This is a genomic window from Marinobacter sp. (assembly GCF_048269445.1).
GTDB lineage: Bacteria > Pseudomonadota > Gammaproteobacteria > Pseudomonadales > Oleiphilaceae > Marinobacter.
Map to the genome: position 1 here is coordinate 1 of NZ_JBLXIQ010000009.1, position 56,316 is coordinate 56,316.

At 55.9% G+C, this 56,316-nt stretch carries 55 protein-coding genes (1 of these 55 only partly in view); 35 read left to right on the forward strand and 20 right to left on the reverse strand.

Going from position 1 to position 56,316, the window contains the following annotated elements:
• The coding region (locus ACN0XM_RS17100; RefSeq protein WP_417568292.1) for a transposase domain-containing protein at positions 1-119 on the forward strand (119 nt) is incomplete at its 5' end.
• A 253-nt stretch (positions 120-372) separates the two neighbouring features.
• Positions 373-1,230, forward strand: a complete 858-nt coding sequence (locus ACN0XM_RS17105; protein ID WP_417568150.1) for a hypothetical protein — start codon at positions 373-375, stop codon at positions 1,228-1,230.
• A gap of 22 nt (positions 1,231-1,252) precedes the next feature.
• On the opposite strand, the gene ACN0XM_RS17110 is transcribed toward ACN0XM_RS17105, so the two are convergent.
• The gene (locus tag ACN0XM_RS17110; protein WP_203301045.1) at positions 1,253-1,570 is read right to left on the reverse strand and encodes a CcdB family protein; all 318 of its coding nucleotides are present in this window, start codon (positions 1,568-1,570) and stop codon (positions 1,253-1,255) included.
• Positions 1,570-1,815 (reverse strand): type II toxin-antitoxin system CcdA family antitoxin, encoded by a 246-nt coding sequence (locus ACN0XM_RS17115; protein WP_036149681.1) that lies wholly within the window; start codon positions 1,813-1,815, stop codon positions 1,570-1,572. Before ACN0XM_RS17115 ends, ACN0XM_RS17110 begins: the two co-directional genes overlap by 1 nt.
• A gap of 204 nt (positions 1,816-2,019) precedes the next feature.
• Between ACN0XM_RS17115 and ACN0XM_RS17120 the strand changes: the two genes are divergently transcribed.
• The 3 genes from ACN0XM_RS17120 to ACN0XM_RS17130 all read left to right on the forward strand — a co-directional run bounded on the left by ACN0XM_RS17120 (position 2,020) and on the right by ACN0XM_RS17130 (position 3,131).
• Positions 2,020-2,298: a type II toxin-antitoxin system RelE/ParE family toxin gene (locus tag ACN0XM_RS17120; protein WP_417568151.1), complete on the forward strand. Its 279-nt coding sequence runs from the start codon at positions 2,020-2,022 to the stop codon at positions 2,296-2,298.
• 10 nt (positions 2,299-2,308) lie between these two features.
• The gene (locus ACN0XM_RS17125) at positions 2,309-2,623 is read left to right on the forward strand and encodes a HigA family addiction module antitoxin (RefSeq protein ID WP_417568152.1); all 315 of its coding nucleotides are present in this window, start codon (positions 2,309-2,311) and stop codon (positions 2,621-2,623) included.
• 88 nt (positions 2,624-2,711) lie between these two features.
• On the forward strand, positions 2,712-3,131 hold the full coding sequence (locus tag ACN0XM_RS17130; protein WP_417568153.1) for a GFA family protein: 420 nt from the start codon (positions 2,712-2,714) through the stop codon (positions 3,129-3,131).
• 66 nt (positions 3,132-3,197) lie between these two features.
• Here the strand turns inward: ACN0XM_RS17130 and ACN0XM_RS17135 are convergent, their stop codons facing one another.
• Positions 3,198-4,352, reverse strand: coding sequence for a helix-turn-helix transcriptional regulator (locus ACN0XM_RS17135; RefSeq protein WP_417568154.1), 1,155 nt, complete (start codon positions 4,350-4,352; stop codon positions 3,198-3,200).
• 333 nt (positions 4,353-4,685) lie between these two features.
• On the opposite strand from ACN0XM_RS17135, the gene ACN0XM_RS17140 reads away from it, so the two are divergent.
• From ACN0XM_RS17140 to ACN0XM_RS17180, 9 genes are all read left to right on the forward strand, one after another.
• Positions 4,686-10,199 (forward strand): hypothetical protein, encoded by a 5,514-nt coding sequence (locus tag ACN0XM_RS17140; RefSeq protein WP_417568155.1) that lies wholly within the window; start codon positions 4,686-4,688, stop codon positions 10,197-10,199.
• A gap of 180 nt (positions 10,200-10,379) precedes the next feature.
• Positions 10,380-10,817: a hypothetical protein gene (locus tag ACN0XM_RS17145; protein WP_417568156.1), complete on the forward strand. Its 438-nt coding sequence runs from the start codon at positions 10,380-10,382 to the stop codon at positions 10,815-10,817.
• Positions 10,818-11,307: 490 nt separating this feature from the next.
• The gene (locus tag ACN0XM_RS17150) at positions 11,308-11,595 is read left to right on the forward strand and encodes a M23 family metallopeptidase (RefSeq protein WP_417568293.1); all 288 of its coding nucleotides are present in this window, start codon (positions 11,308-11,310) and stop codon (positions 11,593-11,595) included.
• Positions 11,596-11,791: 196 nt separating this feature from the next.
• Positions 11,792-12,922, forward strand: coding sequence for an alcohol dehydrogenase family protein (locus ACN0XM_RS17155; RefSeq protein WP_417568157.1), 1,131 nt, complete (start codon positions 11,792-11,794; stop codon positions 12,920-12,922).
• Positions 12,923-13,050: 128 nt separating this feature from the next.
• Entirely contained in the window at positions 13,051-13,449 is a 399-nt protein-coding gene (locus ACN0XM_RS17160) for a VOC family protein (RefSeq protein ID WP_417568158.1), read from the forward strand.
• 91 nt (positions 13,450-13,540) lie between these two features.
• Positions 13,541-13,864 (forward strand): methyltransferase family protein, encoded by a 324-nt coding sequence (locus tag ACN0XM_RS17165; protein ID WP_417568294.1) that lies wholly within the window; start codon positions 13,541-13,543, stop codon positions 13,862-13,864.
• 44 nt (positions 13,865-13,908) lie between these two features.
• Positions 13,909-14,232: a hypothetical protein gene (locus ACN0XM_RS17170; protein WP_417568159.1), complete on the forward strand. Its 324-nt coding sequence runs from the start codon at positions 13,909-13,911 to the stop codon at positions 14,230-14,232.
• Positions 14,229-14,915 (forward strand): NAD(P)-dependent oxidoreductase, encoded by a 687-nt coding sequence (locus ACN0XM_RS17175; RefSeq protein ID WP_417568160.1) that lies wholly within the window; start codon positions 14,229-14,231, stop codon positions 14,913-14,915. Before ACN0XM_RS17170 ends, ACN0XM_RS17175 begins: the two co-directional genes overlap by 4 nt.
• A gap of 65 nt (positions 14,916-14,980) precedes the next feature.
• Entirely contained in the window at positions 14,981-15,670 is a 690-nt protein-coding gene (locus tag ACN0XM_RS17180) for a hypothetical protein (protein WP_417568161.1), read from the forward strand.
• 424 nt (positions 15,671-16,094) lie between these two features.
• Here the strand turns inward: ACN0XM_RS17180 and ACN0XM_RS17185 are convergent, their stop codons facing one another.
• Both ACN0XM_RS17185 and ACN0XM_RS17190 read right to left on the reverse strand, forming a co-directional pair.
• Positions 16,095-16,406 carry a hypothetical protein gene (locus ACN0XM_RS17185; RefSeq protein WP_417568162.1) on the reverse strand — a complete coding sequence of 104 codons (312 nt, stop codon included), beginning with the start codon at positions 16,404-16,406 and terminating at the stop codon, positions 16,095-16,097.
• A 113-nt stretch (positions 16,407-16,519) separates the two neighbouring features.
• Positions 16,520-17,452: a formate/nitrite transporter family protein gene (locus ACN0XM_RS17190; protein ID WP_417568163.1), complete on the reverse strand. Its 933-nt coding sequence runs from the start codon at positions 17,450-17,452 to the stop codon at positions 16,520-16,522.
• A gap of 188 nt (positions 17,453-17,640) precedes the next feature.
• Here ACN0XM_RS17190 and ACN0XM_RS17195 point away from each other — a divergent pair, with 188 nt between their 5' ends.
• The 5 genes from ACN0XM_RS17195 to ACN0XM_RS17215 all read left to right on the forward strand — a co-directional run bounded on the left by ACN0XM_RS17195 (position 17,641) and on the right by ACN0XM_RS17215 (position 20,557).
• Entirely contained in the window at positions 17,641-17,853 is a 213-nt protein-coding gene (locus tag ACN0XM_RS17195) for a GDCCVxC domain-containing (seleno)protein (RefSeq protein WP_417568164.1), read from the forward strand.
• Positions 17,854-17,926: 73 nt separating this feature from the next.
• Positions 17,927-19,141, forward strand: coding sequence for a serine hydrolase domain-containing protein (locus ACN0XM_RS17200; protein ID WP_417568165.1), 1,215 nt, complete (start codon positions 17,927-17,929; stop codon positions 19,139-19,141).
• 444 nt (positions 19,142-19,585) lie between these two features.
• On the forward strand, positions 19,586-19,738 hold the full coding sequence (locus ACN0XM_RS17205; protein ID WP_417568166.1) for a hypothetical protein: 153 nt from the start codon (positions 19,586-19,588) through the stop codon (positions 19,736-19,738).
• Positions 19,735-20,196 carry a methyltransferase family protein gene (locus ACN0XM_RS17210; protein ID WP_417568167.1) on the forward strand — a complete coding sequence of 154 codons (462 nt, stop codon included), beginning with the start codon at positions 19,735-19,737 and terminating at the stop codon, positions 20,194-20,196. Before ACN0XM_RS17205 ends, ACN0XM_RS17210 begins: the two co-directional genes overlap by 4 nt.
• Positions 20,197-20,272: 76 nt before the next feature.
• Positions 20,273-20,557, forward strand: coding sequence for a hypothetical protein (locus ACN0XM_RS17215; protein WP_417568168.1), 285 nt, complete (start codon positions 20,273-20,275; stop codon positions 20,555-20,557).
• Between the two features lie 46 nt (positions 20,558-20,603).
• Here the strand turns inward: ACN0XM_RS17215 and ACN0XM_RS17220 are convergent, their stop codons facing one another.
• Together ACN0XM_RS17220 and ACN0XM_RS17225 are read right to left on the reverse strand one after the other, a co-directional pair.
• Complete coding sequence (locus tag ACN0XM_RS17220) at positions 20,604-22,706, reverse strand: molybdopterin-dependent oxidoreductase (RefSeq protein ID WP_417568169.1); 2,103 nt, start codon at positions 22,704-22,706, stop codon at positions 20,604-20,606.
• Between the two features lie 300 nt (positions 22,707-23,006).
• Positions 23,007-25,601: an EAL domain-containing protein gene (locus tag ACN0XM_RS17225; protein ID WP_417568170.1), complete on the reverse strand. Its 2,595-nt coding sequence runs from the start codon at positions 25,599-25,601 to the stop codon at positions 23,007-23,009.
• A 236-nt stretch (positions 25,602-25,837) separates the two neighbouring features.
• On the opposite strand from ACN0XM_RS17225, the gene ACN0XM_RS17230 reads away from it, so the two are divergent.
• The 6 genes from ACN0XM_RS17230 (at position 25,838) to ahpC (ending at position 32,187) form a co-directional block, all read left to right on the forward strand.
• The gene (locus ACN0XM_RS17230; protein WP_417568171.1) at positions 25,838-26,047 is read left to right on the forward strand and encodes an acetyltransferase; all 210 of its coding nucleotides are present in this window, start codon (positions 25,838-25,840) and stop codon (positions 26,045-26,047) included.
• 184 nt (positions 26,048-26,231) lie between these two features.
• The gene (gene betI / locus ACN0XM_RS17235) at positions 26,232-26,825 is read left to right on the forward strand and encodes a transcriptional regulator BetI (RefSeq protein ID WP_417568295.1); all 594 of its coding nucleotides are present in this window, start codon (positions 26,232-26,234) and stop codon (positions 26,823-26,825) included.
• 63 nt (positions 26,826-26,888) lie between these two features.
• Positions 26,889-28,358: a betaine-aldehyde dehydrogenase gene (gene betB / locus ACN0XM_RS17240; RefSeq protein ID WP_417568172.1), complete on the forward strand. Its 1,470-nt coding sequence runs from the start codon at positions 26,889-26,891 to the stop codon at positions 28,356-28,358.
• A 27-nt stretch (positions 28,359-28,385) separates the two neighbouring features.
• Complete coding sequence (gene betA / locus ACN0XM_RS17245; protein WP_417568173.1) at positions 28,386-30,071, forward strand: choline dehydrogenase; 1,686 nt, start codon at positions 28,386-28,388, stop codon at positions 30,069-30,071.
• A 209-nt stretch (positions 30,072-30,280) separates the two neighbouring features.
• A complete protein-coding gene (locus tag ACN0XM_RS17250) occupies positions 30,281-31,498 on the forward strand; it encodes a BCCT family transporter (protein WP_417568174.1) in 1,218 nt (405 codons plus the stop codon).
• 125 nt (positions 31,499-31,623) lie between these two features.
• On the forward strand, positions 31,624-32,187 hold the full coding sequence (gene ahpC / locus ACN0XM_RS17255; RefSeq protein ID WP_417568175.1) for an alkyl hydroperoxide reductase subunit C: 564 nt from the start codon (positions 31,624-31,626) through the stop codon (positions 32,185-32,187).
• A gap of 77 nt (positions 32,188-32,264) precedes the next feature.
• On the opposite strand, the gene ACN0XM_RS17260 is transcribed toward ahpC, so the two are convergent.
• Both ACN0XM_RS17260 and ACN0XM_RS17265 read right to left on the reverse strand, forming a co-directional pair.
• Positions 32,265-32,741: a peroxiredoxin gene (locus ACN0XM_RS17260; protein ID WP_417568176.1), complete on the reverse strand. Its 477-nt coding sequence runs from the start codon at positions 32,739-32,741 to the stop codon at positions 32,265-32,267.
• A complete protein-coding gene (locus ACN0XM_RS17265; RefSeq protein WP_417568177.1) occupies positions 32,722-33,477 on the reverse strand; it encodes a DUF3581 family protein in 756 nt (251 codons plus the stop codon). Before ACN0XM_RS17265 ends, ACN0XM_RS17260 begins: the two co-directional genes overlap by 20 nt.
• A gap of 259 nt (positions 33,478-33,736) precedes the next feature.
• Between ACN0XM_RS17265 and ahpF the strand changes: the two genes are divergently transcribed.
• Positions 33,737-35,323, forward strand: coding sequence for an alkyl hydroperoxide reductase subunit F (ahpF, locus tag ACN0XM_RS17270; RefSeq protein WP_417568178.1), 1,587 nt, complete (start codon positions 33,737-33,739; stop codon positions 35,321-35,323).
• 177 nt (positions 35,324-35,500) lie between these two features.
• On the forward strand, positions 35,501-36,271 hold the full coding sequence (locus ACN0XM_RS17275; protein WP_417568179.1) for a substrate-binding periplasmic protein: 771 nt from the start codon (positions 35,501-35,503) through the stop codon (positions 36,269-36,271).
• Positions 36,272-36,297: 26 nt separating this feature from the next.
• Here the strand turns inward: ACN0XM_RS17275 and ACN0XM_RS17280 are convergent, their stop codons facing one another.
• The 3 genes from ACN0XM_RS17280 to ACN0XM_RS17290 all read right to left on the reverse strand — a co-directional run bounded on the left by ACN0XM_RS17280 (position 36,298) and on the right by ACN0XM_RS17290 (position 39,451).
• Entirely contained in the window at positions 36,298-36,960 is a 663-nt protein-coding gene (locus ACN0XM_RS17280) for a transglutaminase-like domain-containing protein (RefSeq protein ID WP_417568180.1), read from the reverse strand.
• A gap of 128 nt (positions 36,961-37,088) precedes the next feature.
• The gene (locus ACN0XM_RS17285; RefSeq protein ID WP_417568181.1) at positions 37,089-37,817 is read right to left on the reverse strand and encodes a TrmH family RNA methyltransferase; all 729 of its coding nucleotides are present in this window, start codon (positions 37,815-37,817) and stop codon (positions 37,089-37,091) included.
• The gene (locus ACN0XM_RS17290) at positions 37,814-39,451 is read right to left on the reverse strand and encodes an NAD(P)/FAD-dependent oxidoreductase (protein ID WP_417568182.1); all 1,638 of its coding nucleotides are present in this window, start codon (positions 39,449-39,451) and stop codon (positions 37,814-37,816) included. Before ACN0XM_RS17290 ends, ACN0XM_RS17285 begins: the two co-directional genes overlap by 4 nt.
• A 169-nt stretch (positions 39,452-39,620) precedes the next feature.
• On the opposite strand from ACN0XM_RS17290, the gene rlmE reads away from it, so the two are divergent.
• A complete protein-coding gene (rlmE, locus tag ACN0XM_RS17295) occupies positions 39,621-40,241 on the forward strand; it encodes a 23S rRNA (uridine(2552)-2'-O)-methyltransferase RlmE (RefSeq protein WP_417568183.1) in 621 nt (206 codons plus the stop codon).
• Position 40,242: 1 nt separating this feature from the next.
• Here rlmE and ACN0XM_RS17300 read toward each other — a convergent pair whose 3' ends face one another.
• Positions 40,243-41,277, reverse strand: coding sequence for a histone deacetylase family protein (locus ACN0XM_RS17300; protein WP_417568184.1), 1,035 nt, complete (start codon positions 41,275-41,277; stop codon positions 40,243-40,245).
• Between the two features lie 319 nt (positions 41,278-41,596).
• Here ACN0XM_RS17300 and ACN0XM_RS17305 point away from each other — a divergent pair, with 319 nt between their 5' ends.
• The 4 genes from ACN0XM_RS17305 to ACN0XM_RS17320 all read left to right on the forward strand — a co-directional run bounded on the left by ACN0XM_RS17305 (position 41,597) and on the right by ACN0XM_RS17320 (position 46,012).
• Complete coding sequence (locus tag ACN0XM_RS17305; RefSeq protein WP_417568185.1) at positions 41,597-41,887, forward strand: encapsulin-associated ferritin-like protein; 291 nt, start codon at positions 41,597-41,599, stop codon at positions 41,885-41,887.
• Between the two features lie 117 nt (positions 41,888-42,004).
• Positions 42,005-43,531, forward strand: coding sequence for a flavin-containing monooxygenase (locus ACN0XM_RS17310; protein WP_417568186.1), 1,527 nt, complete (start codon positions 42,005-42,007; stop codon positions 43,529-43,531).
• A gap of 138 nt (positions 43,532-43,669) precedes the next feature.
• Complete coding sequence (locus ACN0XM_RS17315) at positions 43,670-44,590, forward strand: lysophospholipid acyltransferase family protein (RefSeq protein WP_417568187.1); 921 nt, start codon at positions 43,670-43,672, stop codon at positions 44,588-44,590.
• A gap of 114 nt (positions 44,591-44,704) precedes the next feature.
• On the forward strand, positions 44,705-46,012 hold the full coding sequence (locus ACN0XM_RS17320) for a hypothetical protein (protein ID WP_417568188.1): 1,308 nt from the start codon (positions 44,705-44,707) through the stop codon (positions 46,010-46,012).
• Positions 46,013-46,024: 12 nt separating this feature from the next.
• Here the strand turns inward: ACN0XM_RS17320 and dsbG are convergent, their stop codons facing one another.
• Both dsbG and ACN0XM_RS17330 read right to left on the reverse strand, forming a co-directional pair.
• Positions 46,025-46,801 (reverse strand): thiol:disulfide interchange protein DsbG, encoded by a 777-nt coding sequence (gene dsbG / locus ACN0XM_RS17325; protein ID WP_417568189.1) that lies wholly within the window; start codon positions 46,799-46,801, stop codon positions 46,025-46,027.
• Complete coding sequence (locus tag ACN0XM_RS17330) at positions 46,798-47,679, reverse strand: prolipoprotein diacylglyceryl transferase family protein (RefSeq protein ID WP_417568190.1); 882 nt, start codon at positions 47,677-47,679, stop codon at positions 46,798-46,800. Before ACN0XM_RS17330 ends, dsbG begins: the two co-directional genes overlap by 4 nt.
• Before the next feature lie 318 nt (positions 47,680-47,997).
• Between ACN0XM_RS17330 and ACN0XM_RS17335 the strand changes: the two genes are divergently transcribed.
• Positions 47,998-49,308, forward strand: coding sequence for a DEAD/DEAH box helicase (locus ACN0XM_RS17335; protein ID WP_417568191.1), 1,311 nt, complete (start codon positions 47,998-48,000; stop codon positions 49,306-49,308).
• A 150-nt stretch (positions 49,309-49,458) separates the two neighbouring features.
• On the opposite strand, the gene ACN0XM_RS17340 is transcribed toward ACN0XM_RS17335, so the two are convergent.
• Both ACN0XM_RS17340 and ACN0XM_RS17345 read right to left on the reverse strand, forming a co-directional pair.
• The gene (locus tag ACN0XM_RS17340; protein WP_417568192.1) at positions 49,459-50,106 is read right to left on the reverse strand and encodes an OmpW/AlkL family protein; all 648 of its coding nucleotides are present in this window, start codon (positions 50,104-50,106) and stop codon (positions 49,459-49,461) included.
• A 158-nt stretch (positions 50,107-50,264) separates the two neighbouring features.
• Positions 50,265-50,735, reverse strand: a complete 471-nt coding sequence (locus ACN0XM_RS17345; RefSeq protein ID WP_417568193.1) for a winged helix-turn-helix transcriptional regulator — start codon at positions 50,733-50,735, stop codon at positions 50,265-50,267.
• Between the two features lie 90 nt (positions 50,736-50,825).
• On the opposite strand from ACN0XM_RS17345, the gene ACN0XM_RS17350 reads away from it, so the two are divergent.
• Together ACN0XM_RS17350 and bamE are read left to right on the forward strand one after the other, a co-directional pair.
• On the forward strand, positions 50,826-51,938 hold the full coding sequence (locus ACN0XM_RS17350) for an NADH:flavin oxidoreductase (protein ID WP_417568194.1): 1,113 nt from the start codon (positions 50,826-50,828) through the stop codon (positions 51,936-51,938).
• Between the two features lie 150 nt (positions 51,939-52,088).
• A complete protein-coding gene (bamE, locus tag ACN0XM_RS17355) occupies positions 52,089-52,400 on the forward strand; it encodes an outer membrane protein assembly factor BamE domain-containing protein (protein WP_417568195.1) in 312 nt (103 codons plus the stop codon).
• Between the two features lie 66 nt (positions 52,401-52,466).
• Here bamE and pntB read toward each other — a convergent pair whose 3' ends face one another.
• From pntB to ACN0XM_RS17370, 3 genes are all read right to left on the reverse strand, one after another.
• Positions 52,467-53,861, reverse strand: a complete 1,395-nt coding sequence (gene pntB, locus ACN0XM_RS17360) for a Re/Si-specific NAD(P)(+) transhydrogenase subunit beta (protein WP_417568196.1) — start codon at positions 53,859-53,861, stop codon at positions 52,467-52,469.
• Positions 53,862-53,873: 12 nt separating this feature from the next.
• A complete protein-coding gene (locus ACN0XM_RS17365) occupies positions 53,874-55,451 on the reverse strand; it encodes a Re/Si-specific NAD(P)(+) transhydrogenase subunit alpha (protein ID WP_417568197.1) in 1,578 nt (525 codons plus the stop codon).
• Positions 55,452-55,552: 101 nt separating this feature from the next.
• Positions 55,553-56,316, reverse strand: partial view of an alpha/beta hydrolase gene (locus tag ACN0XM_RS17370; protein WP_417568198.1) — the 3' portion only. 136 nt of this gene lie beyond the right edge of the window; only the last 764 of its 900 coding nucleotides appear in the window; its start codon lies off the right edge, out of view; its stop codon occupies positions 55,553-55,555.

Sequence of the window (56,316 nt, forward strand, 5' to 3'; positions counted from 1 at the left end):
GGCACGATCCCTATGCCTACCTGAAGGATGTGCTGACCCGACTGCCGACGCAGAAGAACAATGTCATCGACGAGCTATTGCCCCACAACTGGAAGCCGACTATACCTGACAAGGTGTGATGGGCGGACGCTTACTTTGTTTGGCCAAATTGAAAACGTCGTTTTTGATTTGATGTATAACGGGAGGCTACGGGCAATTGGAGAATACGAGCTCCGGGAAGAGCAAAGAATGGAAGAAGATGCCATCTCTCTGCTAGATCGAATCAAAGCCTAACCAATGGCTGTTGTCGGACGCACTTACGCTACGCTTCGGCGCGCCGCTAAGCTCAGCGTTATAAGCGGACGGCGCTAAGGAAGCCTAAGAAGGATATCTATGATTATTCAAAGGTATATGGACCTTCCGAAGTTTGTAAGCCTTGTCCAGACAAGGTCTCTCTATCTCGCAAAAATGTCGGCCTTTGAGGATGCATTAGAAGGTGGGTTGACGGTTGATGACTTCTTTAAAACATCGAACGCCCCTGCACACATTGATTTGGCCATTAACGATATTTGGCCTCGGGCAGCCGAAACTGCTGATGAGCGAGCCTCTCGGCTTGAGAGTTCAAAATCAGCTCAAAGCGAAGTTACGGAGAGGCAATTTCAAACACCGTTTGGTTCTTATCCTCGCGATGATGCAGAGCGGTTGTTTCCGGCCTGCAGAGAATGGATATACGTAAGCTGTTGGCACCAGTCAGAGCACGAGTGTGCGGCTATGTGGCGGCTCTACGGTCGTGATAAAAACTCAGTGTGTATATTTTCAACTGATGAACAGCTAAAAGCTGCCATGGCCCTGGATAGTTCATGTGATAGTTTGGAAATTGAGCAAGTGAAATATATTTGTCACATCAACGATAGTTTCTCAGGCAGCCCACTAGATCCATTCATCTCAAAATCAAAGCCATACGCTTTTGAACGCGAGACTAGAGTCGTGGCTTGGAACTCTGGGTTAGATCTATCGACGTCACCTAAAAACGAAAAATCGGGCCTTTTACTCGAAGTAAACCTGGGAAAAATAATCCAAAAAGTGGTTGTCTCGCCACATGCAGACCCTTGGTTTAAAAATATAGTTAAAAAGCTATGTGAAGATGCTCGGTTGAGTTTAGAAGTCGAAGATTCCGTAATCCGAATGGAGCCTGTGTCCGACATTTATAGAGCAATGTCTTATAACCAATCACGGAAGCCGGACGCGTGAGACGCGCCGCTTCGTTTTCGCGTTAAATGCCGGTGATAGCCAGGTCCAGAGCTCCAACAATCTGGTCTCTGAAATGTGAGAGAGAGCCAATAGGGCTCTTGAGATGTTTTTCAGGCACGGAGGAAATTTGCGGAGTTAACAGCAACAGCTCTTGATCGGCAAAGCTGATTTCGGGAGTGAGCCCTTGCATGGCTTCGCCACCGAAGGCAGAACGTTTGCCCAAAGGGATAACAATGCGAGTTGCCAAATCGCTCAGAAGGCTGCTTTGAATATCCACAAGGTAAGGATAGTGAGCCTTGCTGATTTTGCTCGGGTTGGGGTACACATCGAACTGTGCCATCAGAACTCCCTGAATTCGTCGCCGAAGCATCCATGTTGTTCGACGAAATCGTTGTAGCTTTTTATCGCAGCGCGATTATCTTCAACCCATTGAGCGGCTTCGCGTTTCGAAAGCTCTTCTTTCAGAGCTCGTTCCAGGGTGGCAGACAAGTTAATGTTCAGTTCCCGGGTTTTACGCAGAAGATCGCTATTGATTGAGAGGTTCGCTGCTTTTTTGGGGGCGGCTGAGTTATAGAGTTCGGCCATGAGGGCCTCCCAGAAGATATAGAATACAAAGTTTGATCTTATGCGCATAGCCATGCGCATGCAAGCATTTGGCCAATGGCTGTTGTCGGACGTGCCTACGCTTGCGCTCCGTCACGCCGCAAAGCCAAGGCGTTATGCCCCTCCCATAATCGCCACTCGATAGTAACGCTTGACGTTATTGTTGCGCTGCGTGACTATTGAATCATGATCATATCGTTTAAGTGTAAGGATACCGAAAAGCTGGCAAGCGGTCGCCGCGTCAGGCGCTTTGTCAATTTCGAGCGCGTTGCCTTAAGGAAGATTCGGCAACTCCAGGCTGCAGGTCAGCTGGATGATCTCAAAGTTCCGCCCGGCAATATGTTGGAGGCGTTGTCTGGTGATCGCCAAGGTCAGCACAGCATTCGAATCAACAGGCAGTTCCGGGTTTGCTTCCGCTGGACCAAGGCTGGTGCGGAAGATGTTGAAATTGTTGATTACCATTAGGAGGTAATTCATGCGTAACATTGAAGCTGTAACGCCAGGCGAGTTACTGAAGGAAGAGTTTCTTGAGCCCATGGGCATTTCCCAATACCGCCTGGCTAAAGAAATTGGGGTACCTGCTCAGAGAATCGGCCAGATTATAGCTGGAAAGCGTTCGATAACCGCAGATACGGACCTGCGACTTTGTCGCTTTTTTGGTTTGTCCAATGGCTATTGGTTGCGAGCTCAGGCTGCCCACGACACTGAGATTGCGGAGGATGCCCTAGAGGATCAGCTAAAGAATATTCGTCCGTGGAGTGCTGTGTCAGAAATCGGGCACAGGGCATAATCAACGGCTGCACAGTGACCGTTTTTCCGCCGCTTCGAGGCTCCAAACCGGCGCGTGAGCCGGGCGTTAAGTGTAAAAGGATTAATCGATGAAAGGTGAATGTCTCTGCGGAAACGTGAAGTTCGAAATTGAAGAGGAGATACGAAACCTCTATCAATGTCACTGTTCGTTGTGCCGCAAAGCCACTGGAGCGGCAGCTAATGCTGCTACTTTTGTACAGGATACCGCTTTTCGCTGGGTGACAGGTGAAAGTGACATCAGGTCCTATAAAAAGCCAAGCGGTTTCCGAAGCGATTTTTGTTCCATATGCGGGAGCCCGGTTCCTAACAGCCTGAGAGGCAACCGAATGGTCTGGATTCCTGCCGGTTTGATCAATGAATTGGTCGCATCGCGGGTTTCTGTTCATCTCCATACAAAGTCAGCTGCCCCGTGGGAGCAAGAGTCTGCTGGATGCGTTCGGCTGGATGGTGGGCCTGACGGCCTGGAATCACTTAACAAGTTGTTGTAGTTCGTTCCGGCCTACGCCCCTGTAGGGGCGGCGCTAAACCATCGACGGTTGTACCTTAAATGTTGGTTAAGCAGCGCCTAGAGGCATACTAAGTATCTTACTGACCATTTCACCTTGCCGCGAAACCCCCAGTTTCTGAAAGATCAGCTTCAGATACTGACGAGCGCTGGCTTCGGTCAGTCCAGCTTTACTGGCAGCTCCACAGATTGACAGGCCATCGCAGAGCAGAATGGCAAAGCCGGCCTGGCTGGGCGTCAAGCCGTATTCTCTGCCGAGGAGCTCCTGGCGGGTTTCCCTGGGAAGTTCCGGGTCCCGGATCACCACGAAAGCAAGCGGTTCCTGGACTTTTGACCAGCCGGCCCGGACTCGCTCCCTGCAGAAAGGGGAGACGAATGCGCTATAGGGTTGGGCTCCGGATTCACGCAGTATTCCCATTGCTTGACCAACAGGGGGTAAATCAACGCTGGACCCGAGGGCCATCCGTTTCACCAGCGTTTTGAGGTCCTGATCTTGTGTTTCCGTAAGCTTGAGATGACCATCCTGGTTCTGGATGCCATCCTCACGGTCCATGAAGGCCCGCGAGGTTCGGTTGTCAAACCGGATCCGTAGATCGGCGTCTACTATAAAAATACCCACTGCCATTGAATCAAGCGCATCCAGGGAAAAGCGCTTTTCCATGTCCAGCGTTGCGATTTCCCGCTGCAACAGCATGGCTCGGCGCATATGCGGGACCAGTTCCTCGAAAAGCGCGCACTCCTGTTTACCGAAAGGGGCCTGCTCCGGTGTGCGTAAGACAAGAAAATAGGAGAGAAACATCGACTCCTCCTGCAGGCATACTCCCAGAGAATATTCCACGCCGCCTGGCTTCAATACTTCCTGGTAGATCCGTGACGCGTGCAAGGTCTTCTCATCAACGCCCATACGGCAGTGAACCGCTCGAAAGGGGTTGAGGGCAAAGTAAGGGAGCCGCGGGTCTTCGGACATCAGAGCGTTATATCTTTCGTAATGGCCTGCATCCCATTCATAGCCATGCATGGGGCTGAAGGAGAGCTGTTGGGTGTTCAGGTCGTGGTGCCCAACCTGGGCGCCCTGGGAGTCCAGAAGACTGGCCGCTTCTGCGAGGAAGGCTGGCCATTTGGCCAGATCGCCGACGGCATCATAAAGGCAGTCAATGGCTTTGAGGAGCTGGCTCGCTTTTTCTGCTGACAGGATGTCGTCCATAGCATAGTACACCTTATGCTTCGTTGGCGATTCACCTTGCCACCGTCAATCATTTGCGCCAAAGCGCGGGCCATACTGGCAAGCGATTCCCTAAAATTGCAGAGGTCCCCATATGGGAACTGTATCACTTTGTTAACTTTTGTACACTTAATGTACCGGAGCGTCAACGCGATTTGCCCCTCAACGACTGAAGTCCAAAGTATCGGGACTGTGTCGGCACCCGGTGTAACGAGCTAAACGGCGCGACATCGGAGCCGCAAAACTGACAGCCCTGGATGGCTAGATGAGCTCCGACTCACGCGGGACAAAAACGACGTGACCCCGGTAGAGACTATGGAACCCATTGAAACGACTGGCCGATCCAGCGAGAAGGCATGTAGCGACCTTCCCTTGCGCGCACTTCTGACGAATCCAATGACCTTTGCAAAGCGCTTTATTGCTGCCCTGGCTGTGGTAATGATGACCACGCTTCTTGCCGCTTGCGGTGGTGGTGGTGGTGGTGGCGGCGGTGATAATGGTGTTGGCGTTTCAGTCAACGGTGGAGGCACTAAAGGTCCTCTTGCCAATGCGATTGTTAAGATTTACAACTTTGATCCAACTCAGCCTGACTTCAAGAGTCGTACTGCCATCGCACAGGGGCGAACAAATGACTCAGCAGCCATCATCGGCCTGGTCCTGCCGAAAGATATCTCTGGAGATCGCCCGCTCATTATCGAGGTGACCAGCGACGACCTGACAACGGATTTAACAACAGGCCTGCCTCCTGTTATTACTACCCTGCGTACGGCACTGACAGGGAAGCTGCTCCAATCTGTTCTCGGCGGAAAACCTGTTTTCGCGACCCCGCTAACCACGGTTGCTGTGGATCTTGCTATTTTAAAAAGCAACCCGGCCACTACGACTGAGTTCTTCAGTCAGAACCTGAACCAGGCGACAGGCTTTGTTGTAAAAAACCTCGGCTTTGGCATGTCTCAGGCCATCGACATTTTTTCGACACCGCCAGTGCTGTCTGCTAACAACACAAGCCTGAACGATCAGGCTCGCATCGCTGAATTGCGCACTGCCGTTGAGGCCATGACGGCCATTGTTGTCGAACTTCAAAATTCGATAAGAGCGACTAATCCTGCCTCTTCGGTGAGTACAGACCATATTATGGGCGGGCTTTCTGAAGACCTGACAGATGGTGTTATAAATGGGCTCAGAAACAATATCGATGTCGTTCCTTCATTGCGGGACGTTGCAAACATTACCACCATCATTTCAACTGATCCAGGCACGCTCTTTGTTCCCGGAACCTCGATTTCACTGAATGACGTTGAACAGATTCTTGTCAATGAAGCGGCTATTACATGCGGGTGTGACGCCGAGACTGTGAGTCTTTATCTGGCAGATGGGACGATCGATGTACAGCCACAAAGAATAGAGCCCGGATTAACGGCCTCTGTGGATTCAACGGTTGTCAGTACTGAAGCCGTAAGTAACACCATTTTTCAGATTAATTTCAGTAATCCTGTCGACACCGACAGTGCAGAAAATATAAACAACTACAGCATCGTTGATGACGCAGGCAACGAGCTCGAAGTCATATTTGCCCGCCTGGGAGCCGACCCTACTCAGGTTTTGCTGACTACCGCACCACAGTCCGATACGACCTACCAGATCAATGTAAACAACGTTATCGAGAGTCAGTTACCTGACGACGGCTCAACAGTGGTCGTTACGGGCACGCCGGAGCTGGGTGTGAAGACGGTTGTAGCAACATCTGGAACAAGAGTCGTGCTGACCTTTACCGAAGCGGTCACACTCGCTGCCGAAAACCCAGCCAATTATCAGATTAATTCCGTGCTGGATGGCCAGGTATTAGCCGTTAAAGGGGCCGTTCTGGAGGACGATAGAAAGACAGTTGTTTTGGTTACAGGCTTGCAAAGAGAGATCGGCTACAGACTTACTGCCACTAATATTATGGCATCGCAGAACGAAGAGGCTATTAAATCCGCGTATGGCACGAAAAACTTTATAGGCAGTTACGGCACCAATGATGAAAAACCTATGGTGGTGGGCGCTATTTCAACAGGCAATAACAAAGTTATCGTCGCATTTAGCAAGGCCATGAATGATGAGGCGATAAATCCGGATAACTACTCGATCATGCAGGAGAACGGCACCAGCTTGGTAGTTTCAGACTGTCCGACCTGCACCAGTTTTTATGGCCCTGATCGCCAGACAGTAGAGCTGACTACTTTGTCTCAGAGCGAAATTGCTTACAAATTGAGGGTCGTTAACGTCCAGGATATGCAAGGCCAACAGTTTTACGTAGAGAACACGCTGGGCGGATTCTTTACTGCGGACAATGCAGATTTTGCAGGCACACCGCCCGGAGGCGGCAGCATTGTCGACTTCGATGGGGATGGCCTGCTGGACAATGAGGAGCAGCGCGGGTGGCCAGTATTTATAGTTAATGGTGATGGCCAGACCATTGTGCGAGAAGTGACCAGCGATCCGACAACTGTGGATACTGACGGTGATGGTTTGACCGACGCCATGGAGCGAGGCCTCAATATCGATCCTCGATCACGGGATACGGATGGTGACACGCTGGCAGATGCTTATGAGTTTAATGCCATCTTCAGCTCACCAACCGACCAGGACAGCGATAACGACGGATTAAAAGACCACGAAGAAGTCCTTATTTTTAAAACGTCTCCCATCATGAAGGACACCGATGGCGATCAGATTGCCGATGGCGATGAAATTATCCTCGGAAACCGGAATCCCAGGGTGGCAGATTTAGCGATTCCCCTGATCGAGGTGGAAAGTTTAAACCTCCAGCTCGACGTGCGTTTTGATAAAACGATCGAATCGGTAACCACCAGAGGCGAAACGCAGTCTTTTTCATCCAGCTTGTCCCAAAGCAGCAACAGGTCCTACTCCAGAAGCAACGCAGAAACCAACAAAACAGCAGTTAAGGTTTCAGCGAAGAATCAGTTTAAATGGGGCGGGTTCACCGGTGCCGAGGCAAAAGTCACAGTCGAGGCGGAAGCTGGCTTTGAACATGGCTGGTCCAGTCGTTGGTCGAGTTCTTCCCGCCAGGGAACACGTGCGCAATATGAGAAATCCAGGGAGTTTAGCGAGCAGGTGAGCGAGGGCACCACGGTAACGCGTCGTGTTGACGGCGCGCAGGTCAGCACACTTATTTACCTCTCTTCGCTCGGCGACATTGCGTTCTCGATTAAAGATATTCAGGTCACCGCATTAATGCCTGACCCACGGGACCCTGAGGCATATATACCGTTTGCGACGCTGGTACCCGACAACCCGGATGGTTCGTTAGTGAATGAATTTAACCTCGGCCCTCTGACGGGGCAGATAGGCCCTATTGTATTTACCAATAAAGAAGTCTACCCCTCGTTGGTCGAAAAATTGATGGGTAACCCGAGCGGCGTCATTTTTAAGGTAACGAACTATAACGTTGAGAATGAGGATGGTCGAAACTTTGCATTCTCTTCTCAGGAGGTCGTAGACAAAACCGCCGCTTTAACCATTGACTACGGCAGTTCAAGTCAAAGCGGCGCCTTCGCAACTGAGCGTTACCGGGTGGCAACTAATTTTGGTCGCCCTGTGAGTGACTTTACCGAAAGCTTATCGGATTCAGACGCCCAGGCTTTGAGGGCCGCTTTTGGCCTGGACAGCGATGATACTGAGAGCGTGGTCGCCTTTGATCTTCAGGGGTATAACACGGGCGTTAATTTCCACGATGTCATGCAGGACGTGCTCGGATTGACACGGTATGACGCAGCAAACGATACCTATGGTTCGGATGAGTCATTGAATAGTTACGCTACAGAGGTTGACTCTGTCACTGGTATCGAGCGCATTACCCGCGTTCGACAAACCACAGCGTATCCTGCGCTTTACAAGCAATGGAGCCTCATTACTCCCAGTGGTTTAATTCTGGATGCGCAATTATCCATGAGTGAAGGGGATTTAAAAGCCAGGGACCAGACCCTGTACTCTGGCCAAAGCATTACACTCGCATATGTAACGGATGAAGATACCGACCTTATTCCAGCCCGTGTTGAATATCTGTTCGGTTGCAGTGATTCCGATTTGGATACCGATAAGGACGGATTGTCGGACAGGCTCGAGTTATTTGGTTCAACAGACGAGAGTGAATTCTGGACGGTAGATATAAGGAGCGATCGCTATCTCGCTTACGCGAGTTGTAACAGCGATGATTCTGACCAGGACGGTTTGTCAGATTACCAGGAATACGGGTATCCCAACCCATATGACTCTAGCGTCAGCCAGGTCAGAGACCCGCTTCGCGCTACTGATCCCAAAAATCCGGACACTGATGGTGACGGAATTCCGGACAAGAAAGAGCGCGACGGCTATCTGGTCTATGCGGAGTTCGCTCAATTATGCACTGAGGATCAGAACAACGACAGCAGTTGTACAAAGGAGCGCCGCAGCGATAACCAGACCGTTTATTTTAGTTGTGATCGGGAATTAGATTCTGACTCTGCTCCACTGCTGGACTCGTTCGGAAACCATGTTCTCCGGTGTACGACGGATCCTTTGAATGCCGACACAGATGGTGACGGTATGGTTGATGGAGGAGAACATGTGTTTAATGCCAATCCCACCCTTCCTGATCTCGATAACTTGACCGATGATGATAATGACGGTCTCCTGGCTCTTGAGGAGATCAATGGCTGGCCAGTCAAGGTTTATAATATTTTTGACTTCCTAACGACCGCCGATTATCCCTATGCAGTAACAAAGGCTTGTTCTGTCGGTGATACCGATTGTGATTTCAAAGATCTGAGTGGCGCGAATTTATACCCGGATTCAAATCCACTGTTATTTGACACCGATGGGGATGGCCTGAGCGATTATGAAGAGAAGGCCATTGGTTCCCATCCACGACTGAAAGATACCGATGGCGATGGTTTGACCGATTTCTATGAGGAAAATGGTTTTGCTTTTGATGCGCAATCGGAGTCATTTGCGGTAAGAAATACCGAGTCCCAATTTAAAGGGTCTGACTCAGTACCGGTGATCACCTCTGCTATTGTTCAGGATTACGATGCTGATGGTATTAGCGACGGCGATGAATTAACCAGTTCATGGATAGTTTCGGTGGGTGCTGCCAGCAGTAAGGTCTACTCTTCTCCAAGAGATGCGGATATTGACCTTGATGGACTACTGGATGGTGAAGAATATACCTACAGATCAGATCCCAACAAGTCCAATACCGATGAAGACCAGCAGGAAATCTATCCGATAAATGATGCATACGAAGTCGTGTTGGGCCTTGATCCCACTGATCCAAGTGATATGTGCCTGAAAATAGACATCTTTCAACAGGAGTTAGGAACAACAGCAGACACTCGTGGTCAACTGCAACAGTTAGAATGGGACATTGACCAGTGGAGTGGAGCAACCTATGGTGAAAAATATCTCTCACATAGTGAAAATATCTGGTTAACGTCTGTATCAAGAGCTGTAGCTTATCCTTGGTATACCTTCAAAGTTGGCCCGACAGAAACCAGGTATGTTCGGGTGAGTAGCGTTGTTAAAGCTCGAGCAAGAGGACGAGTCTGGAAATGGGATACTTCGGGAGCGGATGATGCCTACTTTGATTTGATGGTTCTTGAGTTCTCAGTCGATGATTTTGTGGATAGCAGGGAAGTCAATAAGTCAGCTGAGAGTACTGACGACGTTGGTTCATCCAGTTACAAAAATACCATTCGGGCGTTGGCGACCGTTATGACAAAACCGGATGTAGACGGGGCACCGTCAGACGTAACATTCTGTCAGGGCCAATCGAGAACCATTAATTAAGAGCTCTTGCTTGACCGAACTCACTGATCAAAGTCATTAGAAGTGGGTTGTTGAGTTCGGTCCTAGAAGAAAAATACCGCTAGAAATTTTAGCGGTATTTTTTTGGATTTATCCTGTTCTTTTGATAAACCTCTGTGTGTCCTCAAATACATCGGCGCCATGCGCCCAAGGACTCATTCGATGCTTTCCATAGCATGGGTGACGCTCGGCTTTGCGCTTGTTTATGCGGCAGCGCAATTTGAATTCCAGTGGGCAGTGTATTTTTCCGCGTTTGCTTTCTGCATTGCTGTCGTTGAATTTTTGTTTTTCGCTATATCGAAAACTGAGCATTACAGCAGCCAAATTTTTGAAGCGAAAGCGAGTAGTCTTACTATGGCTTTCTCTTGGCGGAGGGCTATAAGTTTCCTCTTCGCTGGGTTATTTTTTATTTCGATGATTGGTAGTCAGGTTGGCGGTGCGGCTGTTTCTGCCATTTTTTACGGCATTGCGTTCATGGCTTCTTGGGCTCCTTCGGGTAAGAAACGCTGGTGCTCGTTGCCAACCAAATTCGCTGTAGTAGCGACGGCAACTGTCCTCGCACTTTACTGCCAGCCGGACACGTTGAATTTTAACCAGTAAGTGAAGCCGACCGGTACTACGCTGTGCTCCGTACCGGCGGCTTACCTTGGCGTTATGCATTTCTGAGTCAGTGCCATGAGTGAAGGTCTTCCCATTGTATTCGGGATTTACCCAGTACTTCTGTCCGGGATCACACTAGTATGGCTGCTTCGTCTTCAGTATCGCAGTTGGCCGAATTGGGCAGCGTGGGTATTGGCTTGCGGCAGCATCATTGCCTTCGCTTTTATAACGGGTCCTTGGGTCTACACGAGTTATTACTTGCGGTATGTTTTTTTAGGGCTATTCGCCTTAACCGCTGTTTTCTCATACTTTCGTTACGAACCCTTTTCACGCGCTGGCCGACAACAAGCAGGCCATCGACATCGTTAAGCTGAACTCGCTCGGTAAACAGACAAACGATTTGGCCCCGCGTGGGTTGAGTGCCTACCAAATCTTTGGCGAGAAACTCTATAGCCCATGCCAGGGAAGTATCTTAGAGGTTCGCGACAGTTTGCCGGACAATCCTCCCGGAAACCCCGATACAAAGCATCCGGAAGGTAATTACATAGTGTTGAAGTGTCTTATGGGGAATATATTAATGGCTCACCTGAGGCGAGGCAGTATTAAGGTAGTGCCGGGGGATGCCGCGACTATTGGACAGCCTTTGGCTGAAATCGGCAATTCGGGAAATACACTTGAGCCACACTTGCATATTGAGGCAACGAAAGACGGCAAACCGGTATGGCTTAGTTTTAACGGACTGTCGTTGTCGATCAATAGCCTGATAACGAGGAAGTGAAAATACATGACAATGTCATCAACGCGGGCAGTAAAAAGTGTCGCTTATTTGTCCCGCCACTTTTTGCTACCCGCTATGCCGAACGTTAGAGTCCAGCTTGTCGTGACAACAAACTCATAGCTGTAGCTGAGAGTCTCATACTGCGCGAACGATACGCTGTTTCTGTCTTGAGATTTTCACATTATTTGGAAGACGCATGCCTGATCTGACTTACCTGCGACCATTCGATCCCGCTCGCTTTAACATTTGCGGCCACCAACCGGTGATGAAAGCGGTGGTGACTACTGGCAACGGCGGTTACGAGAAGCTCGACTACCGGGATGTTCCCATTCCTGTACCGGGGCCGGGCGAAGTTTTGCTGAGGGTCTTAGCGGCCGGGGTCAATAACACAGAAATCAATACAAGGCTCGGTTGGTATTCTTCATCGGTGCAAGGTGGGACCGAACAGGTGTCTGAAACGACTGATACGCCAATAATTGAGGATGGCGGCTGGAACGAATCAACACCGTTTCCATTCATTCAGGGCACAGACTGTTGCGGCGAAGTTGTCGCCTGGGGTCTAGGAACGAAAGGGCCGGATATTGGGAAGCGGGTTCTTGTCAGGGCCTGTATGCGCCTGAACGGGTTTGATTCTCTGGATAATCTCTGGATGGCATCGGATTTTGACGGAGCCTTTGCTCAATACGTGACCGTGCCGGCCAGCGAGGTATTTGAAGTCCAAAGCGACTGGAGTGACGTTGAGCTTGCGACTATCCCCTGTGCGTATGGAACGGCGGAAAATATGTTGCATCGAGCAGGCGTTAACAGCGCTGACCGCGTGCTGGTTACCGGGGCGTCGGGCGGCGTCGGATCAGCGGTCGTGCAATTGGCCAAGCGCCGGGGTGCCTATGTGATAGCCGTAACCGGCGAAAGTAAGGTGGATTCTGTCAGGGGCCTTGGGGCGGACCAGGTGATTGCCCGGGGCCTGGACTTGTCAACTGAGATTCAGGATTCTTCCGTGGATGTGGTTATCGACAATGTTGCCGGTGAGCAGGTTGGTGAGCTCTTGAAGTTGATGGCTCGTGGTGGCCGATATGCTTCGTCTGGCGCAATCGCCGGGCCGATTACCACCATCGATATGCGCGATTTTTATCTGAAGGACTTGACGCTGTTTGGTTGCACGGCCTGGGATGAGCCAATCTTTCCAAACCTCATCGACTACATTGAAAAGGGTGAGATACGTCCTCTGGTCGCAAAAGCGTTCGAGCTGAAAGATATAGCGATTGCGCAACAGGAATTTCTCAAGAAGACACATTTTGGAAACTTTGTACTGGTGCCGCCGCTATGAAAATTTCTCATTGCCGGCAATAAGTGGAAAGGTTTTCCCGAATCCAAGGACCCTAACAATGCAATCCATGCGACAAGCGCGTGATTGCTGGCGTTATGCAGGGAGCAATGATGAAACCACGGATTAGCATGATCACTTTGGGTGTGAGTGATTTGCAGCGTTCGATTGAGTTCTATGAAGGGGGGCTTGGCTTTCCCCGAATGGACTCTCCGCCGGAAGTAGCCTTTTTTACTTTGAACGGCACATGGCTGGGCTTGTACGGTCGTGACGCTCTAGCGGAAGATGCGCAGGTAGGTGGAGTTTCCGGAGGCTTCGCTGGGTTCAGTCTGGCGCACAATGTAAGTTCCGAGGATGAAGTTGACCAAGTCATGTCTCAGGCTGCTTCGGCTGGTGCTGTTGTCACGAAGCCCGCCCGGAAGACGGAGTGGGGTGGCTATGCAGGTTACTTTTCCGACCCTGACGGCTATCTTTGGGAAATCGCGCACAATCCATTCTTTTGGGTTGGTCCTTCCGATGAACCCGCATAACCAATCGCAGCAGTTCGCGGCCGAACGCCGCCGGACTCTCTTGATCTGATCGAAGAAAACGGGAGAGTTTGGTGGGTAACTGTCACTCGCGATACGGAGAAGGCCCAAAGCGCAAAAGCCTGGGACAAAGTACTTCTCAAGCGTTGTGCGCATTCAGGTGGATCGAGGGCATGTGGTGTGTGACAGCGGCCCCTACCGGATTGTGCGACATCCGGGCTATGCTGGAAACATTGTGGCACTGGTAGGCATCGTGCTGGCCTTGAACTCACTGTGGACACTGATTCCGGCGGTGGTGGCGCTGATCATTGCGGTGATCAGAACGGTGCTGGAAGACCAGACTCTAAGGGACGAGTTGCCGGGTTACCGCGACTATGCGCGACGTGTGCGCTATCGGTTGATTCCAGGGATTTACTGACATTATATTCCAGGAGGAAATACACACTGCATGGCAGGCTTCCCATGAAAAACAACAATCCGATAATCAGGCTATTCTTTGCCAGGATGAAACCGGAGTTTTTTCAGCTGTCGGAGGAAGATCGCAGACAGTTCATGACTCGCGATCGCGCCAATCTTGATGCCCTGGGCATGAAGGCGATTTCCATGGTCGACTGTACCGGGCGCGATGAGGAATGGGATTACATCGGTGTAGAAAGCTGGCCCTCGATGGAGGCGGTTAAGGAGCGCGAAAGATTTGAGAGGGAAGAGCTCCGGATTTCCCGGTATGTCGACTATAAGGTCCACCTGGGGGTTGAGCAGTCCTTCGAGGACTATGGCCAGCAATGAAGGTTTGTATCGTTGGAGCATCCGGCAAACTCGGCCAGTACATGGTTCAGCATTGCCTGGACCGTGGCTACGAGGTGGTCGGGGTATGTCGTGATCGGAGCGTTAGGAAGCTGGATGCCTTCAAGGATCGGATTCGTATCGAACCGGGACTGACCAATGATCGCAAGGTCATAAAGCGGGCGGTGGCAGGCTGCGATGGTGTTCTGACCGTGCTGGTGCCGTGGGGAGTTCATGACTACTCATCAGGCACCGCCCAGGCGGTCCTGGATTTTGCGGAGCCGGGCGCGAGGCTGATTTTTTCCTGTGGTTGGCATATCACCAGAGATGGCAAGGACATCTACTCCAGGAAATTCCTTGTGCTGCTGAAGGCCATAGGCTGGGTAGCCCGGGTTGTGCGCTTTGTCGACATCGATGATCAGGTGGAAGCCTGTCGTCGGGTGTTTTCCAGCAACACGAACTGGACGGTTGTCCGGGGCAGTGATCTGGAGGAGGGGGAAAGCGAGGGGCTGCCCGTCTGGAGCCGGCATGTTGGTGACCCGGTTCTGGAGAGTAACCGCACGCGTCGGGTGGATTTTGCACTGTTTATGGTCGATGCCTTGACGAACGACTCACTTATTCACGAAGTCCCTGCGATTGTCAGCTGTCAGAGTCCTTCCGCTTTGCGGGTCCAAACCGGCGGGTAAGCCGGGCGTTAAGCTGAAAACATAGAACTCAACGGTTAGTGCCAGGGATAAAGAAATGAGCTGCGATGAAGGGCAGTAAGAACATCAAGCGCCAGGGAGAGGTACTTTTGGCTAATGTCCGTTTTGATTTTAAGTTCAGCGTGCCCCAATCAGCTGCGATGCGGGCGGTGTTGAAGCAGTTCTTTGGCTACACAGGCTATTTTATGACGGCTATGACCGCAGCTGTGTGGATGGCTCTGGGCCTGCTTGTCGTTGCTCTATTCTCACAAAACGCTGTTATCGTCATTCTGGAACTGTTGGTGGAATGGGGTGGTGATGTCTTTGCGCCCATGAAAGAAGGTGGGCAGTTGGTTTTCGGTACCGACCAAACCCAGCGGGGTGACAACGACGTGGATGGCTTGCAAGCAGCGCTCTCGGTCGTGGCGAGAGTGTCCCTGGTGCTTTATGTTCTGGGTGCTGTGGCGAGGGCGATGTTCGGGAGGAAACTGTCTTTGGCCCGGTCCGTGAAGCTCAAACTTGTTCGGCGAGCGTCTCTCGTTGTATTCGTGGCCATTCCACTGAGTAGCGTCTTGAGGTTCGAGTCGGGTGTAGGGCCAGATTCTTTCTTTATTACCGCATTTCTCGCGGTCTTTATTGCACCTGCGCTGTTGCTCAGTGGGTACTGGTCCGTTTTCTGGAATCAAATGGTGATTCAGGCGATTCATTATGTGGATGGGGGTGGCGAGAATATACCCACGTTACATGTGGAGCGCTGAAGTGGCTCTGGAGCCAGGCGTTTAACCTCACTGTTTCGGCCAAACACAAACCGGTGTAGACGGTTTGCGGTTCATAAAAACCATCGTGCGCAATTCCGATATAAACAATACGGGCCGGCTCACTGGCAAACGCGAAAGGAATGTTCAGGAGCACGATAGCCAGAAGCAGTCTACAGATCATCGACCAGAACCCCATAGGGAATGCGCCCTACCGGCACTGTTTTCAGAGGCTTGAGACTGTCAGTGTCGATGACCGTGACGTCGGCCCCCTGAAACAGGACTCCATTCAAATGACGCCCCTCAAGGGCAGCGGCGGAGTGCTCCAATCTCTGAACCAGGGCCTCGCAGACAAGGCTGGCGGGTTAGCCCAACGCCGGAACCGGAATCGCCAAAGCTGAGACCAGCAACCACAGTTTTCGTTTATTCATTTGACTACAAACTCTCCACTGAACCCCTCGCGCTCCAGGCCTTCAATGTAATACCGGTACGTGCCGGGGCGGATCGTGACGAACCAGACATCCATTTCTCCGGATTGATCAAACTCAACCGCATGCAACCCCATGGGCTTCACTTCAAGACCTTCGACAACCACCTGATCAATCCAGCTCTCCCGGAAAAAATCCGGCGCCAATAATTTGTACTCTTCAAGGTCGTCGCTCTGGATACGCCAGCGGTAATAGACCCCCGCCTGCAGCTCGTATCGCTTGATGGAAAAGCCATCGGCTGCGTTGAGCACAAGAGGCTCCAATCGCGTGGCGCGGCGGGTAATATCCTCTGCGGCAACCGATTGTGAAGCCAGCAAACAGACCAGGAGGGAGACGCAGAATGAGTATCTGTGAGCTCCCCGCATTACATTTCTTCATGAACCTGGCCATAGGCCAGCATCGCGAACAAACCTGTACCGCCGAGAATGTTGCCGATGAGTACCGGGGAAATATGGTAGATCAAGGCGGTAAAGATATTCATTTCCCCATTGAGCACCAGAGCGAAAATTTCGTTTGCCCCGGCAATCACATGGGTAAAGTCACCCGCCGCGATCAGCCAGGTAAACATGACGATAACCAGCACCTCGGATCTCTTCGCCGAAGGCAGCATCCACACAATAGCCGCTATGAAAAAGCCAGATGGAATACCGCGCAAAAGAGTCTCGGCCGGAGTCAGCGTTGACAAGTGGCGCGACATCTCCAGGATCGCTGCGAGGGTGTCGGCGGGAAGAATACCCCCGTGGACGGCGATGGCGGCGGTGATAAACGTGCCACACAAATTGGCCGCGAGCACAATGCCCCAAAGGCGGGCACTGCAATAGAACCGGTTGCGCGTCGGCTGGGCCAGAACCGGCAGCACGACGGTGATGGTGTTCTCGGTGAAGAGTTGGAGCCGAGACAGGATCACGAGGACAAACCCGAACGAGTAGCCCAGGCTTGCAATCAATGTCAGGGAGGGGTGATCTGAGCCCAGATTGGCGCGGATAATGCCCTCGACGAGGACCGAGGTTGAAATCCCGAGCCCTGCTGCCACACCGGACCACCAAAGCGAGGTTTTCGGGCGTTCCAGCTCCTCTTCGCCCTCGCGCAGGATGATGGAGTAGACAGCCAGTGACGATAGGTTGCCATGTTCGGCTACGGTATCCCGTTCTTTCGGAGTCAGTGACTTTTCGCTAGGCGTGGGTGTCTGTTCGCGGGATTCACGATCCCGGACCTTGGCGCGAGACTCTTGCTCGTCCGCAGCCTCCTTGGCTTGCTTTTCGGAGGAGGCATCCTGACTGGCTTCGCCGTCACTCATTCAACCGTCCTTTAGTCATCCGGAAACACCTGTGTTGCTGCAAGATTGAGTCCGCCAGAAAGTTGTCTTTGGTAACTATGATAGCTTAGATACTCTATTCGGACACAACGCAGGCGGGAGAACGGGCAAGCTTCAGTCCGTTCAATGTAGCTTGCGCGAAAATTCGAACTTTTTAGGAGAGTACGGTTATGGTCGACTTAGTTCTGGAATCGACAATCACATGCCCAAACTGTGGCCACCAGAAAACAGAAATCATGCCTACGGATTCCTGCCAGTACTTTTACGAGTGTGAATCTTGTCGTACTTTACTTAAGCCGAAGCCGGGAGACTGCTGTGTCTTTTGCTCATACGGCACAGTGCCGTGTCCGCCCATTCAGCAAGGGTCAGGGTGTTGTAGCTGAAAACCGGGCTCCAGGCTCCGTTGTTTAATCACGCCGTAATGACGCCAAAATCACATAAGAAGGTGACTCCTCCATGACGGAACTCAAACAGGTTGCCGGCCTTGCCCCGGACCGCCTTGCTAATATTGAAGGCCATCTTGAGCGTCGCTATATCCAGCCTGGAAGGTTGCCTGGCGCGCTGACACTGGTGGCCCGACGAGGGGAAATTGCCTATGTGAAAGCGCAAGGGCTAATGGATGTGGAACGCAACAAGCCGGTCCGCCGAGATACTGTGTTCCGCATTTATTCCATGACCAAGCCGATCACGTCTATCGCCATGATGCAGCTTTATGAGCAGGGTCGGTTTTTGCTGGATGATCCCGTACACAAGTATATTCCGGCCTGGAAAAACCAGCGGATTTATAAAAGCGGTATCTATCCCAATTTCCTGACCACCCCTGCAACCAGCACCATGACCATTCGCGACCTGCTCACGCATATGTCAGGCCTGACCTACGGGTTTATGAACCGCACCAACGTTGACGCCGCTTACCGGGATCTGAAGCTGGATGGCAGCCGGAGTATGACGCTGGAAACACTGGTCAATCAGCTGGCGGAACTGCCGCTGGAGTTCTCCCCGGGTACGGCCTGGAATTATTCTGTCAGCACCGATGTGCTGGGGTATCTGGTGCAGTTGCTGGCCGATAAGCCGTTTGATGAGTACCTGCGAGAGCATATCTTTGAACCTTTGGCCATGTCTGACACCGGCTTCCAGGTCCGTGACGATCAGCTTGACCGCTTTGCCGCATGCTATCAGTACCAGCCCGGTGATCGGTTCCAGCTGCAGGACGATCCACAGACGTCCCATTTCCGGCACAAACCCAAGTTTGTGTCTGGCGGCGGTGGGCTGGTTTCCACCATTGACGACTATTTCCACTTTGCCCAGGCACTTTGTCAGGGTGGAGAGTTTCGGGGACGGCGGATTATTGGTCGAAAAACTCTGGAATTCATGCGTCGCAACCACCTGCCTGACAATCGGGACCTGCCGGGCCTATCCGTTGGTGCATTCAGCGAGACACCTTATGCCGGGAGTGGTTTTGGTCTGGGCTTTTCGGTAAAAACTGACGTCGCCAAATCCCAGATCAACGGGTCGGTGGGCGAGTACGGCTGGGGTGGCCTGGCGAGCACCAACTTTTTTATCGATCCCGTCGAGGAACTGGTGGTAATCTTCATGACGCAACTGATCCCCTCGTCGACTTACCCGATTCGTCAGGAGTTGCGGGCAATCGTTAATGGCGCATTGGTGTGATCCACAGCCCCCGATAACCCGGAAAAACCGGAACCTCAATCAATGCCATGATTCGTTGTGTCGCCGAGTCGAGGCCCTAACCGTATTAGTATCGGAGCAACAAGTAATGCCCGTCGATGAACCTGTTTTCCATGGAAAATAGAGAGTTTACACTTCAGCGCATTTGCATTTACGCAGGGACAGAGTTTGATCCCAATGTTGATCTGCAAGTGGCGGAGGTTTTACGGTCGAAACTGAATATTCACCTGCCACAAAGAGCCTCAATGAATGAATCTTTGGCATCAGCGCGCAGCGATCATGAAATCATACAACTCATTTTACAGTATCGAAAAATGGGGTAGGTAAAACAGGGACTCTCCGCCCCTTGTTCTCATTTGTTTGGGCTATCCTTCACTATTAGCACATAGCACACCAAACCGGAAAAGGTGGAAAACGGAGGTTCCCATGCCGCTGAGTAGCGCTGTACTCATTCATGATCCCATCGTCGCCGTCGAGGTGACAGAAACCGATTACGATAGGAGCACCGCACGGTTCCTCGCTCACCCGGCGTTCAGTCGCCTGAAAATTGTTCAGGGCTGGGACCCTCACTATTCATGAACGCACTCGAGCTCAAGGTCCCACCTTTACTGCTGGTTATCCTCTTCGGCGTCGCGATGTGGGTGGTTTCTCGTCTCCTGCCGGCGGGTTATTTCGCCATTCCCGCACGACTCTGGCTCTCTGCTGCCGTTCTGGCTGTCGGGGCATGCATTGCTCTGCTGGGTGTTCTGGAGTTCAGGACGGCCGGCACGACTGTGGACCCTCGCACGCCGCATCAGTCAGACAGCCTGGTGGTACAGGGTGTGTACCGCTACACCCGAAATCCGATGTACCTGGGATTCTTGCTGATGCTTGTCGCCTGGGCGCTTTTCCTGGGCAGTGTGTTCGCCGCTCTGTTGCTGCCGTTGTTTATTACCTACATGAACCGGTTTCAGATCCTGCCTGAGGAGCGACATATGCGAATTTTGTTTGGTGAGGCCTTTGAGCGCTATAGGTCTCAGGTACGTCGGTGGCTTTAAGGTCGAAAAACTGTGTGACCTCCTTTCAGCTCGGGCGTTTTATTCTCTTGAACTTAGCTACCTCCAGGCTCCAATTATGAATGTGGATAAAGCAAAAAAGCGTATCGCAAAGCAGGTCAGGAAAGGGTTTCATGGCTATCCCCTGATTTCGCTGGAGTACTTTGGCAAGACGCCGGATTCTGCAACGAAAGTCGTCGTTTCATTCATTTCAGAGGAAAACTCGGAGCCGCAGATTCAATCGTTTGCGAGCAACAATGACGCCCGTGAAGACGAAACGATTCAGTCGACTCTGGTGAAAATTATCGAGCGGGCCGATGCTAAAACCGTGGTGGAAGTCGAGGGTGTTTCTACCCCTGACTGACAGTAAGCCTTGTGGTTTCGATTCGAGCCGCTCCGCTCCGGCCGGTTCAGGCCGCCCGCACCGAAACGCGGGTGCCGTTAAACGCCGCATTGCCGGTTAGCGCGTCAATGCGTTGGGAGTCGGTGACGTCGTTCATGCTCACGCCCGGTTGTGATTCCGCGACGGTCATGCCGGTGTTGTCACGATTGTGACCCCAGCCCTGAGGAATGCTGATTACCCCCTCAAACATGTCGTCGTTGATCTCCACCGGTAGCATGATGCGACCAGCCGGCGAGGCGACCAGGGCGGTCTGCCCGTTCTCAAGGCCCAGTTTTTTCGCATCGGCGGAGTGGATCTGCACGGTGCACGGGTTTTTGCCTTTGACCAGGCGGTGGGAATTCTGGGTCCAGGTGTTGTGGCTGCGCGGCAGCCGGCGGCTGATCATGGAGAACGGGTAGGCGCTGTTCTGGCTCCGTTGCAGCAGGCCCGAGGCATCCAGGCGTCTCAGGTCGTCCAGGTACAGCTGGGGTGCGATCAGGATCATGCCGTCCTCGGTCTGGATGCGTTGCTCCAGGCAGGGCTGCAGCGGCCCCAGATCCACCCCATGGGGGTTGGCCCTCAGCTTTTCGAGGCTCATGCCCTGGCCACCATAGGTGCCGTGCCTGAGGCCAAGATCGAGTATCGCCTCGGGTGTGACTCCGTCATCTTCCAGCCCGGTAAGATGAAGTGCCAGATCCTTGAGAATCTCCCAGTCGTGTTTCTGATCGGGCGTTTTCTCGAACATCGGCTCAGAGTATTTGGCGGTGTTACGTACGGCAAAGGAGTTGAAGAACACATCGAAATGGGGCACTTCCAGGCCGGTGGTGGCCGGCAGGATGATGTCCGCGTGGCGGGTGGTTTCGTTCAGATAGATATCCACCGACACCATGAATTCCAGCGAATCAAACGCTTCCTCCAGACGAATCCCGCCGGGCGCGGAGAGCGCGGGGTTACCGGCAATTGTAATCATCGCCCGGATCTGGCCGTCGCCCGGCGTGAGGATTTCATCGGCCAGCGTGGCGACCGGGAATTCATTGTTGAAGTAGGGCAGCTTTCTGACGCGGGATTGGTAACGACCATAGGAGCTGGGCTTGCCCTTTTTATCCCGCACCAGATCGAAGGCCGGCTGCGGGAACATGGCACCACCCCGGCGATCGAAATTCCCGGTGAGAATGTTCAGCACGTTGTTGAGCCACTGGCAAAGCCCCCCGAAGGATTGCGTAGAAGCCCCCATGCGGCTGTAGCAAACGGCACTGGTTGCGGCGGCCATTCCTCGTGCCAGCTCCCGAACGGTGGTGGCTGTCATACCGCAGGCCTCCGCCACGGCCTCCGGCGAATAGGCTTTTACAGCGTCGGCCAGCCGATCCAGGCCATCAATCCGGGACCCCAGGTGGCCAAGGGTCACGAGCTGTTCGTCAAACAGGGTGTGCACCAGCGCCAGCATGAACAGGGCGTCGGTTTCCGGGCGGATAAACAGGTGCTGGTCGGCCTTCTTGGCGGTCTCGGTGCGGCGGGGATCAACCACCACCACCTGGCCACCGCGTTGCTGAATGGCTGCCAGGCGTTTGCCCACACCTGGCGCCGTCATCAGGCTGCCGTTGGAGACAATCGGGTTGGCCCCGATGATCAGCATGAAATCCGTGTGGTCGATGTCCGGAATGGGAATAAGCATGCCCGCGCCGAGCATGTAATTGGCGGCCACGTGGTGCGGCAACTGATCCGCGGATGCGGAGCTGTAACGGTTGTTGGTGCCCAGGGCCTTGAAAAAACGGGGCAGCATCATGGCATTGCCGAAGTTATGGGCGTTGGGGTTGCCCAGATAAACGCCGACCGCATCCTTGCCATGGCTCTGTTGTATGCCTCGGAAACGGGATGCGATTTCCGAAAAAGCTTCCTCCCAGCCGATCGCTTGCCAGCCATCGGCTGTGCGCCGGATGGGTGTTTTCAGTCGGTCTTTGTCGTTGTAGAAGTCCTGGAGTGCGACCGCCTTGGGGCAAATATGACCATGGCTGAACGGGTCAGCGTTGTCGCCCTTGATCGACAGTATCTCGCTGCCCTGGTGTTTGATTTCGAGGCCGCACATGGCTTCACAGATGTTGCAGGTGCGATAGTGGGTCTGGGTCTCGCTCATATCGAAAGGCTCGGTTCTGGATGTTGTCGTTGTTGGTTCCAGAAGTGTGGCACAACCCGGCGAAAAATCAGACGGTCGTAATTCACACAAACCAGGTCAATCCCGCCACTATCGTTTCAGTGGGCATGAGCCGCCGCGTTTTCATCCCTGGGGGCCCCCATGCCGCCTTTCAGCCCGTATTTGACAGACGGCAGATTGGCGGGTCAGGCACCTAATCCCGTCCATGTGTCGATCAGGGTCTGAATCTGATCAAGGCTCATAAGTCAGCTATCCCCTTTCCAATTTCCAATAAATGAAATACTAGTAGAGGGTCTGGAGGTGGTGAGTCTGTCTTTCAACCACCAACCATTCTTTTAGCTCGTTTAGGGACTTGGGGCGGCACAACCAGTAACCTTGTAGCAGGTCTGCGCCCATGTTCTTCAGCAGGCTGGCCGCCTGCTCTGTTTCAACACCTTCTGCCACGACCTGGAAGCCCAGACCATGGCCCATGTTGATGGCCGTTTCCACGATCATCCGCGAGCTGTCGCTGGTATGGATATCCCGCACCAGGGCCTGGTCCAGTTTGATCTCGGCAGCCGGCAGCCTTTTCAGATAGGAAAGGGAGGAATAGCCGGCACCGAAGTCATCAATCGAGATCTTCAGTCCAATCTGTGCAAGTGCTTCCAGTGCCTTGAGTCCCTTTTCGGGATCGTCCATCGCTGCGGTTTCGGTGAGCTCCACGGTGATCTGCTCGGGGCGAAGCTGGTAACGCTCCATCCGGGTTTCGAACAGGTCCTTGAGTTCTGATGAGATCAGATCCCGGGCGGATACATTGATGGACACGGTCAGCGACGGGGCAATGTCGTGGAGGGCTTTGAGATCATTCAGGGCCTGGTTCACAACCCACTCTGTCAGGTGTTTGATTACACCGGTTTTTTCGGCCAGGGGAATGAACTCGGCGGGCGGTACCCAGCCCCGCTCGGGATGATGCCACCGAATCAGGGCCTCCACACCGGTCACCTGGCCGGAGGTCAGACTGATTTTAGGTTGATAATACAGCTTGGGCTGATTCCGATGCAGTGCCTCGCGAAGATCCGACATCAGCGTAAGCCGGCTCTCGCTGTAAATGTCTTTGCTGTGGGAGTAAAAACCGGTTTCATAAGGGCCGTGAGGCGTCATTTCCATGCCGACGTGGGCATTCCGGATAAGCATAGCCGCGCTTTGCCCGTGTTCGGGGTAGCCGGCGGCACCGAACCGGGGGTGGGGTTCGACCGCAAGATTGTCCAGAACCACCGGTTCGGCCAACTTTTTCAGAGCCTTATCCAGGGTTTCGAAATTATCCCCGGCCCTGCTGACTTCCACCAGCACCCCGAAAGTGTCGCCAGACAGCTGATACACCCGTTCCTGTCGTCCGCCGCTGTCGGCTACGTGATGAATCATGGGCAACCTTTCGGCCAGTTCGGTCATTTGTTCGGCCATACGTTTCAGCAGGCGTTCACTTCGTGCCAGGCCGAGAGTCCGGTTAATCTCTGTCAGCCGTGTTACCCGGGCGACCCCAACGAGGTAGTGTCCGTCGGGGTCGCGTTTTAACTGCTCGTCCACCATCCATTCAAATCGGTTGCGGTTGGGAAGGCCGGTAACCGGGTCGTGGGTGAGGGCTTCGTTCAGTCGGTCCTGAGCTTCGTTTCGGGCTTTCTGCTGTTGCAGAAGGTCTGCCTGAGCCCGGATTTTCTGTTCCCGCTCGCGGTACAGGCGGTCGGCCAGCGCGAGGGTCAGAATGAAGGCTTCAAGCCCGGAACCAATCTGCATGGCGTACTCGGTGAAGAAGTTTTCCGGCAGCAGCCCGAGAGCCAGGCCTGCGGTTGCCGAGACTCCCAGGGTCAGAGGCGTCCAGGCGGCGGTGAAAAATGCCCCGGCGCGAACACCGGCGGCCCAGGCTATGGGCCCGGCCACCAACAGCAATGAGAAAAAGCCAAACGCGGAGACCGCCGCAATGCGAATGCTGGTGTCGTAGCTCAGTAGTGGCGTAACGAGAAAATACAGGACTTCGAACGCCAGCATTGCGATCAGCGCACGGTGCAGCCGTGGGCTGTGAGAGCGCACTTTGAGAAACTCCAGGCAAAAAAGGAGTGAGAACATCGCCAGATAGGGTATGGACAACGTCAGTACATGGGCATGAAGAAAGGGTGCATTCGGGTACAGGTGCTGCAACGTGAAGCCCCGGAAGGAGGCAAAGAACACGAGGTAACCGAAGATGGCCAGCGCGTAGTACAGGTACAGCTTTTCCCGCAGCGTGAGGAACACCGCCAGATTGATCAGGATAATGACCGTCAGGCCACCGTAGTAGAAGAAGTGCAGTTTCTGTTCGTTTGCAGCGGCTTCATAGAAGTCCTTCTGCTGCCATACCTGAAGAGGCAGCACCATCGAACCTTGGGTGGCTACGCGGATATAGAGGGTTTTGGTGGTCCCGGGGGTGAGCTGGAATCGCAGCAGCGGATTGGGGTGATCGACATCCCTCGGGTAAAAGGGACGGGTATCCCCGGTTCTGAGCTCTCGTAGCCGGGTTTCGCCAGCAAACTCATGGAACACCACATCATCGAGCTGGGAATAGGCTAGCTCGGCGATCAGAAGCTGGTCCCGGTTTGTCTGGTTCTGCACCGAGACCCGCAACCAGTAAGCGGAACCGGTGATTCCGAAGGTCGCCTTGCCAGAAGGCGCAGGTTGCCATTCAGATTCGGGAATGGCGAGGGCATCCTCAATTCCGGCGTTGGCGTTGACGTCTTCCCAGTATTGGAAATGGCTTTCAATCGGGGCATCCGGGGCAATGATGATCAACCCCGACTCTGCGTGGGCGAGTTGCAGAGCGCAGAAAACCAGAATCGGAACGACGATGCTCAGAGCTTTCTTGAGGATCACGAACAGCAAACCCCGTTTGATGGCCGTCAGGCTTCTATTTTGTGCTATCGGTCAGCTTACCAATGTTTTCCGGCCAGGGACGTTAGTATGTCATATTTAATGTATCCATATGTGTCAGGTTGCGACGTTGCTGACGTGGCTGATGTTCCGCCTGCGAACGGATTGTGGTGGTCCGGCTGTATGGATCGGACGGTGTCTGCTAAGTTTCTGGAATACACCCGATAACGGAGACCACCATGTTCGTCGCCGAAAAAGCAACCGGACACCTGATTGAAGTCCTGGACACCAGCGCGCTCTTTGACCCCCATATCAAAGAGGTGATGGGTAGCCTCCATTATGGCGAGGAGGCCCAGGATCCGGAGGCCTTTGCCAAGTCGGAGCTGGCGTTCCCCTCCGGGGAGCCTCTGCCGGTGTGCTGGACAGATCCGGATTACCGGCGCCGTTAATTTTTCCTTCCCCTGTCCGCCTGGTCTGGGCCGTCATCCCGCGGCCCTGAAATCGCTCGCTTTTTAATCAAGTTTGAACTTCCCATTAAGGTCCTGTAAGCTTTTTGTTAATTGAACGTTCAATTAATAAAAGCGAAGTCCATTCGTGGCCGCTTCAAAACACTGGAACGAACACGAGAAAGCGATGCCGAAAGTCGGAGTAAAAGACACGCGCAAACAGCAACTGATCGAGGCCACCATGGCCTCAATCGCCGAGCTGGGCATGCAGAACACCACCATTGTGAGCATCAGCAAGCGGGCGGGGATGTCGTCGGGCATCATCAGCCATTACTTCGGGGGCAAGCAGGGGCTGATTGAAGCGGCCCTGCGTTATCTGCTGGATCAGCTAGGCAAGGAATTGCGGGAGCGCATGGCAAAGACCGATCGCGCTCCGGAGCAGCGGCTGAACTGCATCATCGAGTCGAACTTTTCCGAATTCCAGCGCTCGGCGCTGGCGGCGAAGACCTGGCTGAGCTTCTGGGCCCGTTCGATGCATGAGCCGGGGCTGAAGCGTTTGCAGCAGATCAACAATGCCAGGCTGTACAGCAATCTGCGCTATTCCTTTGCGCAAGTGCTCTCGCCCGGGGCGGCAACAGAAGCCGCCCGGCAAATGGCGGCAATGATCGATGGCTTCTGGCTGCGCAGCGCGCTCAGCCTGGATCCGGCGGAGAGCTTTGAAGCCGGCGAGCGGCTTTGCAAGAAATTTGTCCACGAGACACTGGCCCAGGCGAAAGCCTGAGCGTTATCAGATTCAAATGGCCCACAAGGCCTGAAGACACCGAACCGAGGTTACCTAATGACTATGTCTACATCTCTTCCTGTCGTTCAAAATTTTGTGCATGGGCGTTTCCTGGCCAACAGCACCGGGGACACCTTCCCGGTGATCAATCCCGCGACTGGCCAGGCCATTTACGAAGTGGAAGTGGCCGATGAGTCGGTGCAGCAGGCCGCCATTGAAAGTGCCCGAGCGGGTTTTGCGGAATGGTCTGCGATGACGGCCGTCGAGCGCAGCCGGATTCTTCTGCGGGCGGTGGCGCTTCTGAGAGAGCGGAATGATGAGCTGGCCGCTGTGGAAGTGCGGGACACCGGCAAGCCCTGGCAGGAAGCGGAAGCGGTGGATGTGGTTACCGGTGCCGATACCCTCGAGTTCTTTGCCGGCCTGGCGCCGTCTATTGAGGGCAACCAGCAGGATCTGGGCGGTGATTTTTACTACACCCGCCGGGAGCCGCTGGGCATTTGTGCCGGCATCGGCGCATGGAACTACCCCTTGCAGATTAGCTGCTGGAAGTCTGCTCCGGCGCTGGCCTGTGGAAACGCCATGATCTTCAAACCCTCGGAAGAGACTCCCATGGGGGCCGTGAAGCTGGCGGAGATCTATGTCGAGGCCGGCGTACCGGCCGGCGTGTTCAACGTGGTGCAGGGTGCGGCCGAGGTTGGCCAGTGGCTGACGCACCACCCGGACATTGCCAAGGTGTCGTTCACCGGTGAGGTGGCCACGGGCAAGAAAGTGATGGCGGCTGCGGCCTCTTCCCTCAAGGACGTCACCATGGAGCTGGGCGGCAAGTCTCCACTGATCATCTTTGACGATGCGGACCTGGAAAATGCGATCTCCGCGGCGATGGTGGGCAACTTCTATACCCAGGGCGAGATCTGCACCAACGGCACCCGGGTGTTTGTCCATGAAGATATTTACGAGCGGTTTATGGACCGTCTGCTGGAGCGCACCCGCAAGAACATCAAGGCCGGTGACCCGATGGATCCGGACACCAACTTCGGGGCCCTGATCTCCGAAAAGCACCGGGATCTGGTACTCGATTACATCGCCAAAGGCCTCTCCGAGGGCGCCACCCTGAGCCACGGCGGCCGGGCGTTTGAGCCGGAGGATTCCAGGGGGGGCTATTTCGTGGAGCCCACCATCTTCACCGATTGCACCGATGACATGACCATCGTGGCCGAAGAGATCTTTGGTCCGGTGATGTCAGTGCTCACGTTCGCCAATGAAGACGAGGTGATTGCCCGGGCCAACAACACCGACACCGGTCTGGCCGCTGGCGTGTTCACCAACGACATCCGCCGGGCCCACCGGGTGATTCATCAGATCCAGGCCGGCATTTGCTGGATCAACAGCTACGGTGCCTCCCCGGCGGAAATGCCGGTGGGTGGCTACAAACTCTCCGGGATCGGCCGCGAGAACGGGCGCGAGACCATTGCTCACTACACCCAGATCAAATCGGTGTATGTCGGCATGGAAGACCTCGACGCACCGTTTTAATCCCGCAGGCCGCACAGGAGAATGTGTATGACAGAAAACCGATACGACTACATCATTGTGGGTGCGGGTTCCGCCGGTTGCGTGCTGGCCAATCGCCTGACCGAGGACGCGCGCCACCGGGTCCTGCTGCTGGAAACCGGCGGCAGCGACAAGAGCATCTTCATCCAGATGCCCACGGCCCTGTCCATTCCCATGAACACCAAGAAATACGCCTGGCAGTTCCAGACCGAGCCGGAGCCGTTCCTGGACAATCGTCGCATGCATTGCCCTCGGGGCAAGGTGCTGGGCGGTTCTTCCTCCATCAATGGCATGGTCTATGTCCGTGGCCACGCCCGGGACTTCGACGAATGGGATTCCGAGGGCGCGACCGGCTGGCATTACCGGAACGTCTTGCCCTACTTCAAGAAGGCGGAAACCTGGGCCTTTGGCAGCGACGACTACCGGGGCGACAAGGGTCCGCTGGGTGTCAACAACGGCAACAACATGCAGAACCCGCTCTATGAGACCTTTATCAGGGCGGGTTCGGACGCTGGCTATTTTGAGACCGGTGATTACAACGGCGCCCAGCAGGAAGGCTTCGGCGCCATGCACATGACCGTGAAGAACGGCCGGCGCTGGTCCACCGCTAATGCCTACCTGCGCCCCGCCATGGAGCGCCCGAACCTGACCGTGGTCACCCACGCGTTGGTTCACAAGGTGTTGCTGGATGGCAAAACCGCCACCGGCGTTCGCTATGAGCAGAATGGTAAGGTGCACGAGGCGAAAGCCGCAGAGGAAGTCATCCTATCTGCCGGTTCTATTGGCTCACCGCATCTGCTGCAGCTGTCCGGCATTGGCAAACGCGAGGTGCTGGAAAATGCCGGCATTGACGTGCAGCACGAGCTGCCGGGCGTGGGCGAGAACCTGCAGGACCACCTGGAATTCTACTTCCAGTACCGCTGCAAGCAGCCCGTCTCTCTGAACGGCAAGCTGGACTGGTGGAACAAGCTCAAGATTGGCGTGCGCTGGATCCTGCGCAAGGACGGCCTCGGCGCGACTAACCATTTCGAATCCTGCGGCTTTATCCGCTCCAAGGCTGGTGTCGAGTGGCCCGACCTGCAGTACCATTTCCTGCCGGCAGCCATGCGCTATGACGGTAAGGAAGCCTTTAGTGGCGACGGGTTCCAGCTGCACATTGGCCACAACAAGCCGAAGAGCCGTGGCAATGTGCACGTGCAGTCGGCCGACCCGAAACAGGCCCCGCGTATTCGCTTCAACTATCTGGAGCACGAAGCGGACCGGGAAGGCTTCCGGGACTGCGTGCGACTGACCCGTGAAATCATCAACCAGCCGGCCATGGACGAGTACCGGGGAGCTGAAATCCAGCCCGGTGCCGAGGTCCAGACCGACGAGCAAATCGATGCCTTTGTCCGCCAGGCGGTGGAAAGCGCCTACCACCCGTCCTGCACCTGCAAAATGGGCACTGACGAGCTGGCAGTGGTGGCCCCGGACACCCGGGTGCACGGCATCCGCAATTTGCGGGTGGTGGATTCCTCCATCTTCCCGACCATACCCAATGGCAACCTGAATGCGCCCACCATCATGGTGGCCGAGCGGGCAGCCGACCTGATTCGGGGCAGGGAGCCCCTTCAACCCTCTGATGCGCCTGTGGTGATGGACGACCAATGGCAGGTGCGGCAGCGACCGGGACAGGCAAAGCGCGCGCTGGCATAGCGCGTCGTCATCCCACCCGGGCGTGCAATGCGCCCGGGGTTTTGCAAGCCCTCAGGATTTCCCTATCAGCGCGGCGGTGTTCTGCCGTTGTCGGGCGCCGGATAGGCAAGTCCTGGGTTTGTGTCCGATTCGAACGAGCAACAGCTTCAAAGTAGAGGAGGAACACCCATGCTGTTCATTACTATGAAAGAAAGTAACTGGAGGACGTTATGACACTCTGGTTATCAACAGGCCTGATCTTTACCTTCGCCACCATTGTGCTGATTATGTACAAGTGGTGGGACGTGCAGTGCATCGGTGTGACGCCCGTCCGCACATTTACCTTTATTGCCATCCTGTTCACCTCGGGGCTCGACGTGGGGCTGATCATGTTCCCGCTCACCGAGTTTGGCGGCTATGGCAATCTCACGGAGAACCCGGAATACAGTTTTGCCAATCCCCTGGCGATTGAGTTCGGCTATTGGGCCTTCCTGATCTGGGGCTTTTATTTCCTGACCTGCTTCTATTTCTGCATCATCGAACCGAGAGTGAAGTTTTTCGAAATCCCGCTCGTGAAGGTCATCAACAACGTGGTGATCATCGGTACCTGTGCCTTTACGGCCTACTTGCTGCTGGTCAACCTGCCCTGGTACCTGCCCCAAATCGGTGACGGTGAGTCGGTGGTGCCCTCGTTCTATCTGATTGTGCTGGCCTCCATTGCCCTGGCCGTGTATTCGAGCAGTAAGATCAAATACGTGCGTATTCTCAGCATTGGTTCGAGCGTGCTCTTCATTGCTCTGATTGCGGTCATGTGGGGACGTGCATTCCTGATGGGGAACGGCAGCCCGTCAGACTTCCTGAACACCGTGGGTCTGATCGGTGAATACTTCACCAACCTGCACCAGTTCATGCTGCCACTGAATGACTACCATGAGTTTTACCTGTTCTGGTGGTTCTCCTGGAGCATCATGATTGGCCAGTTTACGGCGCGCTTTGTCAGTGGTGTGCGGACCTGGCAGTTGCTGATTGCCATGCTGGTGGTGCCTTCCATCGCTATTGGTACGTGGTTTACCATTCTTTACCACTATCACGCAGAAGGCATGAACATCGCAGGATTCATTAATGTTGCGATGATCACGGTGGGGGTTTTGATGGTTGTGAACTCGCTGGATTCTCTGATCCGGCTTTACACCGACAACCTCAACCTGACTGCGAAGCGGTTTGGTCAGGTGCCTTATGTGCTCGGCAACCTGGTGGCCATGTGTGGCCTGACCATGCTGTTCCAGCTGGATTTCCTGCGGATTCAGTGGGTGGGGGCGTTGGTCATTGGTCTCTATTTCGCCTGCTTCGTCTACATTCTGGCGAAGAGGCGAGCGGAAGTCGCTGCCATCAAAGCGTCACCAGAAGAGAATGTTCTCGACTTCCACAAGATTGAACTTGCCAGTTAAGACACGTATAGGCAGGACCTATCTGTGGTTTGAAAATTATTAATTTTATCCCGCCGCCCAACACCCGTATCTTGGGCGGCGTTAATTCATGAACTTATGAATCCATCAACAAGGAGTTATCTTTAATGGGAATTATCAACAGCGAAATTAAGCCGTTTAACGCTACTGCTTTCAAGAGCGGTGAGTTCGTCGAGATCAGCGAGGCGGATGTAAAAGGTAAGTGGGCTGTCTTTTTCTTCTACCCGGCCGACTTCACTTTTGTGTGCCCGACCGAGCTGGGCGACGTTGCAGACAAGTACGAAGAGCTGCAGAAGCTGGGCGTAGAAGTGTTCTCCGTGTCTACTGACACTCACTTCACCCACAAGGCGTGGCACGACAGCTCCGAGACCATCGGTAAGATCAACTACTACATGGTAGGCGATCAGACCGGCACCATCACCAACAACTTTGGTGTCATGCGTGAAGGCCAGGGCCTGGCAGACCGCGCTACCTTCCTGATCGATCCGGACGGCGTTATCCAATCCGTCGAGATCAGTGCTGAAGGTGTTGGCCGTAACGCCGACTATCTGATGGACAAGGTGAAAGCTGCTCAATACGTGCGCAAGCACCCGGGCGAAGTATGCCCAGCCAAGTGGAAAGAAGGCGAAGCAACACTGGCTCCGTCTCTGGACCTGGTCGGCAAGATCTAAGCGCCTCCCCGAGAGACGCTCAAGAGCAAAAAACCCCGGACGTTCCGGGGTTTTTTGTGTCTGGCAAAACGGGTAGCTCAGAGCGAGTCGAGAATGGTTTCGGCGCTGGTCTGATCCAGGCCCTGGGCATCGATGTTCAGAAGCTCCACGGTACCGTCATTCACAATCATGGCGTAGCGCTGGCTGCGAATGCCCATCTGGCTGGCGGTCCGGTCCTGGGTCAGGTCCAGGGCCCTGGCAAACTCGCCCAGGCCATCGGCCAGCATAATAAGGTCTTCGGCATTGTGGGCCTTGCCCCAGGCATCCATCACGAAGGTGTCGTTGACCGAGGTGCAGATGATGCTGTCAACGCCTTTGGCGCGCAGCTTGTCGGCGTTCACCACAAAACCGGGCAGATGGGCCGCTGAACAGGTGGGCGTGAAGGCGCCGGGTACGGCAAACAACACCACTTTTTTGCCGGCGAACAGTTCACGGGTACGGACCTTTTCCGGGCCATTGTTGCCCATCACCTGAAGTTCGATATCTGGCAGGGTATCACCCGGCTGAATTGGCATTGCTCTGGTCTCCGCTATTGTCATTATTGAAGTAATTCACGCCCCGGGCCTTGAGGCGATAGAACTCCTCAATGACGCCCGCCATGGCTTCCGGGGAGTACGGCCGCAGGCCGCTCAAAACCAGACGCTTGGTTACTTCACCCACGGCTTTGCCGTCCGCTGTCAGCCGGTACTCCAGAAGCACGTTGCCGCGCTTTCCGGCCGCATCCAGGGTCGCGTTATGCATCTCGAGACCCGGCGACGGCAGGTCCAGGTTGTCCAGAGCAAGGCTCATGCTCTCATACATGACCATTGGCCGGTCGGGATTGAACATCACCCCGTTCGACTCCATCAACGGTTTCAGAGTATGGGGGAAGTTCTTGCCGGAGGCCGACACGTAGGCCCGGATGATCTCCTCGATCAGTTGCCGGTCCTGGGTGCGGGCACCACTGCGGATTACTTCGATGTAGACCTTTCCCGCGTCATCGCAGACATCGATGGTGCTTTCGGCCTCGACAAACCGCAGCGGCACACCTGCGCCGAGCAGACTGCGAAACCGGAAAGTCATGTGTTCCGAGAGTCCGAAGCGGGCCAGGATAATGGCGAAGAGGAGATCCCCGGGAACGCAGAAGCGGCGGGCATCCGGATCGTGGATGGGGTTGAAATCCCCTGCGATCTCCTTGGCGAACTGACTGCCCTGCAGGGCCGAGATGACTACGTGTCCGTCCTCGACGGTGTGGAAACGATCTAGAAACATGCGTTGCCTATTCTTAGTCCCAAAGAGTGATGGTACGACGTCCTTAAGGACATGATACGTGGACAGGCTTCAGGTGGATATGCGCTATTGGTCAACCCTGGGACATCTGATAACTAAGCATAGCAAAGCCCTATCAAACAGTTTGGGGCAATTAATTTGAGCATTGGCAGGCCAGCCCGTATCTTGGCGCCATCCTCGCTTATTGACCCGTTTTAAATTCAGATACTCAGGTTTAACCCCTAAAAGGAGAAGCACAACTATGTTGGATGCCAGCATCAAGGAACAACTGAAGGCCTACATGGATAAGCTGCAGCAGCCAATCGAACTGGTGGCGGCCTACGACGACAGCGGGAAATCCCAGGAACTGCGGGAGCTGCTGGAAGAGCTCGAGCCAATGTCTTCCAAAATCAGCCTGCGGACTGAAGAAGCCGTGGATGTGCGTCGTCCTTCCTTTGCCATCAACCGGATTGGCTCCGATATTGGCGTTCGCTTTGCCGGTATTCCCATGGGCCACGAGTTCACCTCCCTGGTCCTGGCCCTGCTGCAGGTTGGTGGCCATCCGTCCAAGGCATCCCAGGAGGTGATCGAGCAGATCCAGTCACTGGATGGCAAGTTCGAGTTTGAAACGTACTTCTCCCTGTCCTGCCAGAATTGCCCGGACGTGGTTCAGGCCCTGAACCTGATGAGCGTGCTTAACCCGAACATCAAGCATACGTCCATTGACGGCGCCCTGTTCCAGGATGAAGTGGAGCAGCGGGAAGTGATGGCAGTGCCAAGCGTTTACATGAATGGTGAGCCATGGGGCCAGGGCCGGATGACCCTGGAAGAGATCGTGGCCAGACTGGACACCAACTCTGATGCCAAAGAAGCTGAGAAGATCAACCAGAAAGACGCCTTCGAAGTGCTGGTGATTGGTGGTGGTCCGGCCGGTTCCGCGGCAGCGATCTATGCGTCCCGTAAGGGTATCTCAACGGGTATTGCGGCCGAGCGTTTTGGCGGCCAGGTTGCGGATACCATGGGCATCGAGAACCTGATCTCTGTGCCCTACACCGAAGGCCCAAAGCTGGTGGCTGCCATGGAGCAGCACGTGAAAGAGTACGAAGTGGACATCATGAACATGCAGCGAGCCGAGAAGCTGATTCCGGCCGCGAAAAAAGGTGGTCTGCACGAAGTGCGCCTTGCCAACGGCGCTTCGCTGAAAGCCCGGAGTCTGGTGCTCTCTACCGGTGCCCGCTGGCGCCAGATGGGCGTGCCGGGCGAAGAGGAATACCGCAACAAGGGTGTGGCCTATTGCCCGCATTGTGACGGTCCCCTGTTCAAGGGCAAGCGTGTGGCGGTTATCGGTGGCGGTAACTCCGGCGTCGAAGCGGCCATCGATCTGGCCGGAATCGTCGGCCACGTGACCCTGATCGAGTTCGGTGCCGAGATGCGCGCGGATGAGGTGTTGCAGAAGAAATTGCGCAGCCTGAAGAATGTGGAGATTGTAACGTCCGGGCAAACGACTGAAATCACGGGCGAAAATGGCAGAGTCAACGGCCTGGACTACAAGGACCGCACGTCTGGTGAGCAGCATCACATTTCCCTGGAAGGTGTGTTCGTGCAGATCGGTCTCGTGCCGAACACCGAGTGGCTGAAAGGTGATATTGAGCTTAGCCAGCACGGCGAGATCATTGTGAATGACCGCAATGAAACCTCGATCCCGGGCGTCTTTGCCGCCGGCGATGCCACCACCGTGCCCTACAAGCAGATTGTTATTTCCATGGGGGAGGGTTCCAAGGCGGCCCTGAGCGCCTTTGACTTCCTGATCCGCAACTCGGTGGATGAAAGCGAGAACGAAGCGGCGTAAACCAGCTCGAAGCCGATTGGTGAGAAAGGCACCGGAGCGATCCGGTGCCTTTTTTGTTGCTGGTAACCCCGCATATTTAACAAGGTTTTTCTGGTCACTTTGAAATGCCCTTGCCATACTGCCGAGCCTGTATGAAAAATAGTCACTTCCTGATCGTCATGGACTGATGCGCACGTTATGAAACGCTTTCTTTACGCCTTCGGCGCGCTATTGTTCGGCGCCAGTTCCCTGACTGCGCCGGTAATGGCAGATTCGGATATCCGGCTGGCCGTGCCAGACATCACCAGCTTGTTAACTGAAAATCAGGACGGCGTGTATCAGCAAATTATGCGTCGGGCTCTGGAAGGGGTTGGGGTAGACGTCCGTGAAAGCTTTTACCCTTACAAGCGTGCCATGTTGGTGTTTGAACAGGGTGGTGCGGATTGCATCTACTCCTTCACCGAAGTTCTGGCACAGCGACTGGGCGAGGATGCCATCACGATGAGCTTCCCTCTCGGCAAGTTCAGCTACTACCTGTTCACCTTGAAAGCGAACAAACCTGTCAGCCAACTGGAGCGCCTGGAGGGTAAGGCCGTGGGCGCGGTCATTGGTCACGAAACTTATCTGAACAAGGTTCTGGTTAACCAGGGCATCGACGTGATCTGGTCCAAAAGCGACGCTCAGAACGTGGCCATGCTTGAGCACCAGAGGTTCAGCGCGATGATCGCCGCCGTTCCCGACATCGTGCCTTTCCTGGATAAGCTCAGCTACGATCCTGAGCAACCCTTGCTCGAAAGCTACGACCGGTTGACCTGCCACAATACGGAAGAAAATCGTGCCTTCCTGAGTAAGTTGTCTGTAGAGCTGAAACGCCTCAAGGACGAGGGGGTGTACGAGCAGCTGGCGGGTAGTCTCTATTTTGAGTTTGAAAGCGGCCTTTTTGCCACCGAAGCGCCTTCTGCACAATGAGATGTCTGCTCTGGTGAGCGCCTGATTTACTCCAGATCCGCTTCCAGGCTGCCGGCCAGCGCGGGCTCTTGTCCCGACTCCGGGAAAAGGTGGGGGTAGGCGCTCCGTATACCGTCGACGATAAACACATGAGGCAAATCGTCAAAAACGCCGTGGTCGTTGATGTATTCCATGTGCGCCTGGCCGGAGTCTGTGTACTCCTGGAAAATCGAATCGTGGAGGCCATCAAACTCGAGAGGTTCCACACGCATCAGCTCGCAGAGTTGCCGGTTGAAAGCGGGGGTGGCTTTTACCCAACGCCCGTTCAGGTATAACTCGATAAAGCCGTGCATCCGGAAGATATCCGACTGTAGCCACTCAATCAGCTTCGGGCTGGACAGGTGGTTGCGCACATCCGCCAGGCCCAGCCGGCTGGGAATGCCGATGGCACGCGCCGCCGCTCCCAGCAGAACGGCCTTGGGAATGCAGTAGGTTTCACCACGTTCAAGGGCATGGCTGGCGCTGAAGGTTTTCGGGTCGGTCTGGAACACATACGGGTTGTAGCTGATGCTGTCCCGGACAGCGAGATAGAGCACCTTGATCTGTTCCACCGGGTCTTCGGGCACACCCTCCAGCTGCGTATTGATCCAGGCCTTCAGCGTTGGCTGATGGTAGTCAAAGAAGGGCGTGTGTTGGAGGAAGCGTTCCATAGTCATCAGTCCGGTGTCGGGATCAGGCTCTGAGGGTACCAACTCCCAAACTGCTGGCAATGGCGCTATCCACCAGAACGACTGCCGAAATAGCTCATCGTTACAAGACTGGACTTTACTGGCCCCTTTTATCGGTCCCGCATCAGTTCGTAGGTGCACATATTGACCGCCGAGGCAAGGTTGAGAGATTCAACCTGACCCCGACCGTGAATGGTGTAGGGCGCCGCCTGAAGCCGGGCCAGTTCGTCCCGTGGCACGCCCCGGGCTTCATTGCCGAACAGGTAACAGTCGTGCTGCCGGAAGGCCTCCGATGTCACAGAGGCGCCATTCAGGTCGAGGCAGGCGAGGCTGTGGTATCGGTCGGCCAGGCTGGCCAGAGCGATCTCGGTTTCCAGGGGCACGTGGAAGAGTGCGCCCATGCTGGCGCGCACCACCTTCGGGTTGTAGGGGTCAACACTGCCGGGGCTTAGCAGGCATCGGAAACCGCCAAACCAGGCGAGGGTCCGCAAAACCGTGCCCAGGTTGCCCGGGTCCTGAACTTCATGCAGATAAACGGCCTTTTCGCCGGGTTCCGGTTCAGGAGCACGATCCGGCAGGGGCACCACGGCCAGAATCCCCTGGGGTGTGCGGGTGTCGGCGAGCTGCGCCATCTGGCGATCGTTAAGGTGGTGGGTTTTGAACGGGCTGTGCCAGTGCGCATAGGCGCTGGTCACATACAGCTCCGAGGCCAGCAGCTCTGGCTGGTGAGCGACGGCTTTTTGCAGCTCGAGCACCAGGTGCTCTCCCTCGACCAGGTAATGGCCGAGGGACTGGCGGTATTTTTTCTGTTGCAGTTTCCGGATATCGGCCAGGTTCACGCGGGGGTTTCCTCATGGTTCCGGAGGTCTTCCAGCATGGCCTGGGCCAGTGCCTCAGCGACTTTGATGCCATCCACGCCCGCGGAGAGAATGCCACCGGCGTACCCTGCGCCCTCACCGGCCGGATAGAGTCCGCGGGTATTCAGGCTCTGAAGGCTTGCCCGGTCCCGGGTGATACGCACCGGTGAGGAGGTGCGGGTTTCAATGCCGGTCAGGATGGCGTCGTTACGGTCGAAGCCGCGGATCTGTTTGCCAAAGGCCGGCAGGGCCTCACGGATGGCTTCAATGGCGTAGGTTGGCAGGGAAGAGGCGAGGTCGCCCAGTTTGATGCCGGGCTTGTAGGAGGGTTCGACCTCGCCCAGTTCGGTAGAGGGAGTGCCTTTGATGAAATCACCCACCAACTGGGCTGGCGCGCAGTAATCGCTGCCGCCCAAGGTGTAGGCCCGGGACTCCAGGGCCTCCTGCAGGTCGACCCCGGCCAGCGGGTCGCCCGGGAAGTCTTCCTCCGGGTGAATGGCGACGACAATACCGGCATTGGCGTTGCGTTCGTTCCGGGAATACTGGCTCATGCCGTTGGTAACCACGCGCCCCGGTTCCGAGGTTGCGGCCACCACCGTGCCACCCGGGCACATGCAGAAGCTGTAAACCGCGCGCCCATTGCTGGCGTGGTACACCAGTTTATAGTCGGCCGCGCCCAGGGCCGGATGGCCGGCGTATTTGCCAAGACGAGCATTGTCGATCAGCGACTGCGGGTGCTCAATGCGAAAGCCGACCGCAAAGGGCTTGGCTTCGATAAAGACATCGTTACGCTGCAGCATGCGAAACGTCTCCCGTGCGCTGTGGCCGAGGGCGAGCACCACATACCGACTGTCGAGGCGTTCACCAGTGGCCAACTCCACGCCCTCGACCCGACCGTTGTGGATGCGCAGGTCGGTCACTTTGCTTTCAAAGCGGATCTCGCCACCGAGACGGATAATTTCCTCACGCATGGTCGACACCACGCCGGTCAGCCGGAAAGTGCCGATATGGGGCTTACTGACGTACAGGATTTCATCCGGTGCGCCGGCCCGCACAAACTCGTGCATCACCTTGCGGCCGTAGAATTTCGGGTCCTTGATCTGACTGTATAACTTGCCGTCCGAGAACAGGCCGGCACCGCCTTCACCGAACTGCACGTTGGATTCCGGCGACAGCTGTTTCTTCCGCCACAGGGCCCAGGTGTCCCTGGTCCGGCGGCGCACGTCCTTGCCACGCTCCAGCACAATCGGGCGGAACCCCATCTGGGCCAGGAGCAGGGCGGCGAACAGGCCGCAGGGTCCGAAACCGATCACGATCGGGCGTTCGGTGAGACCGGCAGGTGCCTGTGCGACCGGGTGATAGTCGGTATCCGGTGCCGGGCGTATGTGTTGGTCTTTTTCGAAGCGGGCCAGGACGGCGTCCTCGTTCCGGACGCGCAGATCAACGATGTAAACGAACTTGATCTCGGAGTTTTTCTTGCGGGCGTCGTAGCTGCGTTTGAACACGACAAAGTCGGTCAGATCAGCATCGGGAATGCCCAGTCGCTCAACGATGGCGGCACGCAGGGCACTTTCCGGATGGTCCAGAGGCAGTGCCAGTTCAGTAAGGCGGATCATAGTCAGTCCTGCCCGGTTCTTGCCGCACATGGAGGGGGCGTTACCGGGTAAAGAGGAATCGGAGAATGTTGGGTGAATTGTACGTGTGCCAGTCCGGCTTGTCAGGATTTTGCCGCCGGCGGGCCCGGCACGTACAATTGGATCTGGCTTTCCCGTTTGATGAGTCCCTATGGCCCGATCCAAAAGCAGTAACCGCTGGCTTGAAGAGCATGTAAACGACCCCTTCGTGAAGCAGGCGCAGGTGGACGGTTACCGCTCCCGTGCCAGTTACAAGCTCCTTGAAATCAACAAGAAGGACCGGCTGATCCACCCCAACATGGTGGTCATGGATCTCGGGTCGGCACCGGGCGGCTGGTCCCAGGTGGCGGTAAATCTGGTGGGCCATAAAGGCCGCGTGATTGCCTCTGACATTCTGCCCATGGATGCCATTGCCGGGGTCGAATTCGTTCAGGGGGACTTCACCGAGAACGATGTGTTTGAGGCCATCATGGCCACCCTCGGGGATGACCCGGTGGACGTTGTGATTTCCGACATGGCGCCGAATATCAGCGGTGTCACCATTGCCGACCAGGCATCGTCCATGTACCTGGTGGAGCTGGCACTGGACATGGCGTGTCAGGTGCTCAAGCCTAAAGGTAGTTTCCTGGCCAAGGTGTTTCAGGGGGAAGGGTATGACGAGTACCTGAAAGCTGTACGCGCCGTGTTCGACAAGGTGGTGGTGCGCAAGCCCGATTCTTCCCGGTCCCGCTCCCGGGAAGTCTACGTTCTCGGGAAAGGCTTCAAGGGCTGACTCAGTCTGCAGCCCTGTCGAAACCCTGCATCACATTCACGGCATTGACCCCAATGGCGTCGACGTCGTAACCGCCTTCCATGGTGAATACCGTAGGTAGCCCCAACCCGGCAATGCGTTCGCCAAGGGTCAGATAATCGCCGGATGCCAGTTTGAAGAACGAAATCGGGTCCTCCTCGAAGGTGTCCACACCCAGCGCCACCACCAGGGCATCCGGTGCGAATGCCTGAATCCGCTCACAGGCTTTTTCGAGCCCCTGGCTCCAGACACTGTAGGGCGTATTGGGCGGATAGACGATGTTCAGGTTAAAGCCTTCGCCTTCGCCTTCACCCGTTTCGTCCTCAAACCCGAGGAAGTGCGGGAACACCAGGTCCGGGTCGCCGTGGAGACTGATGGTCAAGACATCGCAGCGATCGTAGAAAATCGCCTGGGTGCCGTTGCCGTGGTGGAAATCCACATCAAGCACCGCCACCTTGCCGTAGCCCTGGTCCCGGAATGCCTGGGCCACGATGGCCGCATTGTTGAGAAAGCAGTAGCCGCCAAACACATCAGCGTGGGCATGGTGCCCCGGTGGGCGGCATAGGGCGAAGGCGGCGCGCTCGCCACCGGCGACCAGTTTCTGGGCGGTGAGGGCAACATTCGCCGAGGCCCTGGCCGCCTCCCAGGTGCCGTCCGAGATGGAGGTGTCTGCTCCGAGGCTGTAAAAGCCGATACGCCCGTCGATATCCTTTGGCAGTCGGGCACGCATACCGCGCCCAACCCAGAAGGTGGGGATGGCCTCACCGCGCTTGCCCGCTGCCAGCCACTCCTTCCAGCAGCTCTCAAGAAATGCCACATAGTCTGCAGTGTGCACGCGCTTGATGGGCCCAAGTCCGAACTCTTCCGGGGCCAAGACCTCGCCAAGAGCCTGATCCTTCACCCGCGCCAGGATGGTCTCAATACGGGAGGGTTTTTCGTGGGGTTCAATTAGCAGGCCACCGTCGAGCTCGGTCTTCACGTGACGGAGGCTGTGCAGGGGTGAGAAAACGGTTTTCATGGGTCGGACAGTCCTTACTGAATGATTGCGGTCACTGTGGCACACGGGGGAGCGTGGCTCAATTTCCGCAATTGTGACAGGCTGGCACTCGGTTCTGGGAGAGGGGATTACCGTTATGGCGTTGGTCACCAATCTCATCACCATCATCCGGCTCTACCGCTTGCAGAAAAAATATCCGGAATTCCGGCCGGGTGAGCAAGGGATCTGACCAGGCCGGTCTGCCCGTCCCCAGGGCTTTAATCATGGTGGATTGTGGACTATTGTCAGAGAGGTTTCGTCACGCTGAACCGCCAAATTTCACCGAGAAAGGGATCCGATCATGGCCAGCGATAGTTATCATGAACCGATAGCAGAGCTCTCAGATGATACCCGGGACATGCACCGGGCAATCAGTTCACTGATGGAAGAATTCGAGGCCGTGGACTGGTACAACCAGCGTGCTTCGGCCTGCAAGGATTCTGAGCTCAAAGCGATTCTTGAACACAATCGGGACGAGGAAAAGGAGCACGCGGCCATGGTGCTGGAATGGATTCGCCGTAAGGATCCCACGATGGACAAGTACCTTCGCGAGTTCCTGTTCAAAGACGGCCCGATCGGCCACCACGACTGACCGAAACACCCTTGCCCTGAGACCACGTTGGCCAATTTCCGGATGTGTTGGCCTGCGCTATCTTGGCTCCAGACCAGCGATTATTAAAAGGCGGACTGGAATCCGAGAGGGTAGGTTATGAGCAAGCACCATTTTGACGTCCTGATCATCGGCGCCGGCGTTTCCGGCATTGGCATGGCGTGTCACCTGAAGCGCGAGTGCCCGGGCAAGTCCTTTGCGATTCTGGAGCGCCGCCAGTCCCTGGGCGGTACCTGGGACCTGTTCCGATATCCCGGTATCCGCTCCGATTCGGACATGTTCACCTTCGGCTACAACTTCCGCCCCTGGACGGGTGGCAAGGTGCTGGCCGACGGCGCCGCCATCAAGCATTACGTGCGCGAAACCGCCAGAGAGCATGATGTTGAGCGCCACATCCGCTATGGGCTGGCGGTAAAGACGGCAGACTGGTCCGGTGGCGACAAGTGCTGGAAGCTTTCTGCCCTGAACGAAGCTAACGGTGAAACAGAAAACTTCACCGCCAGTTTCCTGATCGGCTGCACGGGTTACTACAACTATGACCACGGCTATAAACCCGACTTCCCGGGGGAGGACGATTTCCGAGGCCAGGTTGTGCACCCCCAGCACTGGCCGGAGGATTTCGACTATACCGGCAAGAAGGTGGTGGTGATCGGCAGCGGTGCAACGGCCATTACCCTGGTTCCGACCATGGCTGAGAAAGCCGCCCATGTCACCATGCTGCAGCGCTCGCCCACCTATCTGATGCCCTTGCCTTCTACTGACAAGATAACCCTGGCTCTGCAGAAAGTACTGTCGGAAAAGACCGCCTATAGGCTGACCCGCGCCAGGAATATCGCCATTTCCCGTTTTCTCTACCTGCGCTCCAGAAAGAGCCCCCAGTTCATGCGCCGGTTGTTTCTCCGGATCATCAAGCGACAGGTAGCCGGCAATGCCGACATGCGCCACTTTACGCCGGACTACAATCCCTGGGACCAACGCCTCTGCGTAGTCAAGGACGGGGATCTGTTTCAGGCCATCAAAGCCGGCAAAGCATCGGTTGCCACCGATCATATCGACCGTTTCACGGAAACCGGTATCCGCCTTAAATCCGGTGAAGAGCTGGAGGCCGACATCATCATCCCGGCCACCGGCCTTGAGATCCAGATGCTGGGCGGCATTCGGCCGGCGGTTGATGGCCAGGAAGTGGTGATGAAGGACAAGGTGATCTACAAGAATGTCATGGTCGAGGGTGTACCCAATGCCGGCATGATTTTCGGCTACACCAATATCTCCTGGACCCTGAAGGTGGATATTGCCGCCGAGTACCTGTGCCGCCTTTTGAACCTGATGGACAGGCGCGGTTACCGAACCGTGGTCGCAAGAGATACGGAAAACAGCCGTGGCGACGATACCATTCTGGGCTCTCTCAATTCCGGCTACATCCGCCGTGCGGCTGATCGCTTGCCACGACAGGGCACCCATGGCCCCTGGAAATCCTCACAGAATTACGTGGAGGACGTGAAGATTTTGCGCTTCGAGCCGATTGAGGATGGTTACCTGGAGTTTGACGGCAAGCGAACCCACGCCAGAGCGGGTCAATCCGGTGGCTTCCTGCGGCCAATCCGGTCGGCTCTGTTCGGGGCCTGATCAGTCAACGGTGGAGCCAGTCGGTGAGGAACCCAACTACCAAACCAGCGCAGAATATGTCAGTCTGCGCAGCTTATGTGCCGGCTTTGTACTCGTCATTTTATTGGCCGGTCGTTCGCACCTTACAGAGACCGTTGTATGGCCTCCCGCGGAAAAACTGCGAAACGTGCCCTTTGGCACCCCTCTTATTGGGGCTCATGGGCTCTGGTATTCACTCTCTGGTTGTTGTCCTTTCTGCCGATGAACGTCAAGCAACGCCTTGGTCGCTGGCTGGGCAGACTGCTTTCCCGCAAACTGAAGTCCCGCGCCCGGGTCGCTGATGCAAATCTGGCGGCCTGCATGCCGGAACTGGATGAGGTTACCCGCAGCCAACTGGTTGAGGATGCCTTCGTGGCATCGACCCGGGGTGTTTTGGAAAGTGTGCATGCCTGGTGGCGGGACATGTCACCTTATTGTGAAAGCGCTTCGGTGTATGGAGCGGAACACCTTGCGGAAGCCAGGCGGCGTGGCAAGGGTGTGTTGTTGATCGGTGGTCACTACAGCATCTTTGATTTTGCCTTGCCGCTGATCGCCTGCCATCTCCAAAAACCCGGCTACATGTACCGCCCCAATAACAATCCAGTGGTTGACCGTATGATCGAGCGCGGGCGCCGTCGTCACTTCAACATCCGGCCATTTACCAAGCGCCAGCTGAGACCAATGTTGTCCTTCCTGAAAGAAGGGGGACAGGTATGGTTTGCCTGCGATCAGGATTTCGGCAAAAAGTCTGAGGTATTCGCGCCCTTCTTCGGAGTCAGTGCTGGCTGCATTACCTCTCCGAGCTATATCGCCCGGGAGTCCGGTGCTGCGGTGATCTGCGTAAGTCACCTTCGGATGCCTGATGGCAGTTATCGGGTCGTGTTCTCGCCGATCCAGGCGGATTTTGGGGAGAATCCGCAAGAAGACGCTGAAACCTGGAACCGCTTTATTGAAGCCACCGTTCGTGAGCAGCCGGATCAGTACCTGTGGCTGCACAAACGATTCAAGAGCCGGCCCGAGGGTGCCGCGGCCATCTATTGAGAGTTTTCCCGGCGTACCGTGTCCGGTTTCTTCTATGCTCCGATTGTCAATAAACGCTCTGGCGGCTCTTATTTAGCTTCCTTACAATAGGGGCTGGCTTTCTGTGGGTCCCCTATGCGCACTATCATCAGTACTGTCCTGGCCTACGCTGCGCTGCTTGCCGGCGTACTGGCGTTTATTCCTGGTGCCGGGTTGCTGGGCGCGGTGGCGGTCAGTCTGGCCGTGGTGCTGGGCTGGCGGGATATGCGAACGGTGCCCCGAGGGGTTTTTGTGGTGGCCGCGCTGGCCCTGGTGTTTGCCCTGGGTCGCGATCCGGCGCTGATTGCCGGAGCCGCCACCAACATGACCCGCCTGGCCGGGCTGATTCTTGCGGTCCTGCTGTTATCGTCGGTGTTGGCCAGATCCCGGGATTTGCAGAAAATCTCCGCGAGTCTGTTCAGTGGAAATTCCCTTGCCCGCTATGCCAGCGTCACGTTTGGCACCGCCCTGGTGTCGATTCCTCTGAACTTCGGCTCGGTTGCGGTGGTAGGCAGCCTGATAGCTGAGCGTATCCGCAATGATGGCGACTCCAGTGCCACCCGTAACGGAACACGGGCGGTTCTGCGTGGCTTTGGCGTGTCGCCAATCTGGTCACCACTGTCGATTTCGGTTGCCCTGACATTAACGCTGTTGCCGGGACTGGGTAGCGCGCAATTGCTCTCGGTTGCGATGCCCTTCGCATTGCTGGTGCTGTGCGCTGGCTTCGTCTGGCGTGAACCGGAACCAGCGGTTACTCGCGGAACACTCGATGAGCGCGCCAGCTGGGCAAGCTGGCTGCGATTCGTGAGTATTATCGCTGCCATCTGTGTCGGCGTTTTTGTGTTCAGCCATCTGTATGCCCTGAGCTACGCCCGCGCGGTGACTCTGAGCTGTCTCTCTGCCGTTGTTGCCGGCTGGCTGCTGTCCTGGTTCGGTGGTAACAAACCCAGATTGCCGAACATGGCCAACGTCAGCAACGAGTTGGCCATCGTGGGTGGGTCGGCGTTTATCGGGTCCATCATCAGTGCTGTGGTGCTGGGGCAAATGGGTGGCACGGTGAGCCTACCCGGTTGGGCGTGGCCACTGCTGGCGGCGCTGGTGCCCTGGAGCTTTTTCCTCGCGGGGCTGGCGGGGGTAAACCCGATCGTGATGGGCACGTTGGCCGGCGGAATTCTGGGGTCGATCTGGCCCACCAGCGGAGTTTTGGGGTTGGGGTTCGCCATGGTCAGCGGCTGGGGCGTTACCGCCTTCGGTACCCCTTATGCGGCCAACGCACTGATCATGGAGCGGCTGACCGGCTATCCGGCCCGTAATGCGTCACTGCGGTGGAGTCTTGCCCTTTCGCTTTCGGCGCTGGCACTGGCAAGCCTGGTTGCCTCATCCCTCACGCTTTGGCTAGCGTGAGGTCAAATACGATCAGGGGTGCGGCCCCATCATGCGTTTCAGGGCTTGTGGGTTGGGCAGGCCTTGCACCATGGTGACGCTGCCGTTTTCGTCCCGGTAGAGGGTGCTGGGCGTCGCCTGTAAACCCAGTTCCTGCATCAGGCGATTGTTGGCTTTTACCTCCAGATGAGCCGCACTTACGCGCTCGCGATCTACCGCTATACCGCCTTGCTCGTATGAATTCTGGTGCTCGGCCAGTGCCACTTCGGGGTTTTTGCTGCCGAGAATGGTGGCGGCTTTGGTCAGGCTGTCTTCTGCGAGAATACCCACCAGGATGTGCCGCAGTTGTACTTTGCCAGCGTTGATCCACGGCTCGGCCTGCTGCCGGAATCGATGGCAGTAGGGGCAATTGGGATCGGTGAAGGTGTAAATGATGATGTCCGCGTTTTTGTCGCCGTCGCGAACCCAGTGGCTGCCCTCAAGTTGCGGCCAGGCATTTTCGAATTTCGGGCCCATGACCAGGTCCTGGATACTGGCCTGGCTCAGGTTGTTACCGTCCTTGTCCATCAGGGTGCCCACGATCACGTGATCCCCGTCGGGCGTCAGATAGAATGCCAGGGAGCGTCCCCTCATTTTGCCGACATAACCAGTCATGCCACCGGGTGCCTTAAAACTGTCGATGACCTCCACACCCTGCTGTTCCAGTTTCTGGATGGCTGCTGGGTAGTCCTGTGCCTGAACGCTGGCTGCGACTACGATGGTGGATAGTAATGCACTGTGCAACACGTGGTGTAGTGAGGGCAGGTTCATTGGTTTGTTACCTCTTTCGGCGATGATGATTTGAGATGGCTGGCGTGGAAGCGTTCAAGTCCCCGGGCCAGGCTGGCTTTGGACAGTTCGCCCATGTGGCTGTCTACCAGGTTGCCCTCGGCGCTGTAGAACAGGGTGGTTGGCAGGCCCTGGCTACCGGTAGCGCGGCCAAGCCCACCCTGGCGGTCACTGAGCACATGGTCCAGATTGAGGTTCTGTTCGTTGAGAAACCGGCGGATGGTGTCCGGGTGCTCGCCCTGGTTGGCAAAGACAAAGCTGACGCCGGGGTGGCGGCCCTGGGCTTCTTCCAATACCGGCATTTCACGAATGCAGGGCGGACACCAGGTGGCCCAGAGATTCACCACCATGGGTTGCCCCCGGCCAAGGGTGTCCAGACTGACCGCTTGGTCACTCAGGTTGGTTAGGGCAACGTCGGGCAGGCCCCGGGTCTGGTCGTGGATCAGGGCGATCACGCCAGTGGTGAAGCCCCAGGTCAACAAGCCGGAAGCCACGGCGAAGCCCAGTGGCCGGCGGATGTTGGTGCGGCGCCAGAGCAGATAGCCGGTGAGGACCAGCGCCACCACCAGGCCAGACACCAGGTCGAAGCCGCCATCCCGAATGTCGATAATACCGAGCCAGTCACCCTGATAGTGTTCAAAGTAACGGACCACAAAACCGACGCGAGCACCTACCATGGCGGCAAGGAAAATATCGGCCAGGGCTCCGGATATCGGGAGCTTTTCCCTGCGGCCGGCCAATGCCCCTACAAGCAGGGCTACAATAAAGGCGGAAATGAGTAACAGATGTTCTATCGAAATGCTAAAGGGGCCAGCGCCTACACTGAGCATGACTTCTCCACTCATCAGGGGATTTTTCATTGCTGCAAGGCCGCTAGTGACCTGTGACGTAGATGGGAGTTCCATCTTTTTGCTGAAAAATAAAAAGCATGCTACTGAAAAGCACCTATGGCTAATTCTCCGGTCCTCTGTTAATGTGCCCGCATCCTGCCTCTAGGGATTCCGCAGTTTAAGGCTTTAAGCCCTCGTGCGACCTATCCATACGACCTGTCAGAGGACGTCACCCCGTTAACGGCGCGTGACTGTAGTCGTCTTTTATTCCATGAATTTTCATGGCATCTGCCCGCATTCGCCGAGAACGGTGTTCGTGGAGGCAGAACAATCAAGAGTTGATCTTATATGAGTTTTTCTTCACTCGGTTTGTCCGAGCAGCTGGTCCGTGCCACTTCCGATCAGGGTTACGATACCCCGTCTCCCATTCAGCTTCAGGCGATTCCTGCGGTCTTGTCTGGCCGGGATGTGATGGCTGCAGCCCAGACTGGTACTGGCAAAACTGCCGGATTTACACTGCCTATCTTGCAGCGCCTGGCTGATAACCCGCGCAGCGGCAAAGGTCCCCGCGCGTTGATTCTGACGCCAACACGGGAGCTGGCAGCGCAGGTTCACGACAGTGTGAACCTTTACAGCAAATACGTTCCCACCAAAGCCGCCGTAGTTTTTGGAGGTGTGAAAATCAATCCGCAGATGATGAAGCTGCGTAAAGGCGTCGACGTTCTGGTGGCCACACCGGGCCGCTTGATGGACCTGTATCAGCAGAATGCTGTGCGCTTCAACGAAGTGGAATTTCTGGTGCTGGACGAAGCCGATCGCATGCTGGACATGGGCTTTATCCGCGACATCCGCAAGATTCTTGCGCTGTTGCCGGCCAAACGCCAGAACCTGCTGTTCTCGGCGACTTTCTCAAGCGAGATCAGGGGCTTGGCTGAAGGCTTGCTGAATAATCCGGTGCAGGTAGAAGTTGCTGCCCGCAACACGTCGGCTGACAATATCGTTCAGTCGGTGTACCCGGTAGATCAGAGCCAGAAAACCGCGCTGCTGAGTAAGCTGGTGCGTGACAATGCCTGGGAGCAGGTGCTGGTGTTTACTCGTACCAAGCATGGTGCTAACCGTCTGACCCAGAAGCTGGAAAAAGACGGCATCACGGCTGCCGCTATTCACGGCAATAAGTCCCAGGGTGCCCGTACCCGGGCACTGGCCGACTTCAAAGCCGGCGAAGTACGTGTACTGGTGGCGACCGACATCGCTGCCCGTGGCCTGGATATCAAGCAACTGCCCCAGGTGGTGAACTTTGAACTGCCAAATGTGCCGGAAGATTACGTGCACCGTATCGGTCGTACCGGTCGTGCTGGTGAGAGTGGCCACGCCCTGTCACTGGTCAGTGCCGATGAAGGCAAGATGCTGGCGGGCATTGAAAGGCTGATCAAGAAGCAGCTGCCGCGCAAGAGTATGGAAGGCTTCGAGCCCACCAACAACCTGCCACTGAAGCCGAAAGCCAAGGCCGATCCCAGTCGCGCCCGTAATGGCGGTGGTAATGGCCGGCCCGGAAGCAAGCCGAGAAGCTTCGGCGACAAGCCCGGTGGTCGAAGTGGTGGCCGGAGCCAGAATGGCGGTGGCCAGCGAGGCCGGTCAACCCAGCGCCAGAGTGCCTGAGGCAGAGTAAGATAGTTCAGAAAGGCGGAGCAGATGCTCCGCCTTTTTTGTTTCTGGCAGACAAAAAAAGGCGGGGCCGGAGGGCCCCGCACAGGAGAACGCACCTTCCGGCTGTCCACAGACCATGGCGACTGCCGGAGGGCACGGGGATCAGAACTTGTAGGACACGCCTACCATGTAGACCAGGGGATCAATTTCTACGTCTACGGTTTGGTTGGCTGCCCCAATCTTTGCCTCGGTGTCGATATCGATCCACCAGATTGCAGCGTTTACGCCAACATTTTCAGTGATCATGTAATCAACTCCCGCTTCAGCAGCCAGGCCGAAACTGTCATCCAGTTCTATGTCGGTGCCTGCAAGAGCGCCAGCGGTCTTTTCGTCAAAGAAAACCGTATAGTTTACGCCTGCGCCCAAATAAGGCTGGAGCTTGCTTCCGCTGGGCATCGGAAAATACTGCAGTGTGACCGTTGGTGGGAGATGTTTTGTCTCCGCCAACTTGCCTGCGCCCGCCAGGTCACCAGCCCCTTCAATGTCGTGACTGAATGGAGTAGCGGCAAGAAGTCCCACACCAATCTTATCAGTAAGCATGTAGCTCAGGGTCAGACCAAGCTGTGTGTTGTTGTCCACGTCAACCCTTGCGTCAGCCCCAACGTTAGTAATGGGGTCGCTTGAAGCATCCGGTGCTACAGTCGCCGCACCCACGCGGCCAATGAAATCACCGGCTTCATACGCCTGAACAGCCGGAGCGGCGGCCATAACGGCGGCAGCCAAAACACCAAGTTTGAATGTACGGGACATATCTATCTCCTTAACCTGAATCGTTGATGGCTTCAGGTTAATGACCTCGAAGAAAGGAAACTTGATTTAGCGCAAGAACGGCCGGGCAGATATTCTGGTTCGACCGTCAGATTGACGCAACTCAAGAAATGGGGCGTCGCTGCGGTTATTGCGGATGGTCAGGCAGAGTTCTTTTTGGGTTCAGGCAGGTTCTCGTCCGGCACGAACACGTCGCGGATAGTCAGCGGGTTGCCATCGGAATTCCGGACTTCAACCGCCTGAATCGGTCGGCCGGTTGCGCGGTCGCGCAGGTCCAGGGGTGTTTGGTCCGGGGCGGGATTCCACTTGTCGCCCCATTGGCGCAGCGCGATCACTACCGGGAACAGATCCCGGCCTTTTTCGGTCAGACGGTACTCAAAGCGCGAGCCGTGTTCGCCGACATCCACTTTGCGCAGTACCTGGTTGTCCACAAGCCGGGCGAGGCGATCACAAAGAATGTTTTTGGCAATACCCAGTTCCTGCTGAAAATCCACGAACCGGCGGGTGCCATACATGGCTTGCAGCACAATCAGCAGGGACCACCAATCACCCACTTCATTGAGGGCGCGGGCGACGGAGCAACTGGAGTCATCAAAACGTTTTCTGGCCATAGCTGGCAGTGTACTGAATAAGGTTGCAATTTAAAACCAAATTTAATAGGGTTGCTTAACGAAACCAAATTAGTAAGGTTGCATATTACCATGAGCATGAATCTTGGCCCGCTTTTCGAACCCTTTGAACTCCACAACCTCAAGCTGCGGAACCGGGTCGCCATGGCGCCGATGACCCGCAACTTTTCGCCCAACGGGGTGCCGGGCGACGATGTGGTGGCCTATTACCGGCGTCGCGCCGAAGCAGGGGTTGGCCTGATCATTACCGAAGGCACCACGGTGAATCACCCGGCTGCCAGTGGTTACCCCAATGTGCCGGCGTTTCATGGCTCGGACGCGCTTGAAGGCTGGAAAAACGTGGTTGATGCCGTGCATGAAGCCGGCGGAGCGATTTTCCCGCAACTCTGGCACGTTGGCGCGGTGCGCAAGGAAGGCACGCCGCCTGATCCTTCGGTTCCCGGTTACAGCCCGTCCGGTCTGTTTGGCCCTGGCAAACCTAATGGTAAAGCCATGTCCAAAGAGGATATCGAGGATGTGGTCATAGCCTTTGCCGACGCGGCGCAGGATGCCAAGGCCCTGGGCTTTGACGGCGTCGAGATCCATGGCGCCCACGGATACCTGCTGGATCAGTTTCTGTGGGAAGGCACCAACCAGCGTGATGACGAATACGGCGGCAGCATGGAAAACCGCCTGCGTTTCGTGGTTGAGATCGTGGAAGCAGTTCGCCACCGGGTCGGCCCGGACTTCCCCGTCATGCTGCGGTTTTCCCAATGGAAGCAGCAGGATTACGACGCAAAGCTGGTGAACAGTCCGGAAGAACTGGAGCAATTCTTGAAGCCTCTGGTGGAGGCCGGTGTGGACATCTTCCACGCTTCCACCCGCCGGTTCTGGGAGCCGGAGTTTGAAGGCTCCAACCTCAACCTGGCCGGCTGGACCCAAAAGCTTTCCGGCAAGCCGACCATGTCTGTCGGCAGTGTGGGGCTGACGGAAGACTTTATCAGTGGCACCTTCGCCAGCAAGCAGGAAGCGGTGGAGAAAGCCGGTATCGACGAGCTGGTGGAGCGGATGAATAACCACGAGTTCGAGCTGATTGCCGTGGGCCGCGCCCTATTGCAGGACCCCGAATGGTTGATCAAAGTTAAGGAAGGTCGCCTGAACGAGGTGGAATCCTTCGCCAAGAAGTCCCTCGCCAAGCTTTACTGATCGTCCCTTCGATCGTAATTTGCCGCAGTGCCTTCGGGCCTGCGGCTTTTTTTGTGGCCCGCCAGAAAGCAAAATGTGTCGTCCTCGTAATCGCGTGTGAAGTTTAACGCGCTATGATGGAGGAAAGTCATTTGCACATAAGGAGTCAGTATGTCGATTATTGGATCGGTTAAAACGCTGTCACTGTCACTGATGCTGTCGGCCCTGGTGGGTTGTGCAACAGTGGGGAAGGATTTCGCCACCCACAACGTTGATCAGATACAGATCGGTGAAACCACGAGAGCAGATATCCAGGAGATGTTCGGAGAGCCTTGGCGCACCGGCATCGAGGATGGCAAACGAACCTGGACTTACGGCAAGTACAAGTGGTCTGCCTTCGGCGATGCCGAAACCACCGATCTGGTAGTGCGTTTCAACCAGGACGGAACCGTATCGTCCTACGTCTATAACACCACCGAATAAATCCCGGTCTGCCGAGCCATGCTGGGCAGACCGGGCGGTTCCCTATTAAAGAAGGGGCCTGGGTTATCAGGCCCGCAAACCACCTACCAGCTTGTCGATGCTGTCTTTTGCATCACCAAACAGCATGCGGGTGTTGTCCTTGAAGAACAGCGGGTTCTCGACACCGGAATAGCCGGTCGCCATGCCCCGTTTGAGGACAACCACCTGCCGCGCTTTCCACACTTCCAGTACCGGCATGCCGGCAATCGGGCTGCCCGGATCTTCGGCGGCAGCCGGGTTTACCGTGTCGTTGGCGCCGATCACCAGCACCACATCGGTGTCCGGGAAATCGGCGTTGATCTCGTCCATCTCCAGCACAATGTCGTAGGGTACGTGGGCTTCCGCCAATAGCACGTTCATGTGCCCGGGCAGTCGGCCGGCCACCGGATGGATGCCGAACCTCACGTTCACGCCCCGGTCCCGCAGTATTTTCGTCATATCGCTGACGCCGTTCTGAGCCTGGGCCACGGCCATGCCGTAACCGGGCACGATGATGACCGAATCGGCGTTGCGCAGTTCCTCGCAAACATCATCGATGCTGGATTCATGGACCGACTGCTCCGAATCGCTGGCGCTTGCGCTGCTGGTGGTCTGGCCGAAGCCGCCAAGAATCACGCTAATAAAGGATCGGTTCATGGCCTTACACATGATGTAGCTGAGGATGGCGCCGCTGCTGCCCACCAGTGCACCGGTGACGATCAGCAGATCATTGCCCAGCATGAAACCGATGGAAGCCGCGGCCCAGCCGGAATAGCTGTTGAGCATGGACACCACCACGGGCATGTCGGCACCGCCGATGGCCATGATCAGGTGAATTCCGAGTACCGAAGCAATGGCCGTCATCAGCACCAGTGCAACGATTCCCAGCGCCATGCTGTCGGTCCCCAGAAACCAGGCCCCCAGCAAGACGCAGGCGATGATCGCAGCCAGATTCATGATGTGCCGACCGGGCAGGGTCAGGGCCTTGCTGTCGATGCGGCCATCCAGCTTGCCACAGGCCACCAGGGACCCGGTGAAAGTCACCGCCCCGATAAAGATGCCGACAAACACTTCCACCAGTTTGATGGTATGTTCCGCTCCGGCAGTCGCGATCAGTGGTTCGATGTAGCCCGAGAAGCCGACCAGCACTGCCGCCAGGCCCACAAAACTGTGGAGCAGGGCGACCAGCTGCGGCATCTGGGTCATTTCCACCTTGTTGGCGATGGGGATGCCAATGCCGGCGCCAAGCAGCACGGCAATGACAATGGCGATGATGCCGCCATCACCCACGCTTGCGAGGGTGGCCCCCACCGCGATGACGATACCGGCGACCCCGTAGAGGTTACCGCGCCGGGCTGATTCCTGGTGGCTGAGGCCGCCCAGGCTGAGGATAAAGCAGATACTTGCGACCACGTAGGCCACGCTCACCAGTCCTGTACTCATATCGGGCGTCTCCTACCTGCGGAACATTTTGAGCATGCGATGGGTGACCCGGAAGCCGCCCCCCACGTTGATGCTGGCAATCAGCACAGCGACAAAGGCCATGATGCCCACCGCTACATTCTCTGCCTGGGCCAGGTGCAGCATGGCACCGATGACGATGATGCCGCTGATGGCGTTGGTCACACTCATCAGGGGGGTATGCAAAGATGGGGTCACGTTCCAGATCACCTGCCAGCCGATAAAGCAGGCCAGCACGAACACGGTGAAGTGTTGCAGAAAACTTTCCGGTGCATGGGCGCCAACGCCATAAAGCGCCAGTGCGCTCACGACCAGCAAGGCGCCCTTGCCAATAAGACTTCGACGGTCAGCGTCTTTCTTGGCAGCGGCCTTGTCGGCCGCCGACGGCTCCTCCGTACCCGGTGCCGGCTTGGGACTGACTGGTGATTCCGGCTGGGGTGGCGGCCAAGTGATGTCGTTCTCCCGCACCACGGTCAGGCCACGGATGACTTCGTCCTCCATATTAACCCGGGGCTGGCCATCCTTATCCGGGGTCAGTTCCGTGAGCAGGTGAACCAGGTTGGTGGCGTAGAGATCGCTGGCCACCTTGGCCATGCGGCTGGGCAGGTCGGTGTAGCCGATCAGAGTCACGCCATGGTGATGGGCTACCTTGCCGGGCTCGGTCAGTTCGCAGTTGCCACCACGTTCCGATGCCAGATCCACAATCACGCTGCCGGGTTTCATGGATTTCACCATGTCGGCGGTGATCAGTTTCGGGGCCGGTTTGCCGGGGATCAGCGCGGTGGTGATGATGATGTCCACCTCCTCAGCCTGCTCCGCAAACAAAGCCATCTCAGCCTTGATGAACTCATCGCTCATCTGCTTGGCATAGCCGCCACCACCACTGCCGTCTTCATCGCCGAAGTCCAGCACCAGGAATTCGGCACCCATGCTTTCGACCTGTTCCTTCACTTCCAGCCGGGTATCAAAGGCCCGCACAATTGCGCCCATGCTGTTGGCGGCGCCAATGGCCGCCAGGCCAGCCACGCCAGCACCGATCACCATGATCTTTGCTGGCGGCACTTTGCCGGCCGCCGTTACCTGCCCGGTAAAGAACCTCCCGAAATGATTGGCTGCCTCAATCACCGCCCGATAGCCGGCAATATTGGCCATGGCGCTGAGAGCATCCATCTTCTGGGCCCGGCTGATGCGGGGCAGGCTGTCGATGGCGAAGGAAGTAATCTTCTTCGCTGCGAGTTTTTCCAGCAGCTCAGGATTCTGTGCCGGCCAGATATAACTGACCAGAAATGCCCCTTCCTTCATCAGGTCCACTTCATGTTTATTCAGGGAGGGATTTTTCATTGGCGCGCGGACTTTCAGGATGAAATCCGCTTCCTGCCACAGCGCCGTGGTATCGACTGCTATGGCCGCGCCGACTTTCTCGTAGGCTTCGTCCGAGTAATTCGCCGCTTCGCCAGCGCCACTTTCAACAACGACCTCGTAGCCAAGCCCGATAAGCTTATGAACGGAAGGTGGTGTGGCAGCCACCCGCCGCTCATCCTTGAAAATCTCTCTGGGGATACCGATTTTCATTGTTGGTATTTCCTCCGGATTGCCCGATGAATCAGTTGCCTGGATACCTACATACTAGTGCACGTTGCCAGATCTGCCCGGAACTTCCGGTTGATGACATGCTAGGTTTCTCGGGCAAGCTCCCTGAGCACAGTTTCCATGACCATCGGACTCCACAACAGTCGGTTGTGCCCCAGTCCGCTGGTGCGAAGGACATCCGCCTTGTTCCAGTTTTCAGCCACACGCAGGCTCTCTTCCGGTGAAACGGAGGTGTCGTCGTCATCAATGACAATCAGGCCCCGCTGGGTGAGTGACCGGGAGAGGTCCTCCAGATCCAGCTGGTCCCACACCGATGGGCCGAAGCGCTCCTCCATGAGTTGAAGGTGGACGGAGAGAGTCTCCCGGCTCAGCCCCAGTTGCTGGCCCAGATTCTCCATCACGGCAGTCAGGCTGGCCGGGGGAGCCAGCATGGCCACGTAGTCAGTCTGCAGTCCGTCAGTAATGGCCCTGGCCACGGCGATGCAGCCGATGGAATGTGCCAACACGCCATGTACCCCGCCAACACTGGCGGCTACTCGGGCGGTGACCTCGGCCATTTCGAACAGGTCGGTGCTTTGCCCCTGGGCTCGGCCATGGGCCGGCGCGTCGAAGAGGACAACCCGGTAGCCAGCTTCGAGCAGCGGTTCGATCCAGGCGCCGAACTGGATGCCGGCGCCGGCCCAGCCATGCACGCCCAGAATTACCGGGCCCTGGCCCCAGGAATACACCGGAATGGTTCGTGAGCCATGCTGGAGCTGAGTGTAGCTGTCAGTTTTATCCAGCCAATGTTCGTGGCGGATGGGCATTGGCAGCCTTGAGGGCCGGAAGGCCATTCGGTTCACCAGTC

Excerpts from the sequence above, each read along its gene's own strand:
- betI (WP_417568295.1), top strand. The coding sequence starts at position 26,232 with ATGCCGAAAGTCGGAGTAAAAGACACGCGCAAACAGCAACTGATCGAG.
- betA (WP_417568173.1), top strand. The coding sequence starts at position 28,386 with ATGACAGAAAACCGATACGACTACATCATTGTGGGTGCGGGTTCCGCC.
- ACN0XM_RS17275 (WP_417568179.1), top strand. The coding sequence starts at position 35,501 with ATGAAACGCTTTCTTTACGCCTTCGGCGCGCTATTGTTCGGCGCCAGT.
- ACN0XM_RS17260 (WP_417568176.1), bottom strand. The coding sequence starts at position 32,741 with ATGCCAATTCAGCCGGGTGATACCCTGCCAGATATCGAACTTCAGGTG.
- ACN0XM_RS17350 (WP_417568194.1), top strand. The coding sequence starts at position 50,826 with ATGAGCATGAATCTTGGCCCGCTTTTCGAACCCTTTGAACTCCACAAC.
- ACN0XM_RS17250 (WP_417568174.1), top strand. The coding sequence starts at position 30,281 with ATGACACTCTGGTTATCAACAGGCCTGATCTTTACCTTCGCCACCATT.
- ahpF (WP_417568178.1), top strand. The coding sequence starts at position 33,737 with ATGTTGGATGCCAGCATCAAGGAACAACTGAAGGCCTACATGGATAAG.
- ACN0XM_RS17135 (WP_417568154.1), bottom strand. The coding sequence starts at position 4,352 with ATGGACGACATCCTGTCAGCAGAAAAAGCGAGCCAGCTCCTCAAAGCC.
- ACN0XM_RS17160 (WP_417568158.1), top strand. The coding sequence starts at position 13,051 with ATGATCACTTTGGGTGTGAGTGATTTGCAGCGTTCGATTGAGTTCTAT.
- ACN0XM_RS17125 (WP_417568152.1), top strand. The coding sequence starts at position 2,309 with ATGCGTAACATTGAAGCTGTAACGCCAGGCGAGTTACTGAAGGAAGAG.
- ACN0XM_RS17300 (WP_417568184.1), bottom strand. The coding sequence starts at position 41,277 with ATGAAAACCGTTTTCTCACCCCTGCACAGCCTCCGTCACGTGAAGACC.
- pntB (WP_417568196.1), bottom strand. The coding sequence starts at position 53,861 with ATGAGTACAGGACTGGTGAGCGTGGCCTACGTGGTCGCAAGTATCTGC.
- ACN0XM_RS17175 (WP_417568160.1), top strand. The coding sequence starts at position 14,229 with ATGAAGGTTTGTATCGTTGGAGCATCCGGCAAACTCGGCCAGTACATG.
- ACN0XM_RS17345 (WP_417568193.1), bottom strand. The coding sequence starts at position 50,735 with ATGGCCAGAAAACGTTTTGATGACTCCAGTTGCTCCGTCGCCCGCGCC.
- ahpC (WP_417568175.1), top strand. The coding sequence starts at position 31,624 with ATGGGAATTATCAACAGCGAAATTAAGCCGTTTAACGCTACTGCTTTC.
- ACN0XM_RS17330 (WP_417568190.1), bottom strand. The coding sequence starts at position 47,679 with ATGAAAAATCCCCTGATGAGTGGAGAAGTCATGCTCAGTGTAGGCGCT.
- ACN0XM_RS17120 (WP_417568151.1), top strand. The coding sequence starts at position 2,020 with ATGATCATATCGTTTAAGTGTAAGGATACCGAAAAGCTGGCAAGCGGT.
- ACN0XM_RS17335 (WP_417568191.1), top strand. The coding sequence starts at position 47,998 with ATGAGTTTTTCTTCACTCGGTTTGTCCGAGCAGCTGGTCCGTGCCACT.
- ACN0XM_RS17210 (WP_417568167.1), top strand. The coding sequence starts at position 19,735 with ATGAACGCACTCGAGCTCAAGGTCCCACCTTTACTGCTGGTTATCCTC.
- ACN0XM_RS17265 (WP_417568177.1), bottom strand. The coding sequence starts at position 33,477 with ATGTTTCTAGATCGTTTCCACACCGTCGAGGACGGACACGTAGTCATC.
- bamE (WP_417568195.1), top strand. The coding sequence starts at position 52,089 with ATGTCGATTATTGGATCGGTTAAAACGCTGTCACTGTCACTGATGCTG.
- ACN0XM_RS17200 (WP_417568165.1), top strand. The coding sequence starts at position 17,927 with ATGACGGAACTCAAACAGGTTGCCGGCCTTGCCCCGGACCGCCTTGCT.
- ACN0XM_RS17205 (WP_417568166.1), top strand. The coding sequence starts at position 19,586 with ATGCCGCTGAGTAGCGCTGTACTCATTCATGATCCCATCGTCGCCGTC.
- ACN0XM_RS17190 (WP_417568163.1), bottom strand. The coding sequence starts at position 17,452 with ATGAGTGACGGCGAAGCCAGTCAGGATGCCTCCTCCGAAAAGCAAGCC.
- betB (WP_417568172.1), top strand. The coding sequence starts at position 26,889 with ATGTCTACATCTCTTCCTGTCGTTCAAAATTTTGTGCATGGGCGTTTC.
- ACN0XM_RS17195 (WP_417568164.1), top strand. The coding sequence starts at position 17,641 with ATGGTCGACTTAGTTCTGGAATCGACAATCACATGCCCAAACTGTGGC.
- ACN0XM_RS17340 (WP_417568192.1), bottom strand. The coding sequence starts at position 50,106 with ATGTCCCGTACATTCAAACTTGGTGTTTTGGCTGCCGCCGTTATGGCC.
- ACN0XM_RS17305 (WP_417568185.1), top strand. The coding sequence starts at position 41,597 with ATGGCCAGCGATAGTTATCATGAACCGATAGCAGAGCTCTCAGATGAT.
- dsbG (WP_417568189.1), bottom strand. The coding sequence starts at position 46,801 with ATGAACCTGCCCTCACTACACCACGTGTTGCACAGTGCATTACTATCC.
- ACN0XM_RS17290 (WP_417568182.1), bottom strand. The coding sequence starts at position 39,451 with ATGATCCGCCTTACTGAACTGGCACTGCCTCTGGACCATCCGGAAAGT.
- ACN0XM_RS17130 (WP_417568153.1), top strand. The coding sequence starts at position 2,712 with ATGAAAGGTGAATGTCTCTGCGGAAACGTGAAGTTCGAAATTGAAGAG.
- ACN0XM_RS17365 (WP_417568197.1), bottom strand. The coding sequence starts at position 55,451 with ATGAAAATCGGTATCCCCAGAGAGATTTTCAAGGATGAGCGGCGGGTG.
- ACN0XM_RS17110 (WP_203301045.1), bottom strand. The coding sequence starts at position 1,570 with ATGGCACAGTTCGATGTGTACCCCAACCCGAGCAAAATCAGCAAGGCT.
- ACN0XM_RS17140 (WP_417568155.1), top strand. The coding sequence starts at position 4,686 with ATGGAACCCATTGAAACGACTGGCCGATCCAGCGAGAAGGCATGTAGC.
- ACN0XM_RS17220 (WP_417568169.1), bottom strand. The coding sequence starts at position 22,706 with ATGAGCGAGACCCAGACCCACTATCGCACCTGCAACATCTGTGAAGCC.
- ACN0XM_RS17155 (WP_417568157.1), top strand. The coding sequence starts at position 11,792 with ATGCCTGATCTGACTTACCTGCGACCATTCGATCCCGCTCGCTTTAAC.
- ACN0XM_RS17315 (WP_417568187.1), top strand. The coding sequence starts at position 43,670 with ATGGCCTCCCGCGGAAAAACTGCGAAACGTGCCCTTTGGCACCCCTCT.
- ACN0XM_RS17115 (WP_036149681.1), bottom strand. The coding sequence starts at position 1,815 with ATGGCCGAACTCTATAACTCAGCCGCCCCCAAAAAAGCAGCGAACCTC.
- ACN0XM_RS17180 (WP_417568161.1), top strand. The coding sequence starts at position 14,981 with ATGAAGGGCAGTAAGAACATCAAGCGCCAGGGAGAGGTACTTTTGGCT.
- rlmE (WP_417568183.1), top strand. The coding sequence starts at position 39,621 with ATGGCCCGATCCAAAAGCAGTAACCGCTGGCTTGAAGAGCATGTAAAC.
- ACN0XM_RS17145 (WP_417568156.1), top strand. The coding sequence starts at position 10,380 with ATGCTTTCCATAGCATGGGTGACGCTCGGCTTTGCGCTTGTTTATGCG.
- ACN0XM_RS17105 (WP_417568150.1), top strand. The coding sequence starts at position 373 with ATGATTATTCAAAGGTATATGGACCTTCCGAAGTTTGTAAGCCTTGTC.
- ACN0XM_RS17170 (WP_417568159.1), top strand. The coding sequence starts at position 13,909 with ATGAAAAACAACAATCCGATAATCAGGCTATTCTTTGCCAGGATGAAA.
- ACN0XM_RS17320 (WP_417568188.1), top strand. The coding sequence starts at position 44,705 with ATGCGCACTATCATCAGTACTGTCCTGGCCTACGCTGCGCTGCTTGCC.
- ACN0XM_RS17280 (WP_417568180.1), bottom strand. The coding sequence starts at position 36,960 with ATGGAACGCTTCCTCCAACACACGCCCTTCTTTGACTACCATCAGCCA.
- ACN0XM_RS17230 (WP_417568171.1), top strand. The coding sequence starts at position 25,838 with ATGTTCGTCGCCGAAAAAGCAACCGGACACCTGATTGAAGTCCTGGAC.
- ACN0XM_RS17310 (WP_417568186.1), top strand. The coding sequence starts at position 42,005 with ATGAGCAAGCACCATTTTGACGTCCTGATCATCGGCGCCGGCGTTTCC.
- ACN0XM_RS17215 (WP_417568168.1), top strand. The coding sequence starts at position 20,273 with ATGAATGTGGATAAAGCAAAAAAGCGTATCGCAAAGCAGGTCAGGAAA.